Raw genomic sequence first — 57,671 nt, 5'->3', positions numbered from 1 at the left:
GTTCTCGAGCGAAGGACGCTTCTCAGGCGGGGGCGGGAAGCCCTGCATGATGCCGATCTCACGCGCCGTCTTGGGCCTGGTGCCGGATTTGCTGTCGTGCATTTTCCACGCTCCCGCAGGGCGACCAAAAAGGGGTCGCAGTCAGAGTAAGAAACTTCGGAAAGTGACGGCCCGGCCAACGGCGGGCCGTCATTCAGGAGACTTCAAGCCTTATTGCTTCAGGCGGGTCCAAACCTTGTTGTAAAGGTCAACGACATCCTGATCGCAGGGCTTCACAAAGTCCGGAATCGGTGCATCGGCGGGCATGACGATCTCAGGCGCGCTGAGCATCTCGGGGTCCATAAAGGCCTCCGACCCTTTGATACCGTTGGCATAGCGCGCGAAGTTCGAGGTCATCGCGGCGTTCTCCGGGTCCATCATGAAGTTTACAAAGAGCTTTGCGTTTTCCATGTTGGGTGCATCGGCAAGAACGGCAACATTGTCCATCCAGCCAGTGAAACCCTCTTTTGGATAGGCGTATTGCAGCGAGGGGCGATCCGCCCGAGCGCGCATGGCAGCGCCATTCCAGCTTTGCGACAGGTCTACGTCTTTCGATGTCAGCTTCTCGATCACCGCATAATCCATCGTGCGCCAGTCGCCCTTGGCCTTGGCGAGAAGCGCCATCAGCTCTTTCATCTGATCGGGGTTCGAGTTGCAACGCGGGTATCCGAGGTAACGCAGGCCGGCGTTGATCACATCGTTCATGTCATTGAGCATGTTGATGCGACCTTTGAGTTCTTCGGGAGTATCAAAGATCAGACCAAGCGTGTTGATGTCGCCGCTGTAGACTGCGCTGTCGACTGTAAAGCTGGTGGTGCCCCACTGGTAGGGAACTGAATACTTGCGACCCGGATCCCAGTAGACATCGACCCAGTTCGGATCCATGTTCTTGAAGTTCTCCATTTCGGACGCGTTGATCTCGGCCAGCAGGCCTTCGCCAACCATGATCGCAATCATGTAGTCGCCGGGCACAACGACGTCATAGCCGGTGTTGCCTTCCTTGACCTTGGCCAACATGGTTTCATTGCTGTCATAGCCATCCAGCGTGACTTCGACGCCATATTGGGCTTCGAATTTCTCGATCATCTCGGGGTTGGTGTAGTTGCCCCAGTTGTAGATGTTCAGTTTGCCTTCGGCGTGGGCCGAGGCTGCGCTAAGCGCGAGGGCTGAGACAGCGGCGGCTTTGAGTAGTGAGAGTTTCATTTTAGTCCTCCGTTGAGTGGTTAGCGTCCCGCACCGACGCGGGCTTCTTGTTATTTTCGTTTGCGTTGCAGAAAGAAGGTGAGCGTGACCATGGCCACGGTCAGCCCGATCAGGATTGTCGAGACGGCGTTGACCTCTGGCGTCACGCCACGACGGATCTGGCCGAGGATGTAGATAGGCAAAGTGGTCTCGCCCGGGCCGGCCACCAGAAGCGTGATGATCACGTCATCCAGCGATACGACAAAGGCCAGCATGGCGCCCGCCATGACTCCGGGCATCAGGAGCGGCAGCGTCACATGGCGGAATGTTTGCCAGGGTGTTGCGTACAAATCCGCAGCGGCGGCTTCATAGGTCACGGACATATCTGACAAACGTGCGCGGATCGGCATGTAAGCAAAGGGCACGCAGAAAACCGTGTGGGCGAGGATCAGCCAGCCGATCCCGGTTACCCCCGTGAGCTGGCGCAGGATCGAAAAGAAGGCCAGCGTGGCAATCGCCGTGACAATCTCGGGGATCATCAGGGGTTGGTTTATGAGCGCGATGGCCGCAGAGCGACCGCGATAGACGCCCCCGCGCGTTGTTGCCAATGCTGCCATTGTGGCAATGATGGTGGAAAACACGGTCGCCGTGAGCGCAACCTGAATAGAGATCATCGCCGAACGCCGGATGTCGTCGTTTTCCAAGGCTGCCGCGTACCAGCGCAAGCTGAACTCGGTCCACCGCACAACAGAGCGGTTGTCGTTGAAAGAGAACACGACCAGTACGGCAATTGGTGCGTAGAGGAACAACAGAACCAGCCAGGACATGCCAGTAAACAGGGGTTGCCTGCGCAACTCGCGAGACCCGGTCGACGGGCGGAAGATCGACAGCAGTTTATCCATTTCCACCCTCCTTCGAAGCACCTGCCCGCAGGCTGACAAGGAGCGCGATCAACACAACTGCCATCAGGATCAGCGCTGCCGCGGCCCCAAAGGGCCAATTGCGCCCCGACCCGAATTGCAAGGCGATCAGGTTGCCGATCATCAGTTTCTTGCCACCGCCCAACAGTTCCGGCGTGATGTAGGCCCCGAGCGCCGGGATCAGCACCAGCACGCAGCCTGCGACGATGCCCGGGCGGGTAATCGGGATGATGATGTGGCGGAAAACCTGCGTACGCGTCGCATAGAGGTCATGTCCGGCCTCAAGCAGCGAAAAATCGAACTTCTCGAGCGAGGCATAGATCGGGAGGATCATGAATGGCAGGTAGCTGTAGACCAGCCCGGCAAGTACCGCGCCGTCGGTGTACAACATCTCAAGCGGTTCGCTGATCAGGCCGATCTTCATCAGCATCAGGTTCACAAAGCCCTCGTCCCGTACGATCAAAAGCATCGAGTAGGTACGGATCAAGAGGTTGGTCCAGAACGGCAGCGTGATGGCGAAGAGCCAGAAATTGCGTTGCTCCGGAGGGCGGGCCGCAATGAAGTAGGCCACGGGAAACCCGAGGATCAGGGTGCCAATCATGGTGGTGATGGCGAGACCAAAGGAGCGCCCGAAGATTTGCAGATAGGCGCTGTTGAAGCTCAGCGTATCATCAAAGATGTCCCTCTCGAAAAGGAACTGCACGTAGGCGTCGTAGGAGAACACCCATTCAACGCCGCCGTATGTTCCGGGCTCAAGAAACGAGTAAACCAGGGCAATCGAGAGCGGGAACAGACCAAAGATGCCAATGATCCCGAGTGCTGGGGTCAGCAGGAAGAGCCGCGTTCTGCGCCTTTGACGCGCGCGTTCTTCTTGGGCCGCGCGCAATCTCGTTTCGGCGTCGGTGCGCGAGATATGTGCAGCGGCACTCATCAGTCTTCCAGTACGTGCAGCATGGAGGTGTCACATTCGAGGCCAACCCGCGATCCGACGGGGCGTGGGGTGGAAACCTGGACATGAACGCTGACGCCATCTTCCAACAGCACGAGCATCTGTGACCCGGCCCCGAAATAGATGCTGTCTACGACCTCACCTCGCAAGAGCGCCGTCTCTGCACTCTCATCAACCACGCGGATGGTTTCAGGGCGTAGAGCCACATGCACGGGGCCGGGTGTGAGCGAGGTGCTGGCTGTATGAACCGTGAGTGGTGAACCCTCGCCAAATTGGATTTTTGCCGCATCCCCGTCAAAGCCAAGCAACGTCGCATGCACGATATTGGTGTCGCCAATAAAGTCCGCGACGAACCTGCTTTGTGGAGCTGTGTAGATCTCTTCCGGTGTGCCAACTTGGCGTATCGCACCTGCCGACATCACTGCGATCTGGTCCGACATTGCCAGCGCTTCACCTTGGTCATGGGTGACAAAGACAAAGGTAATGCCTGTCTCATGCTGCAGCCGCTTCAACTCGCTCTGCATCCCTTTTCGAAGTTTCAGGTCCAGCGCAGAAAGTGGCTCATCAAGAAGAAGAACCTTGGGACGCGGCGCCAGCGCGCGCGCCAAAGCCACGCGTTGCTGCTGCCCGCCTGACAACTGATCTACACGACGCGTTGCAAACTCTCCGAGCTGGACCAGATCCAGCATCTCGTTGATGGTGCTGTCGATTTCGGCCTTGGGCCTCTTCAGCATCTCAAGGCCAAACCCAACGTTGCGGGCCACGCTCATGTGGGGAAACAGCGCATAGTTCTGGAACACTGTATTCACGGGGCGATTGTTTGGAGCCAAATGGCCGATCGACTCGCCATCCAGTGTAATCTCGCCTTCGGTCGGAAGCTCGAACCCGGCGATCAATCGCAAAAGCGTCGTCTTGCCACAACCCGACGGGCCCAAAAGCGTGAAAAAGCTTCCTTCGGGAATGGTCAGCGACACGTCTCCCAGAGCCGTTACGGCCGCTTGGCCTTCGCCAAAGCGTTTTGTCACATTCTTTACGTCGATCATGGTCTGATCCAGACACCTGCACTTGTTGGTATGCAGAATCAGCCTAGAGCCATGAGACCGAACCTGTGAATACCTCCAAAGGGCGGGGTGACTTGTACCCCCAAAGGGGTAGGCCTAGTCGTTGGTCGAATGCAGGAACATCGAAAACAGGGCAGATTGAGAAGAAATCCCCAGCTTTCGGTAGATGTTCTTGCGATGCACTTTGATCGTCGAAGGGGAAACGTCCAGCAAAAGTGCTATCGACCGCGTCGAGTGCCCGCGCAAAAGGGATTGCACCACCTCGATCTCCCGCTGTGTCAAACCCTTGCAAACCTTGTCGATCACCCCATCGAAATCGACCTCGCTATCTTCGAACTGGCCTGATGAGGGGGTGCGATGAAAGTGCTGCTCGCAAAGCGCCGATATTATTGGATGTAGATCCGTTAGCCTTTCGACATCCCGCCGGGAGAACCGGGTTCTTCCCTCCGAGGGACCGAGGGAAAGAAACAAGGTGCCGTTGGCAATTGTCACGAAAACCCCCATCTCATCTCTTAGAAACAGGGTCTTGTAGTAGATGCGAAAGTAGTCGGAGTTGGCAAACCTGTCTGGCGCCACATCTCTCAGCACCATCACCGGTTCGTGGCGTTCACCGATGAAACGAACAACAAATGGGTCCAGCAACCAAGCGCGATCAAGCCATCGGTCCACAACGACCGAGCGGCGTTCTGCACGTACATTGTCATAGACATGTTCGGGCGCTTTTCCTGGGTTCAGAAGGCTGACAAACGCGCCCTTGAACGAAGCTGCTCCGCGCATGAGGTTCAACAACTCTGGCATAAAGTTGGACGTCCCTACGGCCCGAATAGCCCCAGCTACGTCTTCCGAGTACGTTGGTTGTGCGGACTTACCCAAGTATCCCACCTAGCGATAGGGCGTTTCCAAGCCAATGTGGACAGTCGGAATTAACTTGGCAACCTTTTCACACTGAAATCTGCCTCGAAAAGCTTTTCCGCATCGGCTCGCTGGATCAATTCCGCAATCTGCTCCAGCACAAGTCTTCTAAGATCAAAGAGGCCAGGTAACTTTGAGTTGTCACTTGTATCGCTTCAGCACTTGAACCTGATGATTTGCCAAATCTGGGTAACTTCGTGTCTGTGCAAAGGAACTCTGATCCAAGGAATAGCTGAGTGTTTCGACTGGAAGCGGACATTGCATCAATGGCGATGGATGGCAGCTTTGTCCGCACAGCAGACATAGTCGTTTTACGACACAAAGTCTGGTTCCGTTCTTTAGCGGACATCCAGGAAAACTGCTCAAGACAGAGAGTATCTGGTCCCCATCGAGCCACCCCGCTGAAACATGGTCAGCTTTTGTTCTTCAAAACTTTCAATTTCTTATCATCTTTCTGTGACCGGATAGCTTACCCTGAACTGGTCGCGGAGCATGCGAAAGATGAACTTGGCCTTGTGACTTATAGTCAAAGGTTCATTCGAAATTCTAAGACTGTTCCACTTGCTGGAGCAAGTTGATCGCCAGGTGTTCAGCGTAGCTGCGCCAACACATCTTCCGCGGCCCTTAATCCTTCTAGGTGGGCTCCGCTGACCGAGCATTGTTGGTTAGGATGTGTAGCTTCACCGGCGAAGTGCACCCGCTCAGCATGAGACTGGCGTAAGACAGCGCGTTTGTTGTGGCCTCCCGGCTTGGCTCCAGCGTAAGAACCACGCACATAGGGTTCATTTCGCCAAGCGGTAGCGTGGCCTTTGATGAAGGCTTTTCTGACTGTTGTGCCGAAAAAGCCAACCAATGTTTCGAGCGCGTGCTCTATGGCGCTTTCAGGCCCCGCGTCCTGCAAAAGTCTGGAAAAGCTTCCAGAACTTTCAAAGCTGGTAAGGCCGGTGTTTGCGATGTTGCAAAGAAAACCGCCTCCGCGGGCTACCCCGTTGGCGTCGGGTTCTAAGTGGTACGTCAACCAAGTATCGGGTTGCACTGGCAAAGCTCCGGAGCGGAAAAGGAGGCCAGCGTGATTGTAGTCTCCCATAGTGATGAGCTCGAGCGCTGAGCGTCGGTCGGATTCTAGCGGGGGATCAAAGTGGATGATGTCTTCGGCTAGGACGCCGACGGAAACTGTAACAATTACGGTTCGAGCTTTGATCTTGCCAGTGGCCGTAGTTATCTGCACCCCTTCAGTGAGAGATTTTATTTCTGTGACCGGAGTGGCCAATTTAATTGGCAGCCCCTTTGCAGTGCATGCAATTAGGTGTCCGAAGCCTTCGCGACAAAACCAATCGTCTCCGCCCTCCCAGGCACTGATGTCTCGCAGAGATGTATCCGGCAAATCTCTGGCAATCGACAAGGCAAATGTCATCGCTGCCGTGAACGACCAATGCCCTTTGTTCTGCCAAATGTCTGCCAAGGACCGGTCTGTTGAAATTCCGGTACTTGCTTCAATTTCTGCATCGATGCGCGCCGCTTCAGTGATCGCGCTATGAAGCTCGTCGACTTCGTCCCACAGAACAGCGTCATCCTCCAAGCCATATGTCACCGCGTTGTCTGGGGCTGCATAGAGATCAAGGCCGAGTGCGAGACCTGGAGCTTTCAGAGCGTTTGCATGTTCGGTATGCATCCAGTGCGCACCCATGTCGAACGGGACGCCAAAGATTTCCGTGTCCGTGTGTGTGCGCCCCCCGACGCGGTTGGATGCCTCGATGCAGACTACTGAGAGTCCCGCGGATTTGAGAGCGTGAGTAGCTGCAATTCCTGCTGCTCCGGCGCCAACGACAACGACGTCAAAGTCGTGAACTTTCAATGCTTTCGCTCCAGAAATGAGATTGGCATGAGAGATGGTTTTCGGAGTGGGTTTGCGCTTTCCTTACATTTTGAGAATTTACAAGGATTTGAGTTATCCAAGGATTTTGTCGTTTGCGCGGAAGCAGTCATTGATTGGTTCTTGAGTTTAGATTGCAAACGAATTCTGGAATTGAAACGCCCTCGTATCTAGCCAGATCGAGCGGATCTTCCGTGTCAAGCTTGCTGCATCTTCGGTAGATTTCCAGCATCTCGGCAGAAAGCTCGCCGCTCTTAAAAAAATACATCGCGGCAGCATATCTTGTGGCGCCAGAGCCAGGTTTTCCGATGGCTGTTACCAGGAACTGCGTTTGAGCTTCTGCTTCCTCCACTTTGAATATACCTTTAGTCACGATTTCGGCTCAGCGGACATCGCATCATTCAACGCGGCAACTTCATCTTCTCCAGGCGCTGATTCAGAGTTGTAGATTGGCAGAATGTTCCTGAGATGGTCATGATGAGAGCGCACGCCGTACTCGAGATCAGAAAGATAGAAGCCTTCAAACGCCTCCGAAGCCATGGCTTCGTTGGACCATATCGTGAGCTGAATATCTTCTTCCACTGTCTCTCGATCAATCCGGGCGGCAAGGTAGCGTGCCGCTCTTTGTTGGCGGTCTTCGTTCGGGTTTCGGTATGTCGCGCTCCGTAGAGTGGATTTATCCGTCGTGATCGGAAACTCTTGATAAAAGAGAGTCGTCTCAGGTGTGACGGCTATTACCGCATTTGGAAAAATGCCGTAGTAAAGCCAGGTTTTGTGCAAGTGTTCCGGCAGGTGAGGCTGTGGTCTAGTGAATTTCTTGTAGTTGCGGACGGCCCACCTCCGGCCCTTTGTCGGAGTGAATTTTCCGTCAGAACGTGAGACACCATCGACATATGGTTCGTCTGAATAGGTCGAACCATACAGATCCTGAAGGGCAGGGTGCGCGAGCGGGACATGATACCCTTCGTTGTCGACATCTCTGATCGATTTCCAGTTTACAGGAGTCTCCTCGGTCCAGATTCCATCCGTCGGGACATGTTCGGCCATTTTGTAGGCAGAGACTTCCTGTTCAATCGGGGCTAGCAGTTCGGCTACTGATGGCTGGGGTCCGGGTTTGAATCGGACGAAGACAAAACCCTGCCAGATTTCCATTTCGATCTCTTTCAGGCCAAACTCGTGCTTGTCTAGATCGGGGAACGACTCCGGACGGGCGGCGCCGCGTAGCGTTCCATCAAGATTGTAAACCCAGCCGTGAAATGGGCAGACTAGAGCGTTTGCACATTTTCCTTGCTCTTTCGAGACCAGCCGAGAACCGCGGTGACGACAAACGTTTAGAAACGCGCGGATGTCCGAGTTGCTGTCCTTCAAGATCAGGGCGCGCTCACCGCACATGTCAAAACATAGAAAACTACCGGGCTCCGGAACATCCGAAACATGGCACGCGATTTGCCAATGCGTTTTGAAAAGTTCGCTCTTCTCAAGTTCAAGAAGGGCATTGCTGTGATAGCACCAACCGGGCAACCCGCGACGGTCCCAATTGGTAGGAATTTCTGTGTTTCTTACTTCGTCGCGCATCGGAACAACCCGCATAGTTTTGGTTTGGTCAGTTTGGGTCTCAGATGGGGACAGTATCCAGGAGTGAAAATTTGGCCTTGCTGGATCCGCCACTCTTCGACTGAGTGTAGGTGTCGCTTAAATTGACTTGCTCGTCAACTTTTTCTGACTGAATGATCATTCAGAAATGTGCTGCTAGTCACGCCTGTGAGGTTTCCTTGGTCGATGGTTTTCGATTTACCTGCTCAAATCAGGTGCAAAACCAGTGATATGTAGAGATATGATCAAAATTCATTCAGCCAAGCTTGACAGTGCAGATTTCAGCGGACTACCGTTCTGAATGACCAGTCAGATAAAAACATAGCGACTTGGGGGAATGGGGTGCTTGGTGATCGCGCCCGCAACGCAGGCGCGATCATTCGAGAAGACAGACTAGCAAACAAGGCAAGACAAATTCAGCCACCACTCAGGGAGAGGAAGCGAAGTTATGAACTCAATCAGAAAAATCGCCGGAATTACAGTTTTAGCAGCAACTGCTACTGCAATTTCGGGATCGGCTTACGCGCAAGAGCGCGTGTTGAAGGTTACGAATTGGGGAGAGTACATCGCTGAAGACACAATCGAGAACTTCGAAAAAGAATACGGCATCAAGGTTATCTATGATCCGTATGACTCTGCCGAAGCAATTGATGCCAAGCTACTCGCGGGAAACAGCGGATATGATGTGGTTAGTCATGCCGGCAGTGATACGGCTCGGCTGATTAAGGCGGGAATTGTTGCGCCGTTGGATATGTCGAAGCTGGACAATATCAAGCACATCGACCCGGCGATCATGGAGCAGTTGTCAAGTGAATGGGATCCAGGCAACCAACACTTCATTCCTTATATGTGGGGAACGCACGGCGTCACATACAACGAAGAATTGGTGAAAGAGACGTATCCAGATGCCCCCATAGGCTCGATGGATATGGTTTTCGATCCTGTTCACATGAAAGAGCTGTCCAAGTGTGGAGTTTCATTCCTGGATTCCCCGGGCGACATCATTCCGATGGCTTTAGCGCATATGGGCCTGGATGCGAACTCCACAAACAAGGAAGACTATGAGAAGGTTGGGGAGATGTTGGCGGAAATCAGGCCATACATCAAAACCTTCGATAACTATGCTTATCAACGGATGCCTCAGAAAGAGTTCTGTGTCTCAACCACATGGGGCCCTGACGGTCTCCTTGCCATGTCTGGCGCAGCGGAAGCCGACACTGGTGTCGTGCTAGACTTCTTCCTGCCCGAAGGTGATCGTACAGCGCAGCTGTGGATTGATGGTTGGCTGATCCCGGAAGACGCCGCGAACAAAGAAGACGCTCATCTTTTCCTGAACTATATGATGCGCCCCGAGGTTGCGGCCAATGATAGTAACTTCACCTGGTATGCGACCGCCAACCTGACGGCCAAGCCCATGGTTGATGAGGCTGTAACCTCCAGCCCAGCCGCGTTCCCAACATCGGATCAGGTTGCCAAGATGTACACGACTGCCGTTCTTCCTCCCAAGGTCGAGCGCTTGCAGACACGTACCTGGACTGACTTTAAGGCCGGAAACTAAATCCACTCACACTGGCAAATGAAGTAGCGGACCAGACCGGTTCGCTACTGCATCCCCAGATCCCGACTGGCAGACTAAGAGGCCCAAATTGACTGTTTCCACGGCTGTCAGCCCAGAACCATGGCTCGATCAAAAAGAACAGGAACCTCTGGTCAAAATCAGAGGCGTAACCAAAAAATACGGTGCAGTGACTGCTGTCGATAACGTTGATCTGGATATCTACAAAGGAGAGTTATTCTGCCTTTTAGGCGGATCTGGATGTGGAAAGTCGACACTACTTCGAATGCTTGCTGGGTTTGAGGATTTGAACAGTGGTACAATCACTATCGACGGAGTCGATATGGCCGATGTGCCAGCCTACGAACGTCCGACCAATATGATGTTCCAAAGCTATGCGCTGTTTCCGCATATGACCGTCGAAAAAAACGTGGCTTTCGGGTTGGAGCAAGACCATGTCCCCAAGCTAGACATTGCGGACAGAGTTCACGACATCCTCAAGCTTGTTGAGTTGGAAGACTTCAAAAAGAGAAAACCTAAACAACTGTCCGGTGGGCAACGCCAGCGTGTTGCATTGGCGCGGGCCTTGGTCAAACGTCCCAAGTTGCTGCTCTTGGATGAACCTTTGGCTGCTCTGGACAAAAAACTGCGCAAGCAAACGCAGTTTGAGCTTGCCAACATTCAGGACAAGGTCGGCGTCACGTTCATCGTCGTAACTCACGATCAGGAAGAAGCAATGACCTTGTCTTCGCGAATGGCCGTTATGGACGCAGGTCGCTTCAAACAGATTGGAACTCCGACAGAGATCTACGAGTTTCCAGAGTCCCGCTTTGTGGCTGACTTTATCGGGTCAGCAAATATTTTTGAGGGCAGGGTGACCGAGGATGGGGCCGACCATGTTCGGGTCGAAACCGAGTTCTGCGAAGTTTATATTGATCACGGTCATTCTGTTAAGGCTGGCAGCAAGATTTGGGTTGCGCTGAGGCCCGAGAAAATTCGACTTGAGAAATCTGATACAATTGCTGAGGGCGCGAACCAGACAGCGGCCGTTATCGACGATGTTGGGTATTTGGGAGAGACATCGATCTACAAAGTAAGGCTTCCCAATGGCGAAATCTTCGACGTCACTCAGCCCAACCAGTCACGTCCGACGCATGCTGCGCAGCGATTAACCTGGGAAGACAAGGTGAATATCAGCTGGGATCCGTCTAGCGCCATGTTGCTCCACTCATGACGGATTTTACCGAGGATATGTCCGAACCGCCGCAGGTTGAACGACAACCCATGAACCGTTTAGTGATGCGGTGTATCCAGAGCAGATGGCGTCAGATCGTCACCGTCATACCGTTCTTCTGGTTACTTGTATTCTTTCTGGCACCATTCTTCATTGTCGCAAAGATAAGCTTAGCTGAACTGGCGATTGCGAGCCCGCCATTCACAAGTTTAATTGAGTGGACAGGCGACGGGATCATGACAATCCGCCTAGTCTTCGACAATTTTGTCTACATCTGGGAAGACAGCCTGTACTTTGACACTTACGTAAATTCACTCAAGATTTCAGTAACGTGTACGTTCTTGTGCCTCTTGTTTGGCTACCCTATTGCCTATGCAATTGTACGATCGGGGCCGGTCGCGAAGCCGCTCTTGTTGTTTGCAATCATTCTTCCGTTTTGGACGTCTTTCTTGTTGCGGGTCTATTCGTGGATGGGCCTGCTTGCGGATCAAGGCACGATCAACAACCTTCTGATAGCGCTGGGGGTGATCGATGAGCCGATCCGCATGCTTTACACGGAATTCGCCGTCTATATCGGGATCGTCTACACCTATATGCCGTTCATGATCCTGCCGCTGTACGCGAATATGGAGAAGCTGGACAACAGCCTGAACGAGGCGGCCGCCGACCTTGGTTCCAAACCAACGAACACTTTCTTCAAAATCACATTGCCTCTGACGATACCCGGAATTGTCGCTGGTTCACTGCTGGTCTTTATCCCTGCGACCGGCGAGTACGTTATCCCCGATCTGTTAGGTGGCGGCAACGTGCAGATGATTGGGCGGGTTCTCTACAATGAGTTCTCTAGAAACAGCGATTGGCCAGTGGCCGCTGCAGTTGCGATTGTTCTGCTGTTCATACTGGTGCTGCCAATCATGGTTTTCCAGCACTACCAAGGCAAAGCAGCGGAGGAGCAATAGATGTACGCCAAACGCTCCCGTTTCTTAACCATCATGCTGACCTTGGGACTGGCATTCTTTTACATCCCAATGATCCTTTTGGTCATTTACTCATTCAACTATTCAAAGCTGGTACCGGTTTGGGGTGGATGGTCGTTACGCTGGTACAAGGAGCTTTTTCAATCTGCCGAAGTCTGGAGTGCTGTTTCGCTCAGTCTTCAGATTGCCGTTGTGAACGCTACCTTTGCAACAGCGCTTGGCACCTTGGCAGGTCTGGCGATGGTGCGCTTTGGGCGGTTCAAGGGGCGGACCTTGTTCGGCGGCATGTTGGTCGCGCCATTGGTGATGCCCGAGGTGATAACCGGATTGTCCTTGCTGGTTTTCTTCATCTCGTTGAACCAGCTGATCGGATGGCCTGCTGAGCGCGGTTTTGCGACGATTACGATCGCGCATATCACCTTTTCCATGGCTTATGTGGCGGTGACAATTCAGGCGCGCTTAACCGGCGTGGGGCAAACACTGGAAGAAGCGGCGGCCGATCTTGGCGCAAAACCGTTCAAAGTTCTGACGGCCATCACGATCCCACAGCTGACGCCGGCACTAATTTCCGGATGGTTGCTGGCCTTCACGCTGTCTCTCGATGATTTGGTCATAGCAAGTTTTGTTACCGGCCCAGGCGCAAATACCTTGCCAATTTTGATCTTTTCGCGCATTCGACTGGGTCTCAGGCCGGACATCAACGCGCTAGCAACCATCATGATTCTTGTGATCGCTATCTGTGTCGCTATCGCAGCAATAATTATGTTCCGACAACAGAGGGCGGATTTGTTGGACAGGCAAATGGCTGAACGAGAGGAGAGTTAAATTGGAGACGCATGAGCTTCAGAAAAAACGACGCACCGAACCTCCCGAAGTTCGTCGCTTACAGTTGATCATGGCCGCCATAGACTCGATCTCGAAACGCGGGTTTTCTGACACGACGCTTAAACACGTGACAGAAACAGCCAATCTGTCCCATGGCGTGGTGAATTATCACTTCGACAGCAAAGAAGCTTTGTATGACGCCGCGCTGGGTTTCCTTGCGCAAGAACATTATGAGAATTGGCTCAAATACTATGAGGCTGCGGAACCTACAGCCGCACATCGACTGGCTGCGATTATTCAAGCGGACTTTGACAAGAGCATCTGTACTCACAAGCGCTTAGCTGTCTGGTTTGCCTTTTGGGGGCAAGCAAAATACCGGCCGAATTATCTGAAGATTCACAATAAATACGACAACGAAAGATATGATCGAATTTTGCACCTATGTGGTGAATTGATTGCCGACGGCGGCTACGACGATCTTGATCCAGAAAAAACAGCCCGTGCTGTAGAGGCGATGTCAGACGGGGCCTGGCTAAGTTTGATGCTGTATCCAAAGGTGGCTGATCGTCGGGAATTCAGGGATGTTTGCATGCTTTCGCTGTCGCGGTTCTTCCCAAAACACTTTCCAGTCTGAGCGAAAGCATCGAACAATATGGCTTCAGCACTTTATTTTGTGCATGCCGGGGTCATAGAGCGGCTTTAACGAGGCTGCCGCGTCGTATTTCTCGTCTGCGATTTCGATCTGCCAATGCCCAGTTGCGACTATGTCCGCGGTCAACGGTTCGTCAATCTCGGCGAAACCAATGCCGACGGCAGCGCCGAGCGTGTGCCCATATCCGCCAACTTGAATATATCCGACTTCATTGCCGTTTAGATAAATCATCTCATTGCCGTACATGAGAGGCTCTGGGTCTTTTAGCAGGAACTGCAACATCCTGTTGTTGGGCGTGCCTTTCGCCTTGATCGTGGCGAGTGCTCCCCTACCGATGAAGCCACCGGGTTTGTCCAGTTTGACGGCAAAACCAAGCCCGGCCTCAATTGGGTTGTCCGTGTTGTCCACGTCAATTCCGAAATCACGATAAGCCTTCTCTAGCCGTAGGGAGTTGAGAGTTTGCATTCCAGCATTGCGAACACCCAGATCTCGACCTGCTTCCATAATCAGATCGTAGGTCTGAATGGCCTGAGTGGCCGGTACGTGAAGTTCCCAGCCGAGTTCGCCAATAAACGTCACGCGATAGGCCATAACTACGGCGTACCCGATGTCAATTTCACGCGCCGTCATGAAGGGAAAACCTTCGTCCGACAAATCAGCTCCGGATATTCTGCTCAATAGTTCACGCGACTTTGGGCCGTGAACGTTGATTTGGCAGCGCCCTGCGGTGATGTCTGTTATAACAACGTTCTCGTTGTCCAGGACGTGCCGTCGCATGCGCATCTCGGTATGACCCGCCGAGTTTTCTCCCACGATGACCCAGTATTTCCGATCGGATAGCCGGGTAACCGTAAGGTCTGCCTCAAACCCACCCCGTTCATTTACCCAGGCCGTGTAGACGACGCGACCGGGTTCAACATCAACGTCATTGCAGGAAAGGCGAGAGAGCAGGGCGCAGGCATCCGGTCCTTCGACGCTGAAACACGCCATTGATGTCATGTCCATTACGATGACATCCTCGCGTGCTGCCCGGTGTTCTTCAGCGTGCCATTCAAACCAATTTTGGCGATGCCAACTGTATTTCTCGACTTTGGCCTCTTCGGGCGTCGGAGCAAACCAATCAGGTTGTTCCCAACCATTTCCTTCGCCGAAAAAGGCTCCGGCCGCTTTGAGACGGTCATAGAGCATTGAACGCTTAACGTTTCTGGCCGTTTTGTAGTTCTCATTGTGGTAGTGCTGACCAAAGAGCTTTCCCAGCAACTCAGGTGTTCTGTCGCGTCGAAAGGCCGGTGTCGCCATTTCACGGGAAAAGCGATTGACGTTGATGCCGGTAACATCGATGGGCGGCAAGCCGTCCATCATCCAATGGGCCAAAACCATTCCCGTACCCGCGCCATTCAGGATGCCAAGTGAGTTCATCCCACATGCAACCCAGAGATTGCGCAGTTCAGGCGTCGGGCCAACAAGCGGGGCAAGATCAGGCGTAAAGCTCTCAGGGCCGCAGAATAGTTTTTTGACACCGTAGTTCATGGTGTCAGGCACGCGCGAATAGGCTTTCTCTAGGTCGGGCCCAACACGTTCCCAATCTGGTTCAATCTCTCCGAATTGCCATTCATCCGGGATACCATCGAGCTTCCAAGCCGCAGCGCCGGGCTCAAAAAGCCCTAACATCATCCCGCCGACTTCTTCACGGTAATAAGTGTAGGTGGAAGGGTCTTCGAGAACGGGTAGATCGCGAGGTAGGCCCGGGATACTTTCCGTTATCAGGTAGTAGTGTTCAGCCGCCTGGAGCGGTAGATTTACACCGTGTTTTGCACCAAGTTGGCGAGACCACATGCCTCCGCAGATCACAACGTTTTCGGCTGTTATGGTATGACCGTTCGCAGTGCGGACCCCGGTCGCAGTGCCGTTCCTGGCTAAAATCTCTTTAACCCGCACACCTTCAAAGAAACGTGCGCCTCTGTTTTTGGCTCCCTTGGTCAGAGACATTGTCACGTCCACCGGGTTGGCCCGACCGTCCTCCGGAATGAGGAACGCTCCAACGACGTCTGAGAGGTCCCCTATAGGGAACATATCCTGCGCTTCTTTTACTGAGACTTCGTGGTTGTTTATCCCAAAACGCCGCATGAAGGCTGCGACGCGACGCATCTCATGCAGGCGTTCTTCATTGGTTGCAATCTGAAGATATCCAACGTCGCGGAAACCTGTGGATATACCGGTTTCCTTCTCTAGTTTCGCATAAAGGTCTCGACCGTGCGTGTAGATAGCGCACTCAGCTTCGGATTTGAGAAGGCCGGCTACGATCAGGCCGGCGGCATGCCAAGTGGTCCCTGATGTCAGTTGTCCCTGTTCCAGAACGACAACATCGGTATGGCCAAGCTTAGTCAAGTGATAGGTCGTGTTCGCGCCGATCGACCCCCCACCAATAATCACGGTTTGGGCATGCGTCGGTAAGGTTTCAGCCATTGCGAGAAAATCCTTTTAGGCGTTCTTTTCTCCGAATACCAGCCAAATCACTTGCTGTCTACTGACTGAATGATCATTCAATTATAGCTGAATCTATGACCTGCGATTTCGCGATAAAGCTTGTCTGAGATGAGAGAAAAGGTTTCACTGCAGTGACTGACTGACAATCAGATGCGGGGGAATCCAATGTCAGACGAGATCCTATATGACCAACAGGCAATCAGTTTTCTGGAGCAGCTCTGGGGAGAGGGGTTTCTTTCACCGGGAGGCCCTGAAGAAGTTGCGCGTGTTGTTAAAGGGATTGATCTGAAAGATAAGCATATCCTTGATATCGGATGCGGATCTGGGGCCATTGCAGTGTTGATGGCACGGGAGTTCGGCGCCGCTAGAGTTACGGGGATTGATGTAGAGGCCCCGGTTTGCGCGGCTGCGAAAGAGCGAGTTGGGCAGGCGGATCTGGAGAGAAAGGTCGATATCATACAGGTCACTCCAGGTCCAATGCCATTCGAAGATGGTACTTTTGACGTAGTGTTTTCGAAGGACTCGATCATCCATATCCCCGACAAAGTAGCGATGGCTGCGGAAGCTTATCGTGTGCTCAAACCAGGCGGTTATTTCGCTGCTTCTGACTGGCTGACCAATCATGATGGTGAGATGTCACCGGAAATGGCGCACTACGTAAAGATGGAAGCCTTAGAGTTTCAGATGGCGTCGCCCTCAAAGTACCGAGCTGCTATGGAGCTGGCTGGCTTTGAAGACGTAGAGTTAGTCAACCGCAACGCTTGGTATGCTCAGGTATCAGCTGATGAGTTGGAGGAATTGACCGGGCCAAACCGAGCCGACTGGGAAGCTCGTCATGGTGCGGAGTTTATTGAACATCAGGTCGAGATCTGGGACGCTATGCAGCCAGTGTTGAAAACCGGAGAGCATTGCCCGCATCACATCCGTGGTCGGAAACCTGCCTGATCTGACTGGAACTTTAAATGGACGCGATGACCGTTATGCGGCGTAGTCCTTGCTGACCTGCGCCATTCCAGCTTCCATGATGTCGAACATTTCGTCTATCTGCGACGGAGTTATGATCAGAGGGGGCGAGAACACGGCCATGTTTCCAAATGGTCGCAAGAGGAGTCCCATCTCCTCGCACGCATCGTCCAGTTTCTGTCCAAACTTCACATGCGCTTCGTAACTCTCGACGTTCAGTCCAGGGCGACATTCTATGCACCCGAGGAGCCCGTCACCGCGCACATCCCCAACTATCGGAAACTTCTCCTTTATTTGATTTAGGCGGTCCTGGAAATGCGGTGTGACGCGTTGAACGTGTCCTAGAATGTCCTCGCGCTCCATGATTTCAATATTCTTAATGGCAGCCGCGCAGCTCACAGGGTGCCCGGAGTATGTGTAGCCGTTGTAGAAAACATCGTCGCCCGGTGCGTCTGAAATGCGTTTCATTACTGCGTCCGAGATTATGCAGGCACCTAACGGCAGATAGCCCGAGGTTAAACCTTTTGCGCAGGTAATAATGTCAGGGACGATGCCAAAGACGTCTTCTGAGGCGAACCAGTGTCCCAACCTACCAAAGCCGGTTACGACTTCATCCGAAATGTACAGAATGTCGTTTGCCCGGCAAATTTCGAGCGTGCGCTTGTGATAACCCGGAGGTGGAACGATCACGCCACCGGAACACAGGATCGGTTCCGCGATAAAGGCGGCAACACGGTCGGCGCCTACGTCAGCAATCAGGCTCTCAAGGTCAGCAACTTTGGCGTCGCACCATGCATCAACTGTTATGCCTTCTGGCCGGTGGTAGGGGTTCACGTCGGGCAGAAAACGCACCAGATCCTGAGCTTTTTCAAAGCTTGTTTCGAAACGTTCTTTTCCAGTGACAGTCGCGGCGAGAAAGGTTGATCCGTGGTAGCCTTTTTCCCGGCCGATCACGATCCTCTTCTCCGGTCGGCCAAGCCGTTTGTTCATGAAAAGTGCGGTCCTCAGTGCGGTGTCAACGGCGGTAGACCCACCGGTCGTGAAGTGCACCGTGTTCAGATCGCCTGGTGTACGTTCCGCGATCATTCGCGCCAAAACGGCCGCGGGTTCGGTCGTAAACGACCACGGCGACGCATAGGGCATCTTCATAACCTGTTGGGAAATGGTATCGGCCATCTCTTGACGCCCGTATCCGATCTGTGTGCACCACATTCCGCCAGGGCCATCAATATATCGCTTCCCGGCAGCATCCCAGAGGTAGATACCATCCGCTGTATTTACCCGCATGTACTCGTCGGACCCAAAGCCGTCGGTTCCGGCCCAAGGATGTAGGTGATGGTCGCGATCCCAAGCGACAAGGTCGCCGTCGGTTGGTGTATTGCCTAGGGTGTTCACGTCTGCTTCTCCTTTAGGTGCGGGCCGGTGGCGTAGCTCGTGCGCGGGGCGGTGCGAAAAAGGCTTTGGTGACAGGGGTGAGGCGCGCCATCCTGGTGCGCCATTTGCCTTCTTGCAGAGTGTAGATCTCAGCCTTTAAGCCAGATGACCGGCCAGCATCCGGCATACGGACATGTGCCAACGCAATGTTGCGTTTGGCGGTCGGCGACCAAATTCCCGATGTTATGTGCCCAACTTCTTTTTTGCGTCGATTGTAGATCAACGACCCTTCCGAGGGTTTGAATCCTTCCACATCGAAACGTAGGAGGAGGTTTCTTGGACTCTCTCGCTTGGACAGCAGCTCTCGCCGGCCATTGAAATGACCTTTGTTGAAATCGACGAGCCGACCCAGACCAAGTTCGAAGGGTGTTTGGCCTCGGTGCAACCGTTCGGTCGCATGAACCGGTTGAAAATCCACACCTGCGGTCAGAAAACCGGCTTCGATGCGGGCCAAGTTTACAGCTTCGTATCCAATGGCGCGCAGTCCCTGATGTTCGCCACCTTTCCAAATTCTGTCCCAAAGCGCTTCTGCCTTGTCCCAGTCGCACCAGAGCTCGTAACCTAAATCACCGGTAAAACCCGTCCGCGAGATCATGAGACTGTGGTCAATTTGAGCGAGATCGAATGGCTTCAGCTTGCTGACATCTAAACCAGCGGCTTCCAAAACTGCATAAGAGGTCGGCCCTTGCAGCGAAAGTCCAGCAACACTGTGAGTTTCGTCGACTACTGAAACGTCAAAACCCCATGCAGCGTCGAGTAGCCATGTCAGCATTTGTTCCTGACAACAAAGGCGCCAATCGTTGTCGCCAAGATGGAAAAGAGTCCCGTCATCGATGACCATACCCTCTTCATCACACCAGACCGCGTACCCCACGCGACCAACGCTGATTTTTCGGACGTCCCGTGTCACGAGGCGATTGAGCATCGCGGTCGTGTCCGGCCCGGTCAATCGGTACTTGTGCATTGGTGAGATATCAAACAAAGAGGCCTGATTTCGCAGCGCGAAGTACTCGAACTCGACACTGTCCAGCACACCCGGGGCAGCATAACCGGCCCAATCGTACCAATTTTGTGCGCGATTTTGCTCTTCGAGTTTTTTGTGAAATGGCCCGGGTATCAAACCGAGTTTTGGATCGGTAAAGATGCTCATGGCTGAGCCTCCAGCGCCGCCAGGGCCGCATTGCGACCAGCGAGGCCCATGACGTCGCCACCGGGATGCGTTGCTGCACCGCATTGGAACAGCCCTTTCGGCCCCATGGAGTATCTGGACATCCCGTTCGTGGGCCGAAGTGTCAGGAGCTGGTCCAAAGACATTTCTGCATGGTGCCAGTGCCCGCCGGGCGCTCCGGTTGCGCTTTCGATTTTATCCGGTGTTATGACCTGCTTACCTGCAATTTGATCACCCAAGCCGGGCAGGGCGCGGCTAAGAGTTTCGACTGCAATTTCCGCAAGCTGTTCCTTTGCAGTCTCAGTCCAGCCGCCTTCAAGGTCAGATGGCGCATATTGCACTATGGTTGACAGCCAGCTTGCCCCGTCGGCTGTCTGCATTTTGAAAGCTTCAATCACAAGTGCTTTGGACATTTGACCATACTTAGCCGGATTGAACGCAGCTTCGACGTATTCCACAGAAGGAGCATAGATCAGACGTTCGTGTGCCAATTCGTCACTCAGGCTGGGCAGGGCGGAGCTATCCTTGAGCCGTAGATTGACCTTAGCCGTTGTTCCACGCGCCCGTATATTTCGCACTCGCCGCATCGTTTCGATGTCAAAGGCAGAGGGACCGGTCATTCGGCTTGTTAGTTTCGGGGCAAGGCTGCTGAGCACATTAGGCGCGGCAATGGTTCGTCCATCGGTGGTTTCCACTCCGGAGACTGCATCGTTGTCCAACAGAATGCGGGATACTTCAGTGTCCGGCATCAGCAGGCAACCTGCCTTTTGCGCAGCTTCCACCATCAAATCGGTTAGCGCGCACATCCCGCCTGCTGGTTGAGTGATGGTCCCTCCGTGACCCAAACGATAGATCAGATTGAACACAGTGCCCGGAGATCTTGGACCAGTGGCTGTCCCCCAGATTGCATCAGCAGCAAGCATTCCAGCCACCGGTCCTTCCGACAGGTCATCTAGGACAATGTCGTGGACATTGGATAAGACGACCTGCAGGAAACGCCGCATTTCATATTTGCCCAGCTTTTTCAGGCCGATGCCCAGTTTTGCCAGACGCAAAAACTCATTCAGCCCACCTCGGGAGAGGATGGCTTTTTGACCCCCAGGAGGTGGAGCCTCGGCGAGTTGGCGCAAAAGGTCTCCATACGTAATCAATTGGCGTGTCAGATCAGACCAGGCATCTGATTCCGGATGTTTCGTCCCGTCGCTCCAATACACACCGTCGTTCTTGAAGACGATGTGCCGCCCATCCTCAGACAGAGAGACCGTGGAGACGGGTTTGCCGGACAGGACAGGGTGTTGAGTATCTATACCGATATCACCCAAGGCCCGCGGGCTCAGGTTGTAAAGCGAGTGGGCGAGAGTCGGGCCGCCGTCCACAGAATAAGACGCCATGCCGCCGAACCCGTTGGATTTCTCAATGATACAGACATTCTTGCCGCGTCGACCAAGGAGTGTTCCGGCGATCAGGCCGTTTACACCGCCGCCAACGACAATCGCATCAAATTGGCTCATGCGGCGTACCCCTTCATTCGGCCATGCCGTGTTTCTTTCCTGAGAATAGCGCGGGCAGCGTTTGCACCTGGGGCCCCCATAACCCCTCCGCCGGGATGGGCGGACGACCCGCACAAATAAAGCCCCTTGATAGGTAAATTGTACTGCGACCAACCCGGGACGGGCCGATTGAAGAAAAGCTGATCAAAAGTCAGTTCGCCTTGGAAAATGTTGCCCTCTGTCAGACCGACCTCGCGCTCAATTTCCAATGGTGAGCGAACTTCCATATGAACAACGCGCTCGCGAATGTCGGGACACGCCACAGACATCTGGTCGAGTACAGTTTCTGCCATCGCGTTGCGCTGCTTTTCGCCCCAATTCTCGGCCGATTTAACGCCGTCGACTTCCAGGTCATAAGGCGCATATTGGACGAAAACCGTCATCATGTGGGCACCTGTCGGCGCCATAGTCGGATCAATCTGGCTAGGGATGAGCATGTCGATATAAGGCTTTTCCGACCAGCGCCCGACTTTCCAATCATCGTAGGCCTTTTCAAGTTCAAGGAGGCTCTGCGACACATGCAAATCACCCCTGAGGAAGCTGGTGTGCTCGGGTGCTGCGGGGAAATTTGGAAAGCGATCAAGTGCGATGTTGAGTTTCGCCGAAGACCCCCGAATTTTGAAGTTCCGCACCGCCTTGGTGAAGTCATCCGGTAACTCGGCCGCGTCAATATGGTGCAGAACAGTGCGTTTGATATCCATATTGGAGGCAACGACAGAGGCATAGAAAACCTTGCCGTCCTCGAGAGCTACGCCTTCAACGCGTCCATCTTTGCTGAGGATTTTCTCAACCCCTGAACCTGTGTGAATCGTACCTCCGTGCTCTTTGAACGAGGCAGCAATCGCATTCGAAATCGCGCCCATCCCGCCGCGCGCGAAACCCCAAGCACCGATGCCGCCATCAATGTCTCCCATGTAGTGATGAAGAAGTACGTAGGCCGTCCCGGGCGAGTACACTCCGAGGCCGGTTCCGATAATACCTGAACCTGCCAAATGGGCTTTAATCAGGTCGTTTTCGAAGTATTCATCTAGGAAGTCACCAATGGACATTGTCCAGAATTTCAGCGTTTCACCAAGCTCCCGATTACCCAGCCCATGTGCTTTTTTTACGAGGTATGCCAGTTCGCCGAGATCGCGCGGATGGAGAGAAGCGGGGTCCGGTGCGTCCCGAAGTAGAAACGGACGGATAAAACGGCATTGCCTCATGATGGCTTGCGAATAGCGGCGATAGGCGTCGGCATCTTTTTCAGAATGACGTGCCATCTCACGCTTCAGTGCGTTGTGATCGGAATAGTAGGCGAAGTAATCCCCATCGCGCGTGAAGCTCGCGCCGCCTTCATACGGAATAACCTGAAGTCCGTATTTCGGAAGCTCGAGGTCCCTGGAAATCTCGCGCCTCAGAAGAGAGCAAACGTACGAGCAGTTAGAGTATGTCCAACCCTCGTGTAGCGACCGGCTGACTGCCGCGCCACCGATCCAGTCGTTCTTTTCGACCACCAAAACACGCATGCCAGCGCGCGCCAAATAGGCGGCGGCGGTTAATCCGTTGTGACCAGCGCCAGCCACAATCACATCGTATCTGTTCTCAACCTTCAAATTATTCCACCCCTTTCTATTCCATTTACAGATCAGGTGTGTGTTCGTAAAGTTTATTTGAGCGCTCAAATAAATTTCAAGCTATTGACGCATCTTTTTTGCGCGCTGTAGATGGCTGCAATCATAGGAGGATCTGCAATTGGTCGAAGCAGAGCGGAAACGTCCTCGCAAAGAGCGGAAGGAGAACGCAGATCGTCGTCGCCGGCAGCTGCTGGACGCGGCTTGCCGCTCTATATTGACGCATGGATTGGCAAAAACGACGCTTGCAACAGTCGCGTCTGAGGCTGAGCTTTCTCAGGGTGTCGCAGCGTTTTACTTCAAGTCAAAGCTGGGTCTTCTGACCGAAACTTTGCGTGACCTATACCAGCGCTACGAAGAGCACTGGACAGCTTCTTTAGAGCGAGCAGGGGACAAGCCCGCCGAAAAAATAAGGGCGTTAATAAAAGCTGACTTCCACCCTGATGCGTGTGGTCCGGATGTCTTGCCCCTTTGGTATGCATTCTGGGGCGAGCTTCGGTTTCAACTGCAGTATGATGAAGTTGCCGAGCATTTCGAGACACGTCGAAGAGAGACTTTGAGATTGATCTGGAATGAGCTGCTCTCAGCAGACGACGCTATTTCAGCAGATCAAATGGCTGAATGGATGGAGACATTGACGGATGGCTATTGGCAACGATTGCATCTCGCTCCGGAAGGCCTGAGCCGAAAGCAGGCGGAACAGGCTGCCTGGGGATGCCTTGTTCGTTTGGTTCCAGAATTACTTGGAGATGCGGCTTAGTCAATTTCGACTGAAAGGCCCAACACTATGACGCGAGTGCGGATATCGCAGCAGCCTCGGCCATCCTGGGGCGCTATCTTTAACGAGGCGAGTTACCTTGCGCGACTTGCTCTTCCGATAGTCATTTCTCTTGCTGCAGCCGCTTTGATTGGTGTCGTTGATACTGTGATGGTGGCCCCATTGGGAACGCTTCCTCTGGCGGCGGTCTCAGTCACAGCCTCAGTGCTGATCATCTTCTATTCGGCGCTTTACGGATTTGTATCCGCTATTGGTGTGCGGATGGCTGAAGCCTTCGGGAAAACGAGCGAACGAGGGCTGGCAGTAGCAACAAGCGCCGGAATACTTGTTTCCTTGATCGTTGGAGCCGTTGGCGCTGTTGCAATGATCTGCCTTAAGCCCGGCCTTTCTTGGATTGGACAACCGCCTGAGGTGATCAGTCTAATTGGCGGCTACTGGATCGCGATGAGCCTTCTTTTGGTGCCCTTTACGGTTTTCTATACTCTGAAGGCTCTTTTTGACGCCATGAACCGTCCGTGGATTGGGGTTGGTCTTGCGTTTCTTGCGGTCGGTTTCAACATCCCTTCGAACTATGTTTTGATCCACGGAGTTGGTGGCTGGCCAGGTCTGGGTCTTGTTGGCGCCGGGATTGCAAGTCTGTTGTCTCAGATAGTGCCGTTGATCATGGCGCTCGTGATTATACGAGTATGGAAAAGAAAGAGAGGCCTTCTGAGGGCCGCGAGTTTCGACAGGTCCGAGGTCAAAGCGCAGATCAAAGAAGGCTTCATTATATCCGTTGGTTATCTGGGGGAGGGGGCCGCTTACGCAGTTGCCGGCCTTATGCTTGGTTGGTTCAGCGCCGCCGCGCTCGCCGCCCATCAAATCGTTTCGGCAGTCAGCGACGTCATTTACATGGTGCCATTAGGCGTTTCGATTGCGATTTCTATACGCGTAGCTCAAGCAATTGGTGCCGAACAAAGAGAAAGGTTGATGCCGATCGTTTTAGCGTCGCTGTTGGTCGTCGTTGGATGGATGACCGTGGTCGTCACTGGTATTTTGTTTGGCCGTGCCCCTTTGGCAAATAGCCTGTCAGATGACCCAGAGGTCGTTTCTCTCGCGATATCGATGTTCCTTGTGATTGCAGCAATGCAGATTGCAGATGGTGTGCAGGGGACAATGCTAGGCGCATTTCGGGGCATGATGGACAATCATGTTCCTGTCGCCATTACCCTGATTGCCTATTGGGTCTTTGCTTTGCCGCTTGGATATGCGCTGGGCTTTTGGCTTGGGTTCGGTCCCAACGGAGTTTGGATCGGATACGGCTCAGGTCTCTCATTGGCCGCTATCGCGTTGACCTATCGCTTCTTCTCCCAAAACCACTAGGCGGCGCTGTTTGCTGGCCTTCTAAAGGCCCAACTTGTCTAAGAGTTTCAAGCGCAGGATTTCTGCTTCGACCAGAGTCTCCTTCGCAAAGGAGAAAGGCAGTGGTCTGAGGGGGGTGACAGGAAATTCCAGCTCGTCTGATTTGGTTCCAGTCGCCCATTTGGCGAGGACGCGCCCCATTGCCGTTGCGATGGCAACGCCGCGCCCATTGTATCCCAAACCTGTCATAATCCCCGGAGCGAGCTCGTGTAGGTGTGGATAGTGATCTTTTGTCAAAGCAACAAAGCCACCCCATTCGTATTCCCACTGAACTCCGGACAATTGGGGGAAAAGCTCAACAGAGATGCGTTTCAAATGCTCAATTTGTTTGAGAGTGGAATTGTCGTTGTAGGTGCCGCGACCTCCCATCAGAAAGCGACCTTCCGCGTCTTGCCTGAAGTACAGAAGTAGGCGTCGGGCGTCTGACAAAGCGTTGCCTTCTGGCAGAATTGTTTGGCGTTTATTGTCGGACAAAGGTGAGGTAGCAACCTGAACTGACCGAACGGGCAAAACTGACTGAGCCAAGCGCGGATGTAAATCTCCGGAATAGGCGTTAGTGCAAATTAGCACTTTATCTGAGATGACAGTTCCTTTGGGAGTTTCAACACGAAAGCGACCGGCCTCTGACAAAATCTGTTTGGCGGGCGTTCCACCGAAGATTTGCACGCCATTGCGGCGACCAGCTTCGGCCAGCCCAAGTGCATAATTCAGCGGGTGCAAAACACCGCCGCGGCGATCCAGAACGCCGCCAAGGTAAGCTCCGGTCCCGGTCAGTCGCTGCATTTCGTTTTTATCAAGCTGTACCATACTCCCGCCGTGGTTGTCCCAATCCTCGGCTAGTTTGTGTAATTCACTGAGTGTTTTGTGAGTATGCGCTGCACGCAGCCAGCCAGGACGTTTTGCGTCGCACTCAATCCCGTGCCGAGTGATTAAGTCGAAAACAAGATCGGCGGCGTCACCAGCCATTCGGATCATTCTGGTTCCCCAGATGTCACCAAATTTGGTTTTGATGCCCGTCGGCCCGTCCTTTAGGCCTACATTGATTTGACCGCCATTGCGTCCAGAAGCTCCCCAGCCCGGATGTTGGGCATCGATCACAGCAACACTGACGCCTTGCTCGGCCAGATGAAGTGCAGCCGAGAGTCCGGTGAACCCGGCGCCAATCACGGTAACGTCAGAGTGCTGTTCGCCAACGAGTTGCTGACATTCTGACGAATAGCCTGCTGTTGCTGACCACACGCTATTTGCAATGACTGGGTTTTCGTTTCGGATCATCTAGTGGCCTCGCGCTTGCCTTGTGGGGGGAACTGCGTAGGTTTGGCACGTGATACTTGCCGGATAGTATGTGACAAATGCCCAGACTATTGAACCAATTCGAATTGAAACCAACCGTCGAGCTAGACGCGTTCGAGCAGGCGTGGAGCGCGTTTGTCGAACACTTGATCAAGACAGATCTGGCCGTGGAAGGGACGCCTTTGTGCAGACGCATCCCCGCTAGTGGTTACGATACTGACGAGCTGCGCAACCACACGCTTATGGCTGTTATAGAGTTCAGGGATCAATCGCAGGCCGATACGGCCTGGGCGGCCATTGATGATCGAATTGAGCCTTTGGGGGCTTTGCATCGCAGGGTTATTTCTTTGGTGCACGATCCGGTTTTCACTTTTTGGTTTGAACTCTAGTTCTACGATTGCGTGCGTCCGGGTATTTTCAATTCACTTCCCCTTTTTCATTGAATGATTGTTCAATCAATGGCATTTATCTCTTAGATGTCAATTGTCCACGCGCTGAAAAAGAACGGCTGTTGGGTTCAGGCAAGACCTATGAAGTGCTTTAGTAGATGGGATGCATTCGGGTGAAACAATCGCCAATCGAAAAAACAAACCCTGAGGTACGGCGGCGTACCGAGTCCAAGGAAGTGAGGCGTCAACAACTGATCGATGCGACAATCGACGCGATTGCCGAAAACGGAATTGGTGGAACGACCATGTCCACAGTGACCGAGATTGCAGGTTTGTCACTGGGCATCGTCAACTTCCACTTCAAAAGTAAGCAGAACTTGCTGGAAGAGACGTTGCTGTTTCTAGCAAAGGAGCACCACGAACAGTGGTTGGAAGCCTTTGACAATGCAGGATTGTCAGCGCCTGAAAAACTATTGGCGATCGTCGATGCGCACTTTCACCCTCAGATTTGCACGCCAAAAAAGCTAGCCGTTTGGTTTGCGTTTTTCGGAGAAGCAGGACGGCGCAAAGTTTACCGCAGTCTGATCAATGATATCGATCAGGAGCGTTACGACATTGCACTGCGACTGTGTTGCGAGATTGCAGAGCAAGGTGGGTATGAAGACATGCCGCCAAGGCAAGTCGCCAATATTTTGGAAGCGCTTTACGACGGCATCTGGTTGGAACTTTTGACCTATCCCGAGAATTTTCAACGTTTCGTGGCCCGTGATCACATCGCCGCCTTTCTTGCCAAGGTCTACCCGGATCACTTTCAAATGCCCGCGTTCAAAAACGGTGGTTGAAACAGAGCGGCTTTCAACCGGACATTCCAGACAAGATCAACCAGCGCATGGCGCAGCCAACCAAGGATCAAAAATGGATAGGGACCCTCGCTACGATATCCTTTTCGAACCGGTTCAAATCGGTCCAGTTACTGCGCCAAACCGGTTCTATCAGGTGCCACACTGTACGGGCATGGGCTGGCAATACCCTCGTACTCTTGCTGCTATGCGAAAAGTGAAGGCGCAAGGAGGGTGGGGCGTCATATGCACAGAGTATAACTCGATCCACCCGTCGTCTGACGACCTACCGCACCCTTATGCGTCGCTTTGGGATGACAGTGATGTTCGGGCGCACACACTGATGACGGACGCGGTGCACGAATACGGTAGCCTGGCGGGTGCGGAGCTTTGGTACGGAGGCGCCAACTCCAACAACTTGTTTTCCCGGTTGCCTAGCATGGATGTGGACAGCCGTCCCAATACGAAAGGGCACCCTTTTCAGACCCGCGCAATGGACAGGCAGGACATCCGGGACCTACGCCGCTGGCATCGAAAGGCCGCGTTGAGGGCACGAGACGCTGGATTTGACATTGTCTATGTTTACGCAACGCACGGATACCTGATCTCGAATTTTTTGCATCCACGCGTGAACACGCGCGGTGACGAATATGGCGGCAACTTGGAGAACAGGGTGCGTCTCACCCGCGAGTTGATTCAAGAAACCAAAGACGCCGTTGGGGACCGGTGCGCCGTGGCCGTTCGGTTCTCGGCTGACGAAGAGATCGGCGAGGATGGCCAGCCAATCTATGGTGAACGACGAGAGATGTTTGAGATGCTCTCTGATTTACCAGATTTGTGGGATATCAACATCGCAGATTACTCGGTTGAGATGGGTGTTTCCCGTTTTACCAAAGAAGCCGCACTTGAACCCTACATGCATTGGGCCAAGTCTGTGACGGATAAGCCTGTGGTAACCGTTGGTCGCTTTACGTCACCGGATACAATGGTCTCGCAAGTAAGGCGGGGGGTAACTGATTTCGTTGGTGCAGCGCGCCCGTCGATTGCTGATCCTTACCTTCCAAAAAAGATCGAGGAAGGACGCTTGTCTGCGATCCGCGAGTGTATCGGATGCAATGTCTGTTACGCCAGCGACACGATCGGAGTACCTATTCGATGCACTCAGAACCCGACAATGGGGGAGGAGTGGCGCAAAGGCTGGCACCCTGAAAACATTCGAATGAAATCTTCTGACGCGCGGGTTCTGATCGTCGGAGCCGGGGCCGCCGGACTGGAAGCTGCACGGGCGCTTGGTGTGCGTGGGTATGACGTCCTATTGGCAGAAGCTTCTCGTGAATTGGGTGGCAGGGTGTCGCGCGAAGCAGCTCTGCCTGGCATGAGCGAGTACATTCGCGTCAAAAACTATCGCGAGCAGCAATTGATTGAGTTGCCCAACGTCGAAATCTTCCGTGAAAGTCCGCTGACAGTTGACGATATCTTGGCCGTTGAGGCTGACCACGTTGCGATTGCAACCGGCGCGACTTGGCGAAAGGAGTATTTTGACGAAGAACGTTTCGTCCAGGTCGCTGAAGGAGTCGCCCTAAGTCGAGTTTTCACCCCTGATGACATAATGGATGGAAAGCTTCTCGATGGACCGACGCTCGTTTTTGATGGGGATGGCTATTACATGGCCAGCGTCATTGCGGAGAAGATACGAGCGCAGGGACACGCCGTCTCGTTGGTGACACCGTCTGATAGTGTTTCTGATTGGGCGGGGAAAACGTCCGAACGTTGGCGCATCCGAACGCACTTGCTTCGCCTAGGTGTCGAGGTCCTGCCGTCAAAATCGCTTAAACAGTTTGATGGCGAAATCGCGGAGTTAGAGTGCACTTATGGCGGGCCAAGTGTGACCGTACCCGTTGCCAACATTGTTATGGTTACTGCTCGCAAGCCAAATGATAGCCTTTACAGGGGGTTGCTCGGCCGGATGAGCCCTGAGGACTTGCCATTCAGTCTTCGTCGAATAGGAGATTGTGATGCGCCGGCGATTATAGCAGCAGCAGTTTATGCAGGTCATCGATACGCCCAGGAAATGGACGAAGCCGTGGATGAGGACATTCCACTTAAACATGATCGTGTGGACGTCGGGCAGCAGCCCATTTGACCGAACTTCGCGATCTCCGTTGTAGGCAATCAAAGAAACGCTGGAGGAATCACCCATGCCGGAAGGCTTAGTTATCCGCCCCCTCGAATTGAAAGATAACGAAGAGTGGCGCCGCTTATGGACGGCATATTTGGATTTCTACGAGACCTCTGTTTCAGAAGAAGTCTATGAGGTTTCATTCAACAGGTTGTTGTCAACGGATGCAGGTGAATACAATTGCCTCATCGCTGAGTTAGAAGGAAAACCGGTTGGATTAGCGCACTATCTATATCATAGGTTCATGTGGTCGGTAGAGGATACGTGTTACCTTATGGATCTTTTCGCTGATCCGCAGGTTAGGGGAAAAGGTGTTGGACGAGCTCTGATCGAATCTGTTTTTCAGATCGCTAAGCAGCACGGTGTTCCAACCACCTACTGGACAACTCAAGAATTCAACTATCCCGGTCGAGTTCTGTACGACAAAGTGGCCAATAGAACGCCATTTATTGTTTATGAAAAAGATAAATGACTGGTAACTTTTGGCAAAAGAACTTGGGTTGAGGCGGGTTAGTGATTTTCGTAGTCTTCGCGCATGATTGAACAATCGCCATTCAAGTACTTCAAACCAGTCGACAGGTCATTCGTCTGGTAGTGATGCTTTACTTTCGGTTCCCGCTATCGCTTTGAAATATATTAGACCTGTTGCAAGAGCATGGCATCGAAGTCCGCCCAGAGACAGTTCAGTATTGGTTGAACCGTTTCGGCCTGTAATTCGCATTAGAAATCGGGAGGAAACGAGTCCAGCAATCGCTGGCGTACTCAAAATCGAAGCGGCATGTAGATGAAATCTTCGTAAAGGTGAATGGCAAGCGGCATTAATTGTGGCGCGCTGTAGGTCATGAAAGCGAAGTGCTTGAAGCCGTTGTCGCCAAACGTCCAGACAAGTCGGCGGCAAAAAATTGCACAGGAAACTGATGAAAATGTACGGAGCATCGAACGAGATGATCACGGATCGCTTCATTTCCTATCGGGCGGCATTAAGGAAAATTGATGTAATGGAAAAGCAAAAGATGGGCAGGTGGCTCAACAAACGTGTCGAGAATTCGCAACTGCCACTCCAACGAAGAGAACGCGCCATGCTGCGTTTCTGGCGGATTCGAAGTTCGCAGAAATCCGTCTCCGTCCATTCCTTCATCCACAACTACTTCAACCAGGAAAGATCGCTCGCTAGCAGAGATACCTTCAAGTTGACGCGCACGACTGCTCTCGCCGAATTGCGCGAACTTGGTGCGGCATAAAGGGCAGCTATACTGGCCTAGCGGAGACTGGTTAGAACTGTCTCTGACAGGACCCTTTCCATAGCTTTGCGATTGAGATGAATTTTTTGGGAGTTTACAGCGTTCTTGTCGGATGACTTCGCGGTATATAGCGAAGCGGTTGGCCTACATCGCCTCTAAGGTGTGGGTGAGACCGTTTCGGATGTGATCTTCCAACAGTTTCTTGGCCGTCTCGGCGTCTCTGGCCAGCGCGGCATCGAACATGCCCTTGTGCTCCTTGACAGCCTCTTCGCCGCGATAGGTCAGCACTAACATCTGATACCGCAGATACTTGTCGTAGATGATCGAGTGCAGAGACAGAAGGTTTTTGGAGTTGCAGGCCGCGATCATCGCTTGGTGAAACTCCCAATCATATCGTTTCCAGGTTTCTTTCTCGGACTCGTCGCCCTTGAGAAGCTGCTGTTCCATCAGGTGCAGCTTGTGGTGTGCGGCAACAAGGTTGCCTTCCCAATCCGTGTCGCCATTCGCAATGGACAACTCCAACGCGTGGCATTCCAACAGGACTCGCAGCTCTGATACCTCGGTCAGGTCTTCTCGTGAAACCGGCGTGACCAGGAAACCCCGTTGCTCGGGAGCTTCGACAAATCCGTCGCTGGCGAGCCTGTTCAGCGTTTCACGAAGTGTCGAAAGGCTTGCCGAGTAGCGTTCCTTCAAGGCGTCCAGCTTCAGTTTGGAGCCGGGCTGCAACTCCCCGAAGATGATGTCCCGCTTGATGCGCTGATAGGTGCTTGCACCTATCGTAGACGGCTGTTTTGCCATGCGTTTCACCCGATATTATCAGTTTCCTCGTTCAATTAGCATTTTTAAGAGACATCAGCAATCCAAACTGATGTATGGTAAAAATAAAAATATCATACATTATTGCGGAATCGCGAAAACCCCAATACGGTCGTTGCAAAGTTGGGCAGCAGCCCGATCGCAATCATCGGTTTCGGGATTTTCCGGACCCTCCGGAAGGAAGCAAAGTGTCTAAGAACTTTCGCATTGCCATTGTCGGCATTGGTCTTGTTGGACGCCGCCACGCAGACGCGATCCGAGCGTTGCGCCATGTCGATCTCGTCGCGGTGGCGGACCCCAGCGATGAAGGTCGTGCTTATGCCGTTGAGCACGGGGTCGCATGTTACGAGACCCTTGAGGAAATGTTTGCAAATCAGGCGCCGGACGGAGCTGTTCTTGCGACCCCGACCACGCTTCATGTCGAACAAGGCCTCACGTGTGTTCGACATGGTTGTCCTGTTCTTGTCGAAAAGCCGATCGCCGTGGAAGCCACTGCTGCACTTGAGCTTGTTCAAGCAGCGGAGAAGGCCAATGTGCCACTGATGGTCGGACATCATCGTCGGCACAATCCTCTGATCCGGTCGGCTAAGGAAGCCATTGTCGATGGGAAGATTGGAGATGTGCGCGCTGTCCATGCGAATTGCTGGTTCTATAAGCCAGACGAGTATTTTGATGCTGCGCCCTGGAGAAAGAAACCCGGTGCAGGGCCCATCTCGGTCAATCTTGTCCACGATGTGGATCTGCTGCGGTATTTGGCCGGAGAAGTCGTGACAGTTCAGGCTCAGTCGGCTGCATCGCAGCGGGGTTACGACAACGAAGATGTTGCAGGTGCTCTGTTGACGTTCGAAAGCGGGGCGATAGGGACCATAAGTGTGTCCGATAGCATCGTTGCTCCATGGAGCTGGGAGATGACTTCTCAGGAATATCCAATCTATCCGTCGACCACTGAGAGTAGCTACATGATAGGTGGCTCTCATGGTTCGTTGTCCGTTCCCGATCTTCGATTGTGGAGTTACCAAGGTGAGCAAAGGGACTGGTGGACGCCAATCTCATCAACCGCGCTGAAGAAGGGTGCGTCTGACCCCCTGGTCAATCAGCTTAGGCACTTTGTTGAAGTAGCTCGGCACGAAGCAGAACCGATTGTGTCTGGATGGGAAGGTTTCAGAACACTTCAAGTTATTGAAGCTATTCAGAATTCCTGCAGAACAGGTGATACGGTCAGGATCAAAAACTTACAAAAAACACCAATGGTGGGTATGACGGCAGTCTAAAATATCAGATATTTTGTAAAACATCTTGCAAAATGTCCAAAATAGGTCAAAACTCTGAATCGCAAAAAAGAAGCATCATGATGTCTCAGGGAGGAGCAAAGTGATTACCAAACTTACCCGCCGGGCTGCTGTATCAGCCCTGGTCGCAACCGGTGTTCTGTTTAGCGCAACAAGTGGTGCGCTGGCGGAAGACAAAGTGCAACTTCGCCTCGCAACATCAGGATCGGAGACCGATCAGCGCTCGGTCGCCATGGCCGAGGTTTTCGCGCCCATGGTCGCTGATTTCGCAAGCTACGAGCCTAGCTATAACGGAACCATCTTCGCTCAAGGCACTGAGCTGGACGCTATCAGTCGCGGCAATCTGGAGATGTCGATCACCTCGGCGCAGGAACTGGCACAGTTCTTCCCCGAGTTTTCGATCTTTACAGCAGGCTATGTCCACCAGGACGCCGCGCATCAGGTGGCTGTCTTCAACGATCCCTTGATGGATGCCTTCAAGCAAAAGGCCGAAGAAGAACTAGGCGTCAAACTGCTGTCGGTCATGTATCTGGGCCGTCGTCAGGTGAATCTGCGCCAACCCAAGGATGAGTTGACGGTATCTACGCCAGCCGACTTGGAAGGCGTGAACCTGCGGATGCCCGGCACAGATGCGTGGCAGTTCCTTGGCAAAGCGCTGGGTGCCGCCCCGACACCAATGGCGTTCTCAGAAGTTTACACAGCTCTGTCGACTGGTGCCGTTGACGGTCAGGACAACCCGTTGCCGACCGTGGTTGATGCCAAATTCTACGAAGTGACCAATCAGATCATCCTGACATCGCACTTGGTTGACTTGAACTATATCGCCATCGGCAAAGAAGTTTGGGATGGATTGACACCCGAGCAGCAGGCCAAGGTTCAGGAAGCTGCGGATGCAGCGGCTGAATCCGGTCGCCAGAAACAGCTTCAGAAAGAAGAGGATCTCGTCAGCTTCCTGAAAGAGCAGGGGATGGAGATCTACGAACCCGATCTGGCAGCGTTCCGCGATCAGGTACAGTCTATGTATCTGGACAGCGAGTTCGCTGGCTCATGGCCCGAAGGCGTTCTGGATCAGATCAACGCTCTGGGCAACTGAGCCCAAAAGACAAGGGAGGGAGAACCATAATGAAAGCCTTTATGAAGGGGTTCTCCCGACTGACCGAAGCGATTGCCGGCGGGATGCTGGCGGCAATCTTCCTGATCTTCCTATTGCAAATACTCTTGCGCTACTTCTTTACCCCCGCCGGATGGACGCTTGAACTCATCGGCATTCTGTGGGTCTGGGTGATCTTCTTCAGTTGCGCTTTCATCGTGCGCGAGAGAGATCACGTGAAGTTCGATATCATCTACCTTTCCGTGCCGATGCGCGTGCGGCAGGTCTTTGCGATGCTGGCGGCCGCAGCGATCGTGGTCGGTATGCTCTACAGCTTCCTTCCGACGTGGGACTACATCGACTGGATGAAAATCCGCAAAACCTCGACTGTGCGCAATCCGTTCTCCGGCGAGAAGATCCCGCTGCGCACAGTATTCTCGATTTACGCGGTGTTCATGTTGGTCGTCGCAACGCGCTACGCTTGGCTATTCTTCGACGTCATGCGCAATGGCCCCCCAAAGACAGAGTTGGAACTGGTTGTTGGGTACAACGTGGTTGACGACCATCCACGTGTCGACGTCGAAGAGGACGAGGAAGTTAAGAAATGAGTTTTGAACTTCTTTCCTGCCTGCTCGCTCTCTTTCTTTTGGCAGGCATCGGGACACCTATCGGCTATTCCATCCTCTTGGCCTCATTAGTGTACTTGGGCACGGCCGGACTGGACGTCGCCCTCGCGGGCGAGAAGATTCTGCAAGGCTTCTACAAAAGCACGATCCTGCTTGCCGTGCCGTTGTTCATCGTCGCCGCGAATATCATGAATGCTGGGTCGATCACGGACCGACTGCTGAACTTCTGCGTAGCCGCCGTTGGTCGTTTCAAGGGCGGCCTCGGGCACGTAAACGTGGTAGCGTCTCTGATTTTCTCCGGCATGTCCGGCTCTGCCGTCGCGGATGCTGCCGGGATCGGCAAGATCATCATTGAGATGATGACCAAGGATGGCCGCTACAGCCGAGGTTACGCAGCCGCGATCACGGCGGCGTCGGCGACGATTGGCCCGATCATTCCGCCCTCGATCCCGATGGTTTTGTACGCGCTCGTTTCCAAGGCCTCTATCGGGTCGCTGTTCCTGGCCGGTATTCTTCCGGGCCTGATCATGGGCGTCGTCCTCATGGCGATGAACTATTATCTGGCCGGAAAGCGGAACTTTGCATTGGAAGAACCTGTTCCTCTGCGCGAATTGCCGGCTAAAACCGCCAACGCGTTTCCGGCACTGCTGATGCCCGCAATCCTGCTGTACGGTATATATGGCGGCGTCACCACTCCGACCGAAGCCGCCGCAGTTGCTGCATTCTACGCTCTGCTACTGGCAGCGTTGTTCTACCGCGCGCTAACCTTCCGTGGCCTTTATCAAGTGTTCGTCGACAGCGCGCGCTCCTCCGCCGCCGTCGGGGTGGTCATTGGTGGCGCGTTCATTCTGAACTTCATCGTCATTCAGGAACAGATTCCACAGTCGATCTCGGCACTGCTGGAGGGTTCGGATGTTAGCCCGATTGTATTCCTGATCCTCGTAAACCTGCTGATCCTCGCGCTGGGATGCGTGTTAGACGCAACAACGATCATCCTGGTGATCGTGCCCCTGTTCATTCCAACCTGCGAAGCGCTTGGGATTGACCTGGTGCATTTCGGAGTGCTGGTCGTCGTGAACTCGATGATCGGTCTGATCACACCGCCCTATGGCATTCTACTCTTTGTGATCAACGCCGTGACGGACATTCCGCTGCGCGAAATCATCTCCGAAATCTGGGCCTTCCTCGCGGTTCTCATCTTCGCCTTAGTGATAATGATGCTGATGCCAGATCTGGTCCTGTGGTTGCCGCGTATGTTTGGATATCAGGGATAATGTGCCTGTCGGTTTCGACAACGTCGATCCCCGGTGATCTGGCTGAAAAGCTGAGTGCTATCGCTGACGCGGGATTCGGGGGTGTCGAATTACACGAACCGGACTTGACCGCTTTTGACGGGCCGCCGTCACAAATTCGGAAAATTGCTTCAGATCTCGGCCTGAAGATTTGCCTGCTGCAACCTTTCCATAACCTTGAAGGCCAGTCCGGCAGCGGATGGGAGCGCGCCTTTGATCGGCTGAAGCGTAAACTCGACCTGATGAGCGAGTTGGGAACGGAATTGCTGCTAATCGGGTCCGCTTTCGAGGTTGATGCCGCTGCCACCGAAGAACAGGTAATCGCAGATCTTGGCGAGGCGGCCCAAATCGCTAAAGAAATGGGGATGCGTCTGGCCTATATGGGCTTGCCATGGTCGGATCTTATTCCCTCGGATGAACAGGCGTTAGGCGTCGTTGATGCTGTCGACAGCGCTAATCTGGGGTTGGCTTTGAATTCCTTCTTCTCGCTTGCCGACGGATCCAAACCAGCCCGCCTTCGGGACATTCCCGGAGAGCGGCTGTTCCATGTGCAACTGTCCGATGCACCCCGGCTTGAGATGGATATACGTCGGCTCAAGCGGCACTTTGGGCTTCTGCCGGGGCTTGGGTCGCTGAACCTTGCGGGCTTCGTTCGCGTGTTGTCACGCGCTGGATACAAAGGGCCTTGGTCGGTTGCGCGCGTCAACGAAGCAGCGCCTCAACCCGGTGGTCGGACACTGGCCCGTGACAGCTACAGGTCGCTGGTGAACCTGTTAGATGAGGTTTCCCGGACCGAGCCGGGAACCGATTTCGGCATCCCGGACCTACCGGAACGCGTCTATGCGTCCGGCTTCGAATTCGTCGAATTTACAGCCGACGAAACAAGCGGCGCGCAATTGGCAGATATGCTGTCAGCAATGTGTTTTCGAATGGAGCGAAAGCATGTGAGCAAGTCCGTCGAGCTGTGGCGGCAGGGCGCGATAAACATCGTCGTGAATACCGAAAAGGAAGGATTTGCCCATTCGGCGTTTCTGGGCCACGGCCCCTCCGTTTGTGATATGGGGTTGCGTGTCAAAGATGCGGATCAGACGGTTCGGCGAGCGACCGCGTTAGGCGCGCCGAATTTCTCGCAGCCAGTAGGGACCGGGGAACTGGATATCCCGGCCATTCGGGGCGTTGGTGGCAACGTCGTTCATTTCATCGATGAGAAATCCGATCTCCATCGGGTATGGGACATTGAGTTCGAGCCGGTTGCGAAAACCAAAGCCACCCAACCTGCCGGTCTGCGTCGTATCGACCATCTGGCCCAGACGATGCGTCACGATGAGATGCAAAGTTGGCTACTCTACTACATTTCGACTTTCGAGATGGCAAAATCCCCTATCGTGAACGTCGCCGACCCGTCTGGTGTCGTGCAAAGCCAGGCTATCGAAAGTCCCGAAGGGGAAGTGCGCTTAAACCTGAATGGGGCAGTTGGGCGTCGAACACTGGCGGCGTCATTCCTTGAAGATGGCTTTGGGGCTGGTGTTCAGCACATTGCCTTCCAGTCGGATGATATTTTTGAAACTTCAGCCCAGTTGCTCAAGTCTGGCTTTCCCAGCCTGTCCATCCCGGAGAACTACTACGCTGATCTGCAAGCGACATTCGGATTGGATGACGATCTGGTCGCCCAATTGCGCAGGGGGAACATTCTCTACGATCGGGCGGCGGGTGCTGAGTATTTTCAGATATTCAGCCGCCCCATCTTTAACGGCTTCTTCTTCGAAATTGTTGAACGCCGTATGGGCTATGCCGGTTATGGCGCGCGCAATGCACCCATTCGCCTTGCTGCGCAAAGCAAAACCCAGTCGGTGAAAGAGGTGCAGACGCAATGACCGCGCAGATGACAGACGATGAGCGCGCCGTTCGCCAATGGTGGCGTACCTCCATCATCGACATGAAACCCGGACAGATCTCTTTTCGTGGCAACGCCATAGAGGACCTGATCGGAAACGTATCTTTCCCGCAGATGATCTGGCTTATGGTGCGGGGCGATCTACCCAGCGACGCACAGGCGCGCCTGTTCGAAGCCGCTTTGGTCGCAGGCGTGGATCACGGCCCACAGGCTCCCTCAATCGCGGCTGCGCGTATGGCCGCCACCTGCGGGGTAGGTCTCAATAATGCGATGGCGACCGCGGTGAACATGCTGGGCGACGTGCACGGCGGGGCAGGAGAGCAGTGTGCAGAGCTGTACTATGATATCGCAGTCCGCATGGATGCGGGAGCTTCGCTGAATGACGCTGTTCGGGATGGCTTGGACAGTTGGCGCGAGACCTACGGCAAGATCGTATCGGGCTTTGGTCACAGGTTTCACAGGCCTGTGGACCCACGCGCACCACGATTGATGCAACTTGTTCGTGATGGGGCGGCAGAAGGCACAGTTTCTGGCCGGTTTGCCGATATCGGAGAAGAGGTTCAAGCCGAACTCGGTCGTCAACGCGGCGGTCGGCCAATTGCCATGAATATTGACGGCGCGACAGCTGTGATCTTCTGCGAACTTGGCTTTCCTGCGCCCTTGTCACGAGGGCTGTTCTGCCTGTCCCGCTCGGTCGGAATACTCGCCCACGCTTGGGAGCAGATGAATCAGGGTGGCCGCAACAAAGGGCCGATGCCCCCGAATTACTTACCCTTCTACGAAGACAGGAATGATGACACGTGAGACATCGAAATCCTTCCGGGTCGGCCTTATCGGCTGTGGTCGTATCAGCGATATTTATCTAAAAACACTATCCAAATTCTCAAACGTTGAGGTCGTGGCTTGCGCAAGCCTTGACCCTTTGGAAAGCCGCGCCAAGGCAGATCAATACGGTATCGCCAAGGCCTGCACGCCTGATGAGGTATTTGAAGATCCAACGATTGACTGCGTTTTGAACCTGACAATTCCGGCGGCGCATGCCGAAATCAGTCTGCGCGCGCTGGAGGCGAAGAAACACGTCTATTCCGAAAAGCCACTGGTCATGAACCGAACGGACGGCAAGGCGATTCTGCACATGGCCTCTGAAAAGGGGTTAATGGTCGGTTGCGCGCCCGACACATTTCTTGGCGGTCGCTGGCAGACCGTTCGGCGCTTGATCGACGAGGGTGCCATTGGCAAACCGACAGGGGTTTTTGCCCATGTCGGTACCCACGGAACGGAACGCCACCATCCCAACCCGGATTTCTACTATCAGGCCGGAGGTGGGCCATTGCTGGACCTTGGGCCATATTATCTGACCGCCATGATTTTTTGCCTTGGTCAAATTGACCGGGTCGCCGGAATGGCTCGGCGCACGTTCGACAAAAGGATGATCGAAAATGGCCCTCGCAACGGCGAATGGATGGACGTCGAGGTCGACACGCACTCCCTAAGCCTGCTGCAGTTCTCTTCCGGAGCTATAGGGTCGATGACCATGAGTTTCGACGTCTGGGACAGCGAAACTCCGCGGTTCGAGATCTACGGTGAAAAAGGCACCATCAGCATCCCAGACCCTGACCCGGTACATGGTGCCAACATCTTTCAGGGGGATGTCTGGCTGAAAACGCGGGAGACCTCGCGCTGGTCTCATCAGCCCCGTCCAACTGGTCGTGAGGACTGGCAGGTGGTCGAAAACAAACATGGATTCAACGAAGACAGTCGCGGGCTCGGCCTTTTGGATCTGGCCCTGGCGGCACAAGAAGGACGCCAACCCCGTGCGAGTGGAGCGCTTGCCTACCATGTTTTCGAGGTCATGGACGCAATTGAACGGGCACCGAAATTCGGCGCCTATCAGACTATAGAAAGCCGGTGCGAAGCGCCGATGCCTCTGCCTGTCGATTTCCTGAAAGATGAGAGGAAGGAATTGGTTCATGCCGATTGAGACACTCGACTTTGCTCAGCCATTCTTTCGCGTCCAGCACATAACTGACGAGCGCAGAATTTCTATCGAGGGTCGCGCCATCGTCCTTAACCTTGGGGAGCGAAATCTCTCTGTCGAAGATCAGACCATTGCACCGCTTTCCTCTGTGATCGTGCAAGGCAGCACGCTTAGCGGCGTGGTACGTGCAGTCATTGTCTACGATTTCGACGCCCATGCCGATGACAACGAGTTGTTCGCATGGGTGAAAGATACATGGCCATCTGCTTTTAATGTTCGCCAAGAGGAGCGTTTACGCGGTGTCAGCCACTACATGTCGCCAAAGGTCTTTGTGGGTAACGTTGGGCTGACCATGTACCATTCCGGCTCGGTGCCGCTGAATGTCGGATTGCACAAGGATCATCCGTTCTGCCCGGTACCGGGGTTTCGCGAAGTGCATACACAAATCGTAGGCTTTGGCAAAATGCAGCAATGCCGTGAGCGGGATGTTGAAACCCTTTACCTCGAAGAATTCCTGGCCCCCGGCACGACGCACAAGCCGATGTATGACGCTGAAGGCAACTATCCCTGGCATCAATACGAGACGATTACCCCCAGCATTTTCATGGCGGTGGAAATGCTGCCGGAAGGCGTACGGGTCCCGGAAATGGAGATTCAGAATGGCTGAGAGACTTTTGCTGGACAACCTGAACTTTGACGGACCTTTCCCCCGGTTGTCTCGCCGTTTGCGGCTGGGCGTTGTTGGCGGTGGACGTATCTCTGTCACGCAGGCAACGGCGGCCCGGATGACCGACCGGTGGGAGGTCGCCGCAGGCGCGCTCAGTTCGGATGCCGAGCGTAGCAAGGCGCGCGGGGCCGAGTGGTTCCTGCCAGCGGACAGGTGCTATGCGTCGTACCAGGAGATGGCACAGGCCGAGGCGGCGCGGCCTGATGGCGTGGACGCCGTGATGATCACCACCCCGAACCACGTTCATTTTGAAGCTTCCAAAGCGTTTCTGGAGGCAGGCATTGATGTACTGTGCGACAAGCCCCTGACCAACGAAGTTGCCGAGGCCGAGGGGCTTGAGGAGATCGCCGCGCGCACAGGACAGGTCTTTGCTGTCGGATATGCGATGTCGTGCTTTCCGGTCATCCGTCAGGCCAAACAAATCGTGGCGGAAGGCGGCATCGGTAAAATCAACCAAATCCACGTCGAGTTCATGCAAGACTGGATGACGCCCGATGATGTGGCTGATGCGCCCCATGTCAAATGGCGGCTGGACCCAAAGATTTCTGGTCCGACCAGCTGTGTCGGCGATATCGGCACCCATGCCGCGCATCTCGCCAGCTTTGTCTCGGGCCTACCCTTGACCGATCTACGGGCCGAGTTTCATGTCTGCGGCGCGCCAAAGCCTTTGGAAGACACAGCATTCATGTTCACCCGCTATCAAAACGAGGTTCCGGGAACTCTGATGGCGACACGCCTGGCCCCCGGAAATCGAGGCGGTTTGCGCTTGCGGATATTCGGGAGCGAAGGAGGCCTCGAGTGGGACTTGGAGAATTCGGAACAGCTGAAGTTCAATCGGTTCGGTGAGCCGGATCGTACCATCAGCCGAGGTCACGGGCATGGTATCGGACCCGGCGCAGAACGTCTGATCCGTACCGCGCGGGGCTTTCCCGAAGGGATTATCGAAGCCTGGGCCAACCTCTATACGGAATTTGCCATGGCCGTAGCCGCGCGTCGGGATGGCGTTGCCGTTCCGGTCGATTGGCTTACTTATCCAACTGTCGAACAAGGCGCAGACGGTGTCCGATTCATTGACGCCTCTGTGCGCTCTCACCAGTCCGGAGGGGACTGGGTCACTCTCTAAGGCTCTGCCAACACGAAGGTTAAGCACGCCCGGGTTGTTGCCCGGGCGTTTTCGTTTCCTACTCAGCATTAAAAGTTGATATTTTTAAAAATATCAGATATTTTTATTTACGTGTGATGAAGGTAAGATTCGCAGACGCATGGAGCTGTCGTTCATGGCGAAACCCGAAGAGGCTGGCGCAAGCCCCTCTCTGTATTCCTTGGCGCATCTGACGCTGATTGGCTGTACGCCGCCCGAGCTGGTCTATATCGCCGCGCGGGCCGGTTACGATGCCGTTAGCCCCCGGTTTATTCCGATGCATGTGCCCGGTGAATTCACTCAATCTCCAATCGACAAGGCACAGGTGCATGCCATCAAAACTGCTCTCTCTACCACTGGCTTGAAAGTCCTCGATGTCGAACTTGCGCGCATCACGGAAGATGTCGATCCGCGCAGTTTTGAACCTTCTCTTGAGATCGGTGGGGAATTGGGCGCTAAACGCATGATCATGAGCGCGTGGACCAACACCCGCGATGATCGTGACTTCCTGATCGACGTCTATTCTGAGACCTGCGAACTGGCGGCTCCGTATGGGCTAACAGTGGACCTTGAGTTTCCAAGCTTCTCCCGCTTGCGCACTCTGGATGAGGCGCTTGATATCGTGCGTGCCTCCGATCAGCCCAACGGCGGTATTCTGATCGATACGCTTTACCTGCACCTCAGCCGCGTGGATTTGGGAGAGTTGCTACACGTCCCCTCGGATCTGTTTCATTTCCTGCATATCTCTGATTGCCTGCCTGGCATCGCGGATACGCGTGAGGGCATGATCCAGTTGGCCCGCGATGCGCGGCTCTATCCCGGCGAAGGCTGGATTGACTTCACCGGCATCATCGAACGGATGCCACCCGTCGACTACTCCATTGAATTACCCAACCAAAGCCGCGTTGCCGAGTTGGGATATGAAGAACACGCGCGTCGCTGTCTCAGCCAAGCCAAGCGAACATTCGGCGAGGCGCGGTCACAGCGCCGTATGCCCGATGCTACAATTCCAAAACACCAAGAGGATCATCATGGGCAAAGAGCTCACTGAAAACGACCGCAACATGGCGGCAGATATGCTGGCACGCGCCCGCGCTGCCATGGCCGAGATCGAGGATTGGGATCAGGACAGGCTGGACCGCCTGTCTCAGGCCATTGCGTGGTACGCAGGGAACGAGAAAACCTTCACCCGGCTGGCCCAGCAAGGCGTGGACGAGAGCGGTATCGGAGATCGCGAAGGCCGCCCAGCGAAGCGCTTCAAGATTCACATGGTGCTGCGAGATGTCTTGCGCACACCCTCGACCGGCATCGTCGAGGTTGATGAGGAAAAAGGTCTGGTGAAATATGCCAAACCTGCTGGCGTCATCGCATCCCTGATCCCAATGACCAACCCTGCGATGACGCCACCGGTGACCGGCGTATCCGCCGCCAACGCCCGGAATGCGGTGATCTTCAGCCCGCACCCGCGAACCGCCCACACCACCTTTGAGATGGTCGAGGTCATGCGCGCAGCCTGCCGTGCCGCCGGTGCCCCCGAAGACCTATTTCAGTCGATCCGCAAACCATCGATACCGTTAACACAGCACCTCATGGAGATTTGTGACCTGACTCTGGCAACGGGTGGCAAGCCGATGGTCAAAGCGGCCTACAGTTCTGGACGCCCGGCCTATGGCGTTGGCGCGGGCAATTCATCCATCGTCATCGATGAAACCGCCGATCTGGACATCGCCGCGCAGAACACTCGCATTTCAAAGACCTCCGACTTTGGGTCGGGCTGCTCGGCCGACGGTAACGTCATCATCCAGCGCTCGGTTTATGACGAGATGATCAAGGCGCTGGAGGCCGAAGGCGGGTACCTGTGTTCGGACGAAGAGAAGGCCATGCTCGAAGCGGCCATGTGGGATGAAAAGGGAAACCGTACGTTTCCAACCATCGCCTGTCCGCCGCAGCAAACGGCCAAGGTCGCCGGTTTTAGCATCCCCGAAGATCGCAAGTTTCTGATGGTTGAAAATCAGGGGCAAATCGGGCCGCAGCACAAGTTCTCCAAGGAGAAACTGACCACGCTGATGGCGCTTTACCACTTCGAAAAGTTCGATGATGCGCTGGAAACGGTCAGCCAGATCTACAACACCGGGGGCAAGGGCCATTCCTGCGGCATCTACAGCCACAATGACGATCACATCGACCGGTTGGCGCGTCTGGCTCCGGTCAGCCGTATGATGGTGCGACAGCCTCAGTCCAAGGCCAATGCGGGTGCCTGGACAAATGGCATGCCTATGACCAGCAGCCTTGGTTGCGGCATCTGGGGCGGCAACATCACCAATGAAAACGTCACTATGAAACACATGATGAACTACACATGGGTCAGCCGTCCGATCCCAGAGGATCGCCCCTCGGAGCCGGACTTGTTCGGTGAGTTCTACGGACAGGAGGTCGCGTGATGGACGCAAGCAAACTCGACGGTAAAACCGTCGCCGAACACATCGTTGATTTCCTCGAACGCCGTGACGTCAAGCATGTGTTCGGGCTTTGTGGCCATACAAACATCGCAGTTCTGGCTGCGCTGGCGGAAAGTCCCATTGATTTCGTCACAGTACGACACGAACAAATCGCCAGCCACGCGGCGGATGCATATGCCCGCGTGACGGGCAAGGCCTCGGTGGTGCTGTCTCATCTCTCCCCGGGGCTGACCAATTGCGCCACCGGGGTCGCCAACGCGGCGCTTGACTGTATCCCGATGGTCGTGATCGCCGGTGACATTCCCACGCATTACTACGGTAAACATCCGCATCAGGAGGTGAACCTGCACGCAGACGCCGCCCAGTGGGAGATCTACCGACCCTTCGTGAAACGTGCATGGCGTGTGGATCGCGCCGACCTGATGGCCGAGATTCTGGAAAAGGCATTCCACCTTGCGGAAAGCGGTCAACCCGGCCCCGTGCTGGTCAATGTGCCGATGGACATCTTCTCCGAGGTGATCCCCTCGGACAGCTTCGACCGTATCCGCGATAACACGCGCGCGCTCAAGAAACCGTCGATTGACGACGAGACAGCGCGAGAAATTGTCGAAGCGTTGGCTAAAGCCGAAAACCCTGTCGCCTATGTCGGCGGCGGTATCCTGTTGGCGCAGGCCAGTGAGGAGTTGCGCGAGTTTGTTGAACATATGGGTCTGCCCGTCGCGCATTCCCTGATGGGTAAGGGCGCATTGCGAGACGACCATCCGCTTGTACTGGGAATGACCGGGTTTTGGGGCACCGAATTGGTCAACCAGTCCTGCCTGAATGCGGACTACATCTTTGCCGTGGGCACTCGGTTCAAAGAGGCTGATTGTTCAAGTTGGTACCCTGGCTACACGTTCAACATTCCCGGATCGAAGGTCATTCATATCGACATTGAGCCGCAGGAGATCGGTCGGAACTATCCCACGGAGATCGGAGTCGTTGCTGACGCCAAGGTCGCTTTACGAGTCCTCAACCGGGTCGCCCGCGAGATGTATCCGGACGGCTTCAAGCGCCCCGTGCTGGAGCAGAAGATCGCTGACTTCCGGACAGACTTCAAAGCACGCAACGAGGAAATGGCGACCTCATCGGCCTTTCCAATGATGCCCGAGCGTATTCTGGCAGACACCCGCAAGGCACTGCCCGAGGATGCCATCATCACTACGGACGTTGGGTGGAACAAGAACGGTGTCGGGCAACAGTTCGACATTTTGACGCCGGGTTCAATCCTGACACCGGGCGGGTTCGCGACGATGGGTTTCGGTCCTCCGGGCGCGATCGGTGCGAAACTGGCGGCACCTGATCGCGTCGTCCTCAGTCTGGTCGGTGATGGTGGCTTCGGTCAAAACCCGTCGATGCTGGCAACCGCGGTCGAGCTTGATCTGGGCATCATCTGGCTGGTTATGAACAACAACGCCTTCGGCACTATCGCGGGCCTTCAAAAGGCGCATTACGGATTGACCTATGGAACCACGTTCCCCGGATCAGCCGCCGCACCCGAAAACGGACCGGGCTATGCCGACATAGCGCGAGCCTACGGCGCGGAAGGTCACAGGCTCAGCGCTGCCGACGAGTTGTTGCCCGCACTGGAAGCAGCAATCGCCAGCGGCAAGCCAACGGTTCTTGACGTCCCTATGATCAACAACCCAACGCCGACAACCGGGCACTGGAACATCCTCGACATCTACTCCCCAGACCGGGATGTTTCTCACGTCGCGACCTGACGATGGTCTTGTCAAAAGAACTTGTCTTGAGGCGGGCAGGGCGGTTGCATAGCTTTTGCCCATGAATAATCCTGCCTCTTTCAAGTATTTCAAAACCAGCCTCGAGGTCTTGTCAGATTAACTTTGCTTGAGCGGGACAGGGCGGTTGCGTAGCTTTTGCCCATGACCAGATCTGCCTCTTTTAAGTATTTCAAGACCAGCCCCGAGATCATCCGCTTGGCGGTGATGCTGTACATCCGTTTCCCTCTCTCCCTTCGGAATGTCGAAGATCTGCTGCACGAGCGAGGTATCGACGTGAGCCACGAAACTGTCCGATATTGGTGGAACAGATTTGGCCCGATGTTTGCTGCTGAGATTAGACGGAAGCGCGTTCAGCAGCTGCGTGCGTTCTCTAAATGGAAGTGGCACGTGGACGAGGTTTTTGTTAAGGTGAATGGCAAGCGGCATTATCTTTGGCGGGCTGTTGATCACGAAGGCGAAGTGTTGGAAGCCGTGGTCACCAAACGTCGAAACAAAGCTGTAGTACTGAAATTCCTCAAGAAATTGATGAAGCGTCACGGAAAGGCGGAAAACGTTGTCACAGATCGCTTCGCCTCATACGGAGCCGCGCTCAGAGAGCTTGGCGCGAACGAAAAACAAAGGACGGGCAGGTGGCTCAACAACCGCGTCGAGAACTCGCACCTGCCGTTTCGACGAAGAGAACGGGCCATTTTACGTTTCAGGCGTATGCGAAGTTTGCAGAAATTTGCCTCCGTCCATTCTTCCGTTTACAACCATTTCAACCAGGAAAGATCGTTAGCCAGTCGAGACACCTTCAAGCTGATCCGCGGGGCCGCTCTTAGCGAGTGGCGCCAACTTTGTTCCGGATAGGTTTGCGATTTCCGCGGCAAACTGAGACTGGTTCGAATTCGTCTGACAGCACCGTTTTTTGTATATGCGCGCGAGGCCATGGGATTGGTGATGCAGCATGGTGAGAATGCCCTCACGCGTTTAGATAGGGAGCCCCAATGCGCAAACCAGAAGTGAGCGACATGACACCCTCAGTTAATGGTGGCGAAGGTGAGGTTCGGGCCTTTCTGGAGAGCCTGACAGGTCCATCACGGGGAAACGTGAACTGGCTTGTCGATAAAGCCCTGACTGTTTCTGTTGATGATGGCAGGGTGCTAAGCCTTCGACCTAAAGATGACCTGCCTCCCCATGTTAACGATATTGCCGCGCTACACTGGGCTGACGACGGTTACACGATAACCGCGTCAGCAGGGCGCAATGTATGGGTAAACGGGCAAAGAGCCTCATCGGCGCTTCTGAGGCATGGCGACATGATCGAGTTCGGCGAAAAGGGCCCAATGTCTCGATACAGGTTGTGCGATCACTCATTTCCCGCGCACCACACAGTCGAAGATATCCTCAGTGACGCATATGCTTACACCCGAACGAGCCGTCGACCTTTCGCCAAAAAGATGTCTGGTGCCCTGTGCGATAGTGGGCGGCGGCTTGCGTCTCAGACCACGATACTTTTCAGGATCACAGTACTTGCAACGCTCCTTTTGATCGCGGGGTTTGGGTATCTTCTTTACCAAAACGACCGGCGCTTGGCGGATAGTATCGAACAGGAGTCCCGCAAGATCGAAGCGGTCGCGGTTATGCTCGCCCAGACGCGAGAAGATGCACTTACGCCTGATGACTTGGCTTCTTTGCGCGACGCTTTTGAGAACCAGGTTCTGTCCACCGAGCAGCGTCTTGGAACCTTGGAACAGCGGGCCGGAGCCCCCACGCGGGTAATTGCTGCCTCGACCCGGTCTGTCGCCTTCCTTCAGGGGGCTTATGGATTGCGCCACGTGGAAAGCGGGAAGATATTGCGGCATGTATTGGGACCGAACGGAGAAAACCTGAAAACCCCATTCGGCCAGCCTTGGATCGAACCAGATGGGACCGGCGAACCTGCAGAATTTCAGTTCACCGGAACAGGGTTTTTAATTGCTGGTGTACCTTTGATGGCCACCAATCGCCATGTTGCGTTGCCGTGGACATCAGGGGATCGAGAGAAGGCGCTGAGAGACGCTGGTCTTGAGCCTGAGATGTTGAGTCTGTTGGCCTATTTGCCTGATCAAACGGAACCAATAGAGGCGCGTTTGGTTCGGTTCAGCGAAGCGGCAGACTTGGCGATTTTAGCAGTTGAGCCAAGCCGCGTTCAGGACCTCGGAATTCCGTTGTCAGGTGCCCCGTCGCGCGTCGGTGAAGAGCTTTTTCTGTTGGGATATCCAACGGGTTTGAAAGCTTTGATTGCGCAGGCCGGTCCGGGCTTTTTAGAGGAACTGGAGGCAGAAGGAACGCTGAACTTTTGGTCGATCGCGTCCCGGCTTTCTACTCAAAGCAAGATTCACCCACTCGCAAGCCGGGGGATCGTTGCACGGACAAGTGAGAGCGCCATCGTTTATGATGCCGAGACCACGACCGGTGGGAGCGGGGGGCCAGCATTGAACCGGCGGGGCGAGGTCGTTGCCATCAATGCTGCGATCCTGCCCGAATTTGGTGGCTCAAACATCGGTGTCCCGGTTTCACATCTCAGAGCGCTGCTGGCAGAGTTCGAAAGCCAGTGACTATTCCCTCGTTCGGAACCGTGAGTTTTGGACAAAGAACACTGTAGCCAGTGGAACGATCACCGAGATCACGGCCACGGAGATCAGCAAGTACCCAAGTTGATTGTAGTTCGCGGTTGACGTGACCTCACCGGTCTCAGGGTTGGTGACAGCGCGTGTGACGACGTATGTCTGGTTGAGGTACTTGGTGCTGAGGCTGCTGGCCGACAATGCCATGTTTGTGAACGATGCCATCACCGCAAAGAAGGTCGCTTTCAACTGAACGGGTGCATTGCGGGCAATCCAAGCCAACATCGGGACCATGGCAATCTGCCCAAGCGGCGATTCAACCGCTGTATCAAGTATGGCAATGAACCTTGCATCGACAACTCCGCCGGTACGCGCGGCTGTCCATTCATGCACGCCGTAGTAGAGGGCGAGGTTGGGCAGGGCCAGAACGCCCGCAGCGATTGTCAGCAATACGACCACATGCGCAATGGAACGGTTGGCCATAAATGGTCTGAGGACGATTAAACCGAGCAACGCCAGCAGCGAAGTTAATAAAGCCAGGATTGCCAGGAACTGTTCATCGAACCCCAGTTCATCGATTTCAAACCAAGTCAGGCCTGGTCCCGGTAGAGGAACGGCACGGAAAACAAAAATGATTGTCGCTGTCCCGATCAAGGCTTTGGCTTGGGCTGGTTCCAGCTCTTTCAGCAGACGCGACATGAGGTACAGGATCACAGCAAGGGAGACCGCAAAAACAGTCTCTTGCGCAAATTCGAATTCGGCCGTTCCTAGCACGATGCTAAGCACAACGAATGCGAGACCGCCGAGCAATATGGACCATTTGACTTCGGTGACTTCATCCGGTTTGTAGGGCGGGTGACCTCGCCTGGCAAGTTGACGCTGGATTAAGCTGTGAAGAACGACTCCACTCACGGACAACACCGGGATGGCCAGAGCTATCAGGTACACCTGGCCATAAAGCGCAAGGCGTTCGGACTTTTGCAGATCTTCGGTTCCAGAGAATATCCAGATGTTTACAGCCGCAACCGCCGCAAACCCGGAAATGATCGAGACTCTGCCCAAGGTTTGCATCGTTGTGTGCTGTGCACGGGTTTCTTCAGGCGTGAACGGTAGGCCGTGCTGGTCAACCTTTGGGACCGCCTCAACCGTCATGGCGTCTGCAACTACGTCCTGAATGGCATAGCCCGAAGGCGCCAACAGCAGCGCGACGACATACCAGTCTTCCAGTGGCATGATGGATGCCATTTGCGCAGGCGCGGTCACAAGCCCATACATTGTAAGCAAAGACAACGTAATTAGGGATGCGCCAAACAAGATCAGCAGGGACTTCCAGCGCCAGAACAGGTCCACGACATGGCCAAGCGGCATTTTGAGGATCCAAGGGATACCGGCCCAAAATGCAAGTCCTGCAACAAAAGAGGCGGATAAATCCAGGTAGTCTTTCAGGAAAAAAGCGCCAACGACCGAGGTCAGGCCGGACACGCCGGCCGCAAAATAGACCATCAATGGCGGCAGATAGGACCATTGCAGCTGCTGAACCAGATCCACAAAGGTTCTATGCCACCAAGCCGAGAGTGTTGATCCTATGGAGGTTTGGTCAGTCGTCATATGCCGTGGTAGCTCGTGGAAGCCTTTGGGTCGTCGTGTTTAGTTACAGAAATCCAGATCCGAAAAGCAATGCGCTGGTGATCACCCCAAGGATCGGTACCACAAGAGGAACGCGGAAGTGCTTGGCAGCCTCGTCCGGCTTCATCTTCAGCAAGATCAGAGAAATGTTGACGAGCACAAAGACGCCCAGAACGATCTGAGACGTGCGCTCTGCCAGAGTGCCAATCGGTATAGTTTGCGTCAGCAGAACGATGATCGCCACGACCAGCAATGTAGCGACAACTGGTGTCTGAGTTGCTTTGGGCACTATCGCCAGAACTTTCGGCAAGTGGTCACGATCAGCTAGTCCGTAGATCACCCGCGAGGCCATGATCATCTGGATCAGTACTCCATTGACTGTCGCCACAATCGCTACTGCGGAAAAGCCCTGTTTGATCACCTCGGGCGCGTTTGAAAACACAAGCGCGAGGGGTGCTGCTGACGTCGAAAGAACATCAATCGGAACGACAAGTAGAACCGTCATTGAGGTTCCTAAATACAATACGGTCGCCAGAACGAGCGTTAGCAAAATCGCCTTAGGGATGGTGCGCACAGGGTCTTTAACCTCTTCCGCGACATTGGCCATGTCCTCGAAGCCAACAAATGCAAAGAAAGCGAGTAGTGATGCCGCGAAAATGCCTCTCCACGCGTCGAGTTCCAGCGGAGGAAGCATCGAACTTATCGCGTATCCCTGCGGATCCTGGATCGACATGCCCCAGCCAATCACAAAGAGAAGACCTGCGATCTCGATGATCGTGATGATAGCCGCAACAAGGACCGACTCTGTGATCCCCCAGAGCGCGATAAGACCCATGATCAAAACAACGCTTATGGTCAAAATAGGGATCGCAAAACCGGTCAAAGCGTGCAGGTATGACGCTGCGCCGATTGCAACGGCAGATGCCGAGATAACGCCCGAGGCTGCCACCGCTAGCCCAACGAAAACCGCCATCCAGTTTTTCCGAAATCCCGCCTCGACATAGGCTGCTTCACCTGCGCTGACAGGAAATCGAGTTGCGAGTTCTGCATACGACAGTGCGGTAAGGGATACGACGAGAGCGGCCACAACAAACGATAACGCCGCAAAGGGTCCAGCAATGCCTGCCGTTGCGCCGACTAAGACGTAAATGCCTGCTCCTACTGTTACCCCAAGTCCATAAAGAGTGAGCAACGGAGTGGTCAGGGCTCGTCTGAGTTTCTGTTCTTTTGGATCAACCGTGTTCATTAGCCTTTTCGCCAACTGCTTCGTCCAGGATGAGCAAGCGGTGTTTGCATTTGGTATTACCCGCGACCGACGACGTGGCCGATTCCGATGATCGAACCCGCGCCGCGCCAAAACTGCTCCACCGTCCGGGCAAAGTGTTTGCCTACAAGTTATGAGGGGCTCGCCATCTTTCCTGCCGAGCCCCCGGGTGGAACTTCCACGCCTTCAGAATTCCGTTCACCTTCTTGTTTGCTTGGGGACAAGTCGGTGAACGTTGATCACGCTGAAACATTCGTATTTCACTATGTGAATCTTGCTGGCGCTTTGATCTATGTCAATCAACACCTCACGCCGGGTCTGCGAGGCTAAACATGAGCTGCCGTCGGTTGTTCGCGGCTTTGAAGACCATGCCGGAGTGCCACGCAGCGTCGGACCTGGCGTGGCAAGTTGTTTGTGATGTTTTGGAACCTGTTACCAGCTTTTGGCGGCATCGGCCTCTTCCTTGTTGGAATGCTGTTGATGACGGACGGGCTGAAGGCTTTGGCCGGTGCGCGGCTGCGCGATATTTTGAGCCGCTTTACGAAAACGCCGTTTACAGGGGCGGTAACAGGCGCTGTCACAACGGCTGCGATCCAGTCTTCCAGCGCAACTACCGTTGCAGCTGTCGGGTTCGTCGCGTCTGGTCTGCTCACATTTCCCCAAGCGCTTGGGATCATCTTTGGGGCCAATATCGGAACGACCATGACCGGTTGGCTCGTGGCGCTCTTAGGGTTCAAGCTGGACCTAGGGCAAGTGATGTTACCTGTTGTTTTTATTGGGGCTTTGTTGGCACTTTCGGGAAGAAAGACGGTTTCTGGCCTTGGGCTGGCATTGGCCGGGTTCAGTTTGATTTTCATTGGGATCGAGCAACTCAAGTCCGGGCTTGACGCTTTTCGCGGCGTCGTTACTCCTGCCGATTTTCCGCCAGATACACTGCTCGGCAGGCTGAAGCTTGTACTAATCGGTGTTCTTATCACGATGGTGACGCAGTCTTCGAGCGCTGGCGTCGCGACAGCATTGGCTGCGTTAAGCGCTGGTGCTGTGAACTTCCCTCAAGCGGCGGCGCTTGTCATTGGAATGGACGTGGGGACAACTTTCACCGCTTTCCTGGCCACCTTTGGTGGGGGCACGATGGCTCGTCGCACCGGTTTTGCTCATGTGATCTACAACGTGATGACGGGACTAATTGCATTTTTCCTGCTGGGGCCGTTTACTTCGGTCTTTGAAAGCGGGTCGGGGGCAGGAAATTCTCTGACTGCGCTTGTCGCATTCCATAGTTTCTTCAACGCCATAGGCGTAGCGTTGATTTTGCCTTTCGCCAAACCCTTTGCCAGATTTGTCGAAGCACTCGTACCTGACCGAGGTGCCGAGTTAACGAGATCTCTGGATCCTCTTGTCCTTGGGATACCTGAAATAGCCGTGGATGCGGCAAATGCTGCAGTCGAAAGAATTGTAAGGGCCGAAGTGGCGCACCTTCGGTCATGTATGGGGGCATCTCAACCAAACAGAACCGACTATGGGCGGGACAATATTGAGACCGCTGTCTCCGAAGCGCGCTCGTATTTAGATAAGATAGAACTGTCCAGCAGGTCCGACGCAGAGTTATCCAGTATCAAGGGTATGTACCATATCCTCGATCATCTTGATCGGTTGCTTTACCGGTGTAGCCAAGATGATCGGATTAGCGAGTTGCCGAAGGACCCGCGTTTGAAGCGGCTTGCCTCGGTGGTGATTGCAGCTACTGACGGTTACTTGAAAATCGACGATCCCGAGAAATGTGAAAGCACGCTGAACCGTCTTCGCCGTTTTATGCGACGTCAGAGGAAACTCCGCAGAGATTTGCTCATTTCCGACGCTGCAACTGATAGTCTACCGGACGAAGTTGTTTGGGCTCGGCTGGATGCTCTCAGATGGTTGCATCGCGTGTCTTATCACCTTTGGCGAATTCGCTGGCATTTGAACGCATTGGAAGGAGTGCCTTCTGGGCACAAGGGTAATGAGGTTAGTGACGAGGTGGCGTAGCTGTAAACCGACCGGGACTAGACTTGGTGCGCTTACAAAAGCTTCTCGATCGAAACGCCAATCTTCGTGCTGGAACGTGCAACATGAGCAAGATCAAAGAAGTTTCCTGAAGATACCGTTTGATAAGAACTTCATCCGGGGCAGCGAATTGGAGGAGCATATGCAGATTGTTCGCGGGGTTTTACTGGCACTCTTCACCACGGGACCTGCACTAGCACAGGACATTAGCGTCGATGAGGGGCGTGATTTGTACCGGACGTATTGCTGGCAATGTCACGGTTTCGAAGCGACCGGAGACGGGCCAATGGCCGAAATGCTGGCCATTCGAACACCCGATCTCACCAAGTTGGCGGGCGGAAACGACGGTGTATTTCCGACAGATCGCATAGCTGAACAGATCGATGGTCGTTCACAATTGCTCGCCCATGGTGGCGAAATGCCAATCTTTGGCGCAGTCTTTGAGACTGACCAACAAATCGCGGTGGCTTTGCCCAATGGGCAACCAATGATGGTAGGCTTGCCGTTGGCGAATTTGCTCGCCTTTCTGGAATCGATCCAGGCAGATTAGTCACTGACTAATCTGCTGGTCCGTATCAGCCGTGCGTCTGATTGACATGAGAGTCAGGGGAGGCCCCAACACTTCGAAGGCCACTGTGCTTGCCAACGTAAAGGCCATGATGGACGCGGCCCAGTTTGGAAACTGCTCTCCGGCAACAAGAGCCATACCGACCGCGACACCAGCCTGCGGCAGCAAGGCGGGCCCGTACCAATGGGCCTGACGGCGGGGTAGGCCTCCTAGTCTCGCCCCGCAATAGCCCCCCACAAGACGTGCTATGGTGCGCAGGATCAGGAAAAGGGCACCGGCCCAACCCATCAAGCCAAAGGCCTCAATATCCAACGTTGCACCAGCCAGCAGGAAGAACAGGATCATGAATGGCCACTGGATGTGCTCTATCTCGTGAAACGCGCGTTCGTGATGTCGGGCAAGGTTACCGATCACCGCGCCGACAACCATGCCTGCTACGAGGAATGAAACCTCCAGCCATAGCGCGAGGCCCGCTGTAAGAAAGACGATGCCCACTGCTTCTGCCTGCATTGGCTCCCCTGGTTTCAAACGGCCGGTCAGGTAAGCGGACGGAACGCCCAAGGTGACACCCAAAACAATGGCGCCCCCGAAATCCCACATCGCTGCGGCGGTGACGGTGGCCCAACCGTCTGTATGGCCAGCCAGAACCAAGGCGATGCTGAAAACGATCAGACCCCAAGCGTCATCTATTGCGACTACGCCCTTTAACGTCTCGGTAAAGCTGTTGGAAACTCCGGACTGTTTGATCACATCGGTCATTGCGGCCGGAGCCGTAGCTGTGGCAATTGCCGCCAACACCAATGCCAATCCAAACGGCATACCAATTGCGGTCAATCCAGCAGACACAATAGCAAGGGTTGCAATCACTATTGAAATCGAAATCGTCAGAATGGCTCGGCCATGCCGAACCAGGTTCTCGCGCGTCAAAGATCCTCCAAGAAGGAACGCGACCATCGTCAAGGCCACAATGGATACTTCGTCGAACCACATTGCAACGTCGAGTGGTATCAACCCCATTCCGGCGTTCCCGGCGATCAGACCGAGAAAAAGTAAGGTTGTAACACGAGGAAGATGTGTGGCCCGGCCAAGCTGATCAGCCGCCAATCCGGCAAGAAAGAGGACACCAAGCGTGATCAGAAAGCTGGCAACGTGCATAGAAAACCAAGCGTTAAGTTCTTGTCTGAACTACTCTAACTCCAACCAAGCTTGCTAGGAACCGATGTCGGAGCGAATGCAAGAGCGCTGTCGCAGCTCAAGGCGAGGATCCCAAAAAATAAGTATATTGATCTGTATTAAGGCGAAAGCGCGCTGCAGGTGGCACAATAACTCATTTAGGGAATGAGGAGGAATTTTCGATGCCGACAAAGAAATCTAACTCAAACTACCCGGCTTCGCTTGTGGATGTTTTTAAGCAAATGCAGCCGCCCATGTCTGGCAATCCGGCTTTCGGCGCTCAGATCGAACAGTTTTGGGACGCACAAGAAAAAATGCTCGAAGAAACAGAGGCCTTTGCGCAGCATTGGTTCGAACGGCGTCATGAGGCGGTCCGGACGGCCCTAAAAGCCGCACGCAATGTGTCTTCCGCGAACCCGTCCGATCCATCTAAAGCCCTTCAGAGCATGGCGGATTGGCAGCGCCATTCAGCGGAGCGGTTGGTCGCTGACGCTCAGGAATGGTTCGAAACGGTGGCGCGCTGCGCAGCGTATGTGGCTGAAACCGAAGCCGAAGCCGTTGAGAAAACGGTTGATGACGTCACAGCCGCTACAAAGAGCGCAGTCAAGTCTGCAAAGTCTGAGCCTGTGTAGGTTTTCTTCTGCCGAAAAACAAAACTGAAAACATCGGAGCAGTAGACAGGAGGTCAAATGTACAAGAATATCCTGATCCCGGTTGCTCTGGACCAAGACCACGACACTCAAGCGTCCTTCGAGGCCGCACGCCATTTGGCCGATGCGGACGCTGTTTTTACCGTCATACACGTTCAAGAGCCTATTCCGGCGTATGTAGGGTCTCAGATTCCAAGCGAAGTGCTAGAAAACACGCGGCATGAGATTTTGGAAAACCTGCGTCAGACTGCCTCTGAAATTCCAGGCGCGACGGCGCGACTCATCTCTGGGCACGCTGGCAGGGCCATTGTTGACTTTGCTAATGAGAGCGACGCGGATTGCATCGTCTTGGCTTCGCACAAGCCTGGTTTCGAGGATATATTCCTAGGTTCCACTGCAAACAGAGTTGTGCATCACGCCAGGTGTTCGGTTCACGTAATTCGCTGAACCAAAGCTTGCGATGCGCGACCTTTAGGGGTCTTGTTAGAAGAACCTTGCTCGAGCGGGGTCGGGCGGTTGCGTAGCTTTTGCCCGTGGCCAGATCTGACTCTTTCTAATACTCCACAACTAGCGCCGAGATCATTCGTCTTATGGCGGTGCTGTACATCCGATTCCCGCTCTCGCTTTGGAATGCCGAAGATCTGCTGGACCAGCGAGACATCGACCTGAGCCACGAAACTGTCCGATATTGGTAGAACAGGTTCGGCCCGATGTTTGCTACTGCGATCGGATGGAAGCGTTTTCAGCACCTGCGCGAGTTCTCCAAATGGAAGTGGCACGTAGACGAGGTTTTCGTGAAAGTGAGTGGCTAGCGGAGCAATCTATGGCGGGCCGCTGATCATGAAGGTGAGGTGCTTGAAGCCGCGCTTGCCAAAAGTCGAACCAAGCTGAGATATTGAAATTAATCAGGAAATTCATGAAGAGGTACAGCGCATCGAACGAGTTGGTCACGGATAGAATCGTATCATATCGGGCGGCACACGGAGAACTCGGTGTTACGAAAAAGCGAAAGGCGGGCAGGTGGCTCAACAGACGTATCGAGAATTCGCACCTGTCGTTCCGACGAACAAAACGCGCCATACAGCGTTTCAGGGGTACGCGAATGGGCGGAGGAGATAGAAAGGTTCCAATATTGAAGTTTTCGTTGTTGAAGACCGTTCCGCCATCAGGATCCCCATCACCATTTGTATCCGGGTCCAGACGAGATCTTGCAGTTATCGGATCAACTGAATTGCCGTCGGTGTCAATGGAGATCTCATCAATTGAGAAAGCCAAAATACCGCTTATGCTTGAACCAAATTCCGGGTCGTCCAGCATGATCCTTATCTTCTCTTCCGCGGAATATTTTTGTAGATCTGCTTGGTTCCGGGTTTTTTCTCATCTCCACTCCTTGGCGGTTACGATGAGCCAGAAACCCTTTCTTATCAAATCGACTAAAACTGTCCCATTGGTGCTGACGTCAGACACTATCTGCAGGAAGCAGACTTCACGGTTGCGCTCCGACGACATGTGTCCTGGTGAAGCTTCTTCTGTATCGTTTGATTGATCTTCTTTGATCG

At 54.2% G+C, this 57,671-nt stretch carries 49 protein-coding genes and 2 pseudogenes (1 of these 51 cut by a window edge); 32 read left to right on the top strand and 19 right to left on the bottom strand.

Translation table 11 applies throughout. The features are described from left to right. From GOV53_RS04655 to GOV53_RS04615, 9 genes are all read right to left on the bottom strand, one after another. Positions 1-102, bottom strand: partial view of a serine hydrolase domain-containing protein gene (locus GOV53_RS04655; protein WP_170352654.1) — the 5' end (the start) only. The gene continues 1,119 nt to the left of window position 1, outside the view; the window shows 102 of its 1,221 coding nt (coding positions 1-102); it begins with the start codon at positions 100-102; the stop codon falls past the left edge of the window. A gap of 108 nt (positions 103-210) precedes the next feature. Continuing rightward, positions 211-1,242: an extracellular solute-binding protein gene (locus GOV53_RS04650; RefSeq protein ID WP_170352655.1), complete on the bottom strand. Its 1,032-nt coding sequence runs from the start codon at positions 1,240-1,242 to the stop codon at positions 211-213. A gap of 50 nt (positions 1,243-1,292) precedes the next feature. Further along, complete coding sequence (locus GOV53_RS04645) at positions 1,293-2,123, bottom strand: ABC transporter permease (protein WP_170464495.1); 831 nt, start codon at positions 2,121-2,123, stop codon at positions 1,293-1,295. After that, positions 2,116-3,072, bottom strand: a complete 957-nt coding sequence (locus GOV53_RS04640) for an ABC transporter permease (RefSeq protein WP_170352657.1) — start codon at positions 3,070-3,072, stop codon at positions 2,116-2,118. The genes GOV53_RS04645 and GOV53_RS04640 overlap by 8 nt, the downstream gene beginning before the upstream one ends. After that, positions 3,072-4,133: an ABC transporter ATP-binding protein gene (locus GOV53_RS04635; RefSeq protein ID WP_170352658.1), complete on the bottom strand. Its 1,062-nt coding sequence runs from the start codon at positions 4,131-4,133 to the stop codon at positions 3,072-3,074. The genes GOV53_RS04640 and GOV53_RS04635 overlap by 1 nt, the downstream gene beginning before the upstream one ends. 114 nt (positions 4,134-4,247) lie before the next feature. Continuing rightward, positions 4,248-5,024, bottom strand: coding sequence for a helix-turn-helix transcriptional regulator (locus GOV53_RS04630; RefSeq protein WP_170352659.1), 777 nt, complete (start codon positions 5,022-5,024; stop codon positions 4,248-4,250). Between the two features lie 628 nt (positions 5,025-5,652). Next, positions 5,653-6,918 carry a flavin monoamine oxidase family protein gene (locus tag GOV53_RS04625; protein WP_170464494.1) on the bottom strand — a complete coding sequence of 422 codons (1,266 nt, stop codon included), beginning with the start codon at positions 6,916-6,918 and terminating at the stop codon, positions 5,653-5,655. A 127-nt stretch (positions 6,919-7,045) separates the two neighbouring features. Further along, positions 7,046-7,309, bottom strand: a complete 264-nt coding sequence (locus GOV53_RS04620) for a hypothetical protein (RefSeq protein ID WP_348540225.1) — start codon at positions 7,307-7,309, stop codon at positions 7,046-7,048. Beyond that, positions 7,306-8,511, bottom strand: a complete 1,206-nt coding sequence (locus GOV53_RS04615; protein WP_170464493.1) for an aromatic ring-hydroxylating oxygenase subunit alpha — start codon at positions 8,509-8,511, stop codon at positions 7,306-7,308. The genes GOV53_RS04620 and GOV53_RS04615 overlap by 4 nt, the downstream gene beginning before the upstream one ends. A 466-nt stretch (positions 8,512-8,977) precedes the next feature. Between GOV53_RS04615 and GOV53_RS04610 the strand changes: the two genes are divergently transcribed. The 5 genes from GOV53_RS04610 (at position 8,978) to GOV53_RS04590 (ending at position 13,754) form a co-directional block, all read left to right on the top strand. Further along, positions 8,978-10,087, top strand: a complete 1,110-nt coding sequence (locus tag GOV53_RS04610; RefSeq protein WP_170464492.1) for an extracellular solute-binding protein — start codon at positions 8,978-8,980, stop codon at positions 10,085-10,087. Positions 10,088-10,175: 88 nt separating this feature from the next. Next, entirely contained in the window at positions 10,176-11,318 is a 1,143-nt protein-coding gene (locus GOV53_RS04605; RefSeq protein WP_170425545.1) for an ABC transporter ATP-binding protein, read from the top strand. 50 nt (positions 11,319-11,368) lie between these two features. Further along, positions 11,369-12,277 (top strand): ABC transporter permease subunit, encoded by a 909-nt coding sequence (locus GOV53_RS04600; RefSeq protein ID WP_254439187.1) that lies wholly within the window; start codon positions 11,369-11,371, stop codon positions 12,275-12,277. Further along, positions 12,278-13,120 carry an ABC transporter permease subunit gene (locus tag GOV53_RS04595; protein ID WP_170352665.1) on the top strand — a complete coding sequence of 281 codons (843 nt, stop codon included), beginning with the start codon at positions 12,278-12,280 and terminating at the stop codon, positions 13,118-13,120. It abuts the gene before it with no gap. Between the two features lies 1 nt (position 13,121). Beyond that, complete coding sequence (locus GOV53_RS04590; RefSeq protein ID WP_170464490.1) at positions 13,122-13,754, top strand: TetR/AcrR family transcriptional regulator; 633 nt, start codon at positions 13,122-13,124, stop codon at positions 13,752-13,754. Between the two features lie 24 nt (positions 13,755-13,778). Here GOV53_RS04590 and GOV53_RS04585 read toward each other — a convergent pair whose 3' ends face one another. Continuing rightward, complete coding sequence (locus GOV53_RS04585; protein ID WP_170464489.1) at positions 13,779-16,238, bottom strand: GcvT family protein; 2,460 nt, start codon at positions 16,236-16,238, stop codon at positions 13,779-13,781. Between the two features lie 186 nt (positions 16,239-16,424). Between GOV53_RS04585 and GOV53_RS04580 the strand changes: the two genes are divergently transcribed. Beyond that, the gene (locus GOV53_RS04580; RefSeq protein WP_170464488.1) at positions 16,425-17,204 is read left to right on the top strand and encodes a class I SAM-dependent methyltransferase; all 780 of its coding nucleotides are present in this window, start codon (positions 16,425-16,427) and stop codon (positions 17,202-17,204) included. A 33-nt stretch (positions 17,205-17,237) separates the two neighbouring features. On the opposite strand, the gene GOV53_RS04575 is transcribed toward GOV53_RS04580, so the two are convergent. Genes GOV53_RS04575 through GOV53_RS04560 form a run of 4 tightly spaced genes read right to left on the bottom strand, consistent with a single transcriptional unit; the run spans position 17,238 to position 22,969 of the window. Further along, positions 17,238-18,617, bottom strand: coding sequence for an aminotransferase (locus tag GOV53_RS04575; protein WP_170425531.1), 1,380 nt, complete (start codon positions 18,615-18,617; stop codon positions 17,238-17,240). Positions 18,618-18,630: 13 nt separating this feature from the next. Next, a complete protein-coding gene (locus tag GOV53_RS04570; protein WP_170464487.1) occupies positions 18,631-19,806 on the bottom strand; it encodes an aminomethyltransferase family protein in 1,176 nt (391 codons plus the stop codon). Further along, positions 19,803-21,335 carry a phytoene desaturase family protein gene (locus tag GOV53_RS04565; protein ID WP_170425525.1) on the bottom strand — a complete coding sequence of 511 codons (1,533 nt, stop codon included), beginning with the start codon at positions 21,333-21,335 and terminating at the stop codon, positions 19,803-19,805. Before GOV53_RS04565 ends, GOV53_RS04570 begins: the two co-directional genes overlap by 4 nt. After that, positions 21,332-22,969 (bottom strand): phytoene desaturase family protein, encoded by a 1,638-nt coding sequence (locus tag GOV53_RS04560; RefSeq protein ID WP_170464486.1) that lies wholly within the window; start codon positions 22,967-22,969, stop codon positions 21,332-21,334. The genes GOV53_RS04565 and GOV53_RS04560 overlap by 4 nt, the downstream gene beginning before the upstream one ends. A gap of 139 nt (positions 22,970-23,108) precedes the next feature. Between GOV53_RS04560 and GOV53_RS04555 the strand changes: the two genes are divergently transcribed. Both GOV53_RS04555 and GOV53_RS04550 read left to right on the top strand, forming a co-directional pair. Beyond that, positions 23,109-23,747: a TetR family transcriptional regulator C-terminal domain-containing protein gene (locus GOV53_RS04555; RefSeq protein ID WP_170464485.1), complete on the top strand. Its 639-nt coding sequence runs from the start codon at positions 23,109-23,111 to the stop codon at positions 23,745-23,747. A gap of 27 nt (positions 23,748-23,774) precedes the next feature. Continuing rightward, entirely contained in the window at positions 23,775-25,127 is a 1,353-nt protein-coding gene (locus GOV53_RS04550) for an MATE family efflux transporter (protein WP_170464484.1), read from the top strand. A 21-nt stretch (positions 25,128-25,148) separates the two neighbouring features. Here GOV53_RS04550 and GOV53_RS04545 read toward each other — a convergent pair whose 3' ends face one another. Further along, a complete protein-coding gene (locus tag GOV53_RS04545; protein WP_170464483.1) occupies positions 25,149-26,441 on the bottom strand; it encodes an NAD(P)/FAD-dependent oxidoreductase in 1,293 nt (430 codons plus the stop codon). Positions 26,442-26,518: 77 nt separating this feature from the next. Between GOV53_RS04545 and GOV53_RS04540 the strand changes: the two genes are divergently transcribed. The 5 genes and pseudogenes from GOV53_RS04540 (at position 26,519) to GOV53_RS04520 (ending at position 31,107) form a co-directional block, all read left to right on the top strand. After that, positions 26,519-26,848, top strand: a complete 330-nt coding sequence (locus GOV53_RS04540) for a DUF6614 family protein (protein ID WP_170464482.1) — start codon at positions 26,519-26,521, stop codon at positions 26,846-26,848. 173 nt (positions 26,849-27,021) lie between these two features. Next, positions 27,022-27,690, top strand: a complete 669-nt coding sequence (locus GOV53_RS04535) for a TetR/AcrR family transcriptional regulator (protein WP_367648750.1) — start codon at positions 27,022-27,024, stop codon at positions 27,688-27,690. Between the two features lie 73 nt (positions 27,691-27,763). Further along, positions 27,764-29,830 (top strand): FAD-dependent oxidoreductase, encoded by a 2,067-nt coding sequence (locus GOV53_RS04530; protein ID WP_170464480.1) that lies wholly within the window; start codon positions 27,764-27,766, stop codon positions 29,828-29,830. Between the two features lie 55 nt (positions 29,831-29,885). Beyond that, the gene (locus tag GOV53_RS04525; protein WP_170464479.1) at positions 29,886-30,338 is read left to right on the top strand and encodes a GNAT family N-acetyltransferase; all 453 of its coding nucleotides are present in this window, start codon (positions 29,886-29,888) and stop codon (positions 30,336-30,338) included. Positions 30,339-30,401: 63 nt separating this feature from the next. Further along, a pseudogene (locus tag GOV53_RS04520) lies at positions 30,402-31,107 on the top strand (IS6 family transposase). Positions 31,108-31,251: 144 nt separating this feature from the next. On the opposite strand, the gene GOV53_RS04515 reads toward GOV53_RS04520, so the two are convergent. After that, complete coding sequence (locus tag GOV53_RS04515) at positions 31,252-31,905, bottom strand: GntR family transcriptional regulator (RefSeq protein ID WP_170464478.1); 654 nt, start codon at positions 31,903-31,905, stop codon at positions 31,252-31,254. Positions 31,906-32,111: 206 nt separating this feature from the next. Here GOV53_RS04515 and GOV53_RS04510 point away from each other — a divergent pair, with 206 nt between their 5' ends. From GOV53_RS04510 to GOV53_RS04445, 14 genes are all read left to right on the top strand, one after another. Next, on the top strand, positions 32,112-33,194 hold the full coding sequence (locus GOV53_RS04510) for a Gfo/Idh/MocA family protein (RefSeq protein WP_170464477.1): 1,083 nt from the start codon (positions 32,112-32,114) through the stop codon (positions 33,192-33,194). 100 nt (positions 33,195-33,294) lie between these two features. Next, complete coding sequence (dctP, locus tag GOV53_RS04505) at positions 33,295-34,305, top strand: TRAP transporter substrate-binding protein DctP (RefSeq protein ID WP_170429695.1); 1,011 nt, start codon at positions 33,295-33,297, stop codon at positions 34,303-34,305. Positions 34,306-34,334: 29 nt separating this feature from the next. Continuing rightward, positions 34,335-34,910 carry a TRAP transporter small permease gene (locus tag GOV53_RS04500; protein ID WP_170464476.1) on the top strand — a complete coding sequence of 192 codons (576 nt, stop codon included), beginning with the start codon at positions 34,335-34,337 and terminating at the stop codon, positions 34,908-34,910. Further along, positions 34,907-36,202, top strand: coding sequence for a TRAP transporter large permease (locus GOV53_RS04495; protein ID WP_170328647.1), 1,296 nt, complete (start codon positions 34,907-34,909; stop codon positions 36,200-36,202). The genes GOV53_RS04500 and GOV53_RS04495 overlap by 4 nt, the downstream gene beginning before the upstream one ends. Further along, a complete protein-coding gene (locus tag GOV53_RS04490; protein ID WP_170464475.1) occupies positions 36,202-38,094 on the top strand; it encodes a bifunctional sugar phosphate isomerase/epimerase/4-hydroxyphenylpyruvate dioxygenase family protein in 1,893 nt (630 codons plus the stop codon). The genes GOV53_RS04495 and GOV53_RS04490 overlap by 1 nt, the downstream gene beginning before the upstream one ends. Then, positions 38,091-38,918: a citryl-CoA lyase gene (locus GOV53_RS04485; RefSeq protein WP_437436785.1), complete on the top strand. Its 828-nt coding sequence runs from the start codon at positions 38,091-38,093 to the stop codon at positions 38,916-38,918. The genes GOV53_RS04490 and GOV53_RS04485 overlap by 4 nt, the downstream gene beginning before the upstream one ends. Then, entirely contained in the window at positions 38,908-40,095 is a 1,188-nt protein-coding gene (locus GOV53_RS04480) for a Gfo/Idh/MocA family protein (RefSeq protein ID WP_254439162.1), read from the top strand. The genes GOV53_RS04485 and GOV53_RS04480 overlap by 11 nt, the downstream gene beginning before the upstream one ends. Beyond that, a complete protein-coding gene (locus GOV53_RS04475) occupies positions 40,085-40,759 on the top strand; it encodes a hypothetical protein (RefSeq protein WP_170464473.1) in 675 nt (224 codons plus the stop codon). Before GOV53_RS04480 ends, GOV53_RS04475 begins: the two co-directional genes overlap by 11 nt. After that, a complete protein-coding gene (locus tag GOV53_RS04470) occupies positions 40,752-41,942 on the top strand; it encodes a Gfo/Idh/MocA family protein (protein WP_170464472.1) in 1,191 nt (396 codons plus the stop codon). The genes GOV53_RS04475 and GOV53_RS04470 overlap by 8 nt, the downstream gene beginning before the upstream one ends. A 154-nt stretch (positions 41,943-42,096) precedes the next feature. Then, on the top strand, positions 42,097-43,011 hold the full coding sequence (locus GOV53_RS04465; RefSeq protein WP_170464471.1) for a sugar phosphate isomerase/epimerase family protein: 915 nt from the start codon (positions 42,097-42,099) through the stop codon (positions 43,009-43,011). Continuing rightward, on the top strand, positions 42,992-44,401 hold the full coding sequence (locus GOV53_RS04460; RefSeq protein WP_170464470.1) for an aldehyde dehydrogenase family protein: 1,410 nt from the start codon (positions 42,992-42,994) through the stop codon (positions 44,399-44,401). The genes GOV53_RS04465 and GOV53_RS04460 overlap by 20 nt, the downstream gene beginning before the upstream one ends. Continuing rightward, positions 44,401-46,182 carry a thiamine pyrophosphate-binding protein gene (locus tag GOV53_RS04455; RefSeq protein WP_170464469.1) on the top strand — a complete coding sequence of 594 codons (1,782 nt, stop codon included), beginning with the start codon at positions 44,401-44,403 and terminating at the stop codon, positions 46,180-46,182. The genes GOV53_RS04460 and GOV53_RS04455 overlap by 1 nt, the downstream gene beginning before the upstream one ends. Positions 46,183-46,344: 162 nt before the next feature. Further along, entirely contained in the window at positions 46,345-47,052 is a 708-nt protein-coding gene (locus tag GOV53_RS04450; protein WP_170464468.1) for an IS6 family transposase, read from the top strand. A gap of 137 nt (positions 47,053-47,189) precedes the next feature. Next, the gene (locus tag GOV53_RS04445) at positions 47,190-48,782 is read left to right on the top strand and encodes a trypsin-like peptidase domain-containing protein (RefSeq protein ID WP_170464467.1); all 1,593 of its coding nucleotides are present in this window, start codon (positions 47,190-47,192) and stop codon (positions 48,780-48,782) included. On the opposite strand, the gene GOV53_RS04440 is transcribed toward GOV53_RS04445, so the two are convergent. Next, on the bottom strand, positions 48,783-50,399 hold the full coding sequence (locus GOV53_RS04440; RefSeq protein ID WP_170464466.1) for a hypothetical protein: 1,617 nt from the start codon (positions 50,397-50,399) through the stop codon (positions 48,783-48,785). It abuts the gene before it with no gap. A gap of 43 nt (positions 50,400-50,442) precedes the next feature. Then, on the bottom strand, positions 50,443-51,663 hold the full coding sequence (locus GOV53_RS04435) for an APC family permease (protein ID WP_170464465.1): 1,221 nt from the start codon (positions 51,661-51,663) through the stop codon (positions 50,443-50,445). A gap of 435 nt (positions 51,664-52,098) precedes the next feature. Here GOV53_RS04435 and GOV53_RS04430 point away from each other — a divergent pair, with 435 nt between their 5' ends. Next, positions 52,099-53,703 carry a Na/Pi cotransporter family protein gene (locus GOV53_RS04430; protein ID WP_170464533.1) on the top strand — a complete coding sequence of 535 codons (1,605 nt, stop codon included), beginning with the start codon at positions 52,099-52,101 and terminating at the stop codon, positions 53,701-53,703. Positions 53,704-53,863: 160 nt separating this feature from the next. Then, positions 53,864-54,271: a c-type cytochrome gene (locus GOV53_RS04425; RefSeq protein WP_170464464.1), complete on the top strand. Its 408-nt coding sequence runs from the start codon at positions 53,864-53,866 to the stop codon at positions 54,269-54,271. On the opposite strand, the gene GOV53_RS04420 is transcribed toward GOV53_RS04425, so the two are convergent. Continuing rightward, entirely contained in the window at positions 54,272-55,444 is a 1,173-nt protein-coding gene (locus GOV53_RS04420; protein WP_170464463.1) for a cation:proton antiporter, read from the bottom strand. Positions 55,445-55,644: 200 nt separating this feature from the next. Here GOV53_RS04420 and GOV53_RS04415 point away from each other — a divergent pair, with 200 nt between their 5' ends. From GOV53_RS04415 to GOV53_RS21585, 3 genes and pseudogenes are all read left to right on the top strand, one after another. Next, positions 55,645-56,094, top strand: a complete 450-nt coding sequence (locus tag GOV53_RS04415) for a phasin family protein (RefSeq protein ID WP_170464462.1) — start codon at positions 55,645-55,647, stop codon at positions 56,092-56,094. A gap of 57 nt (positions 56,095-56,151) precedes the next feature. After that, positions 56,152-56,559 (top strand): universal stress protein, encoded by a 408-nt coding sequence (locus GOV53_RS04410; protein WP_170464461.1) that lies wholly within the window; start codon positions 56,152-56,154, stop codon positions 56,557-56,559. 143 nt (positions 56,560-56,702) lie between these two features. Then, positions 56,703-57,214 (top strand): annotated as a pseudogene (locus GOV53_RS21585) (DDE-type integrase/transposase/recombinase); the annotation flags it as partial. Between the last annotated feature and the right edge of the window lie 457 nt (positions 57,215-57,671).

The sequence above is a fragment of the Ruegeria arenilitoris genome (assembly GCF_013035315.1).
Classification (GTDB): domain Bacteria; phylum Pseudomonadota; class Alphaproteobacteria; order Rhodobacterales; family Rhodobacteraceae; genus Ruegeria; species Ruegeria arenilitoris_D.
The sequence above is the reverse complement of the archived record's forward strand: the minus strand, read 5'-3'. Positions and strand labels throughout refer to the sequence as shown.

Excerpts from the sequence above, each read along its gene's own strand:
- GOV53_RS04595 (WP_170352665.1), top strand. The coding sequence starts at position 12,278 with ATGTACGCCAAACGCTCCCGTTTCTTAACCATCATGCTGACCTTGGGA.
- GOV53_RS04475 (WP_170464473.1), top strand. The coding sequence starts at position 40,085 with ATGCCGATTGAGACACTCGACTTTGCTCAGCCATTCTTTCGCGTCCAG.
- GOV53_RS04425 (WP_170464464.1), top strand. The coding sequence starts at position 53,864 with ATGCAGATTGTTCGCGGGGTTTTACTGGCACTCTTCACCACGGGACCT.
- GOV53_RS04640 (WP_170352657.1), bottom strand. The coding sequence starts at position 3,072 with ATGAGTGCCGCTGCACATATCTCGCGCACCGACGCCGAAACGAGATTG.
- GOV53_RS04455 (WP_170464469.1), top strand. The coding sequence starts at position 44,401 with ATGGACGCAAGCAAACTCGACGGTAAAACCGTCGCCGAACACATCGTT.
- GOV53_RS04610 (WP_170464492.1), top strand. The coding sequence starts at position 8,978 with ATGAACTCAATCAGAAAAATCGCCGGAATTACAGTTTTAGCAGCAACT.
- GOV53_RS04635 (WP_170352658.1), bottom strand. The coding sequence starts at position 4,133 with ATGATCGACGTAAAGAATGTGACAAAACGCTTTGGCGAAGGCCAAGCG.
- GOV53_RS04490 (WP_170464475.1), top strand. The coding sequence starts at position 36,202 with ATGTGCCTGTCGGTTTCGACAACGTCGATCCCCGGTGATCTGGCTGAA.
- GOV53_RS04495 (WP_170328647.1), top strand. The coding sequence starts at position 34,907 with ATGAGTTTTGAACTTCTTTCCTGCCTGCTCGCTCTCTTTCTTTTGGCA.
- GOV53_RS04530 (WP_170464480.1), top strand. The coding sequence starts at position 27,764 with ATGGATAGGGACCCTCGCTACGATATCCTTTTCGAACCGGTTCAAATC.
- GOV53_RS04445 (WP_170464467.1), top strand. The coding sequence starts at position 47,190 with ATGCGCAAACCAGAAGTGAGCGACATGACACCCTCAGTTAATGGTGGC.
- GOV53_RS04565 (WP_170425525.1), bottom strand. The coding sequence starts at position 21,335 with ATGAGCCAATTTGATGCGATTGTCGTTGGCGGCGGTGTAAACGGCCTG.
- GOV53_RS04600 (WP_254439187.1), top strand. The coding sequence starts at position 11,369 with ATGAACCGTTTAGTGATGCGGTGTATCCAGAGCAGATGGCGTCAGATC.
- GOV53_RS04645 (WP_170464495.1), bottom strand. The coding sequence starts at position 2,123 with ATGGATAAACTGCTGTCGATCTTCCGCCCGTCGACCGGGTCTCGCGAG.
- GOV53_RS04615 (WP_170464493.1), bottom strand. The coding sequence starts at position 8,511 with ATGCGCGACGAAGTAAGAAACACAGAAATTCCTACCAATTGGGACCGT.
- GOV53_RS04515 (WP_170464478.1), bottom strand. The coding sequence starts at position 31,905 with ATGGCAAAACAGCCGTCTACGATAGGTGCAAGCACCTATCAGCGCATC.
- GOV53_RS04440 (WP_170464466.1), bottom strand. The coding sequence starts at position 50,399 with ATGACGACTGACCAAACCTCCATAGGATCAACACTCTCGGCTTGGTGG.
- GOV53_RS04585 (WP_170464489.1), bottom strand. The coding sequence starts at position 16,238 with ATGGCTGAAACCTTACCGACGCATGCCCAAACCGTGATTATTGGTGGG.
- GOV53_RS04430 (WP_170464533.1), top strand. The coding sequence starts at position 52,099 with ATGTTTTGGAACCTGTTACCAGCTTTTGGCGGCATCGGCCTCTTCCTT.
- GOV53_RS04525 (WP_170464479.1), top strand. The coding sequence starts at position 29,886 with ATGCCGGAAGGCTTAGTTATCCGCCCCCTCGAATTGAAAGATAACGAA.
- GOV53_RS04410 (WP_170464461.1), top strand. The coding sequence starts at position 56,152 with ATGTACAAGAATATCCTGATCCCGGTTGCTCTGGACCAAGACCACGAC.
- GOV53_RS04650 (WP_170352655.1), bottom strand. The coding sequence starts at position 1,242 with ATGAAACTCTCACTACTCAAAGCCGCCGCTGTCTCAGCCCTCGCGCTT.
- GOV53_RS04465 (WP_170464471.1), top strand. The coding sequence starts at position 42,097 with ATGGCGAAACCCGAAGAGGCTGGCGCAAGCCCCTCTCTGTATTCCTTG.
- GOV53_RS04580 (WP_170464488.1), top strand. The coding sequence starts at position 16,425 with ATGTCAGACGAGATCCTATATGACCAACAGGCAATCAGTTTTCTGGAG.
- GOV53_RS04420 (WP_170464463.1), bottom strand. The coding sequence starts at position 55,444 with ATGCACGTTGCCAGCTTTCTGATCACGCTTGGTGTCCTCTTTCTTGCC.
- GOV53_RS04550 (WP_170464484.1), top strand. The coding sequence starts at position 23,775 with ATGACGCGAGTGCGGATATCGCAGCAGCCTCGGCCATCCTGGGGCGCT.
- GOV53_RS04480 (WP_254439162.1), top strand. The coding sequence starts at position 38,908 with ATGACACGTGAGACATCGAAATCCTTCCGGGTCGGCCTTATCGGCTGT.
- GOV53_RS04470 (WP_170464472.1), top strand. The coding sequence starts at position 40,752 with ATGGCTGAGAGACTTTTGCTGGACAACCTGAACTTTGACGGACCTTTC.
- GOV53_RS04570 (WP_170464487.1), bottom strand. The coding sequence starts at position 19,806 with ATGAGCATCTTTACCGATCCAAAACTCGGTTTGATACCCGGGCCATTT.
- GOV53_RS04540 (WP_170464482.1), top strand. The coding sequence starts at position 26,519 with ATGCCCAGACTATTGAACCAATTCGAATTGAAACCAACCGTCGAGCTA.
- GOV53_RS04545 (WP_170464483.1), bottom strand. The coding sequence starts at position 26,441 with ATGATCCGAAACGAAAACCCAGTCATTGCAAATAGCGTGTGGTCAGCA.
- GOV53_RS04485 (WP_437436785.1), top strand. The coding sequence starts at position 38,091 with ATGACCGCGCAGATGACAGACGATGAGCGCGCCGTTCGCCAATGGTGG.
- GOV53_RS04500 (WP_170464476.1), top strand. The coding sequence starts at position 34,335 with ATGAAAGCCTTTATGAAGGGGTTCTCCCGACTGACCGAAGCGATTGCC.
- GOV53_RS04460 (WP_170464470.1), top strand. The coding sequence starts at position 42,992 with ATGGGCAAAGAGCTCACTGAAAACGACCGCAACATGGCGGCAGATATG.
- GOV53_RS04415 (WP_170464462.1), top strand. The coding sequence starts at position 55,645 with ATGCCGACAAAGAAATCTAACTCAAACTACCCGGCTTCGCTTGTGGAT.
- GOV53_RS04435 (WP_170464465.1), bottom strand. The coding sequence starts at position 51,663 with ATGAACACGGTTGATCCAAAAGAACAGAAACTCAGACGAGCCCTGACC.
- GOV53_RS04450 (WP_170464468.1), top strand. The coding sequence starts at position 46,345 with ATGACCAGATCTGCCTCTTTTAAGTATTTCAAGACCAGCCCCGAGATC.